59 protein-coding genes, 1 tRNA gene and 1 pseudogene (1 of these 61 only partly in view) are annotated in these 55,839 nt (G+C 62.2%); 27 read left to right on the top strand and 34 right to left on the bottom strand.

Features of this window, described 5'->3' with window-relative positions:
• Positions 1-160: 160 nt before the first annotated feature.
• The 3 genes from hprK to FSO04_RS27715 all read left to right on the top strand — a co-directional run bounded on the left by hprK (position 161) and on the right by FSO04_RS27715 (position 2,806).
• Positions 161-1,129, top strand: coding sequence for an HPr(Ser) kinase/phosphatase (gene hprK / locus FSO04_RS27705; protein ID WP_012431656.1), 969 nt, complete (start codon positions 161-163; stop codon positions 1,127-1,129).
• 108 nt (positions 1,130-1,237) lie between these two features.
• Positions 1,238-2,131 (top strand): RNase adapter RapZ, encoded by an 894-nt coding sequence (rapZ, locus tag FSO04_RS27710; protein ID WP_154564530.1) that lies wholly within the window; start codon positions 1,238-1,240, stop codon positions 2,129-2,131.
• Between the two features lie 39 nt (positions 2,132-2,170).
• Entirely contained in the window at positions 2,171-2,806 is a 636-nt protein-coding gene (locus tag FSO04_RS27715) for an LON peptidase substrate-binding domain-containing protein (protein WP_154564532.1), read from the top strand.
• 27 nt (positions 2,807-2,833) lie between these two features.
• On the opposite strand, the gene mutY is transcribed toward FSO04_RS27715, so the two are convergent.
• Together mutY and mutM are read right to left on the bottom strand one after the other, a co-directional pair.
• Entirely contained in the window at positions 2,834-3,949 is a 1,116-nt protein-coding gene (mutY, locus tag FSO04_RS27720; protein WP_174825317.1) for an A/G-specific adenine glycosylase, read from the bottom strand.
• 7 nt (positions 3,950-3,956) lie between these two features.
• Positions 3,957-4,787, bottom strand: a complete 831-nt coding sequence (gene mutM, locus FSO04_RS27725; protein ID WP_097391234.1) for a bifunctional DNA-formamidopyrimidine glycosylase/DNA-(apurinic or apyrimidinic site) lyase — start codon at positions 4,785-4,787, stop codon at positions 3,957-3,959.
• Positions 4,788-4,874: 87 nt separating this feature from the next.
• Between mutM and FSO04_RS27730 the strand changes: the two genes are divergently transcribed.
• The 8 genes from FSO04_RS27730 to hisC all read left to right on the top strand — a co-directional run bounded on the left by FSO04_RS27730 (position 4,875) and on the right by hisC (position 12,112).
• A complete protein-coding gene (locus FSO04_RS27730; protein ID WP_154564536.1) occupies positions 4,875-6,716 on the top strand; it encodes a tetratricopeptide repeat protein in 1,842 nt (613 codons plus the stop codon).
• Positions 6,716-7,348 (top strand): lipoprotein insertase outer membrane protein LolB, encoded by a 633-nt coding sequence (gene lolB / locus FSO04_RS27735; protein WP_154564538.1) that lies wholly within the window; start codon positions 6,716-6,718, stop codon positions 7,346-7,348. Before FSO04_RS27730 ends, lolB begins: the two co-directional genes overlap by 1 nt.
• Positions 7,349-7,421: 73 nt before the next feature.
• Entirely contained in the window at positions 7,422-8,303 is an 882-nt protein-coding gene (ispE, locus tag FSO04_RS27740) for a 4-(cytidine 5'-diphospho)-2-C-methyl-D-erythritol kinase (RefSeq protein ID WP_154564540.1), read from the top strand.
• Between the two features lie 50 nt (positions 8,304-8,353).
• Positions 8,354-8,430, top strand: a tRNA-Gln gene (locus FSO04_RS27745).
• Positions 8,431-8,475: 45 nt separating this feature from the next.
• Entirely contained in the window at positions 8,476-9,432 is a 957-nt protein-coding gene (locus tag FSO04_RS27750; RefSeq protein WP_006048037.1) for a ribose-phosphate pyrophosphokinase, read from the top strand.
• Positions 9,433-9,596: 164 nt separating this feature from the next.
• A complete protein-coding gene (locus tag FSO04_RS27755) occupies positions 9,597-10,220 on the top strand; it encodes a 50S ribosomal protein L25/general stress protein Ctc (RefSeq protein WP_154564542.1) in 624 nt (207 codons plus the stop codon).
• Positions 10,221-10,370: 150 nt separating this feature from the next.
• Entirely contained in the window at positions 10,371-10,973 is a 603-nt protein-coding gene (pth, locus tag FSO04_RS27760; RefSeq protein ID WP_154564544.1) for an aminoacyl-tRNA hydrolase, read from the top strand.
• A 59-nt stretch (positions 10,974-11,032) separates the two neighbouring features.
• Positions 11,033-12,112 (top strand): histidinol-phosphate transaminase, encoded by a 1,080-nt coding sequence (gene hisC / locus FSO04_RS27765; protein ID WP_154564546.1) that lies wholly within the window; start codon positions 11,033-11,035, stop codon positions 12,110-12,112.
• 111 nt (positions 12,113-12,223) lie between these two features.
• Here hisC and FSO04_RS27770 read toward each other — a convergent pair whose 3' ends face one another.
• The 3 genes from FSO04_RS27770 to rsmD form a co-directional block, all read right to left on the bottom strand.
• Positions 12,224-12,481: a YfhL family 4Fe-4S dicluster ferredoxin gene (locus FSO04_RS27770; protein WP_054035799.1), complete on the bottom strand. Its 258-nt coding sequence runs from the start codon at positions 12,479-12,481 to the stop codon at positions 12,224-12,226.
• Positions 12,482-12,544: 63 nt separating this feature from the next.
• Entirely contained in the window at positions 12,545-13,060 is a 516-nt protein-coding gene (gene coaD / locus FSO04_RS27775) for a pantetheine-phosphate adenylyltransferase (protein WP_154564548.1), read from the bottom strand.
• 111 nt (positions 13,061-13,171) lie between these two features.
• Complete coding sequence (gene rsmD, locus FSO04_RS27780; RefSeq protein ID WP_154564550.1) at positions 13,172-13,786, bottom strand: 16S rRNA (guanine(966)-N(2))-methyltransferase RsmD; 615 nt, start codon at positions 13,784-13,786, stop codon at positions 13,172-13,174.
• A gap of 240 nt (positions 13,787-14,026) precedes the next feature.
• Here rsmD and ftsY point away from each other — a divergent pair, with 240 nt between their 5' ends.
• Positions 14,027-15,193, top strand: coding sequence for a signal recognition particle-docking protein FtsY (ftsY, locus tag FSO04_RS27785; protein ID WP_154564552.1), 1,167 nt, complete (start codon positions 14,027-14,029; stop codon positions 15,191-15,193).
• Between the two features lie 77 nt (positions 15,194-15,270).
• On the opposite strand, the gene maiA is transcribed toward ftsY, so the two are convergent.
• The gene (maiA, locus tag FSO04_RS27790) at positions 15,271-15,915 is read right to left on the bottom strand and encodes a maleylacetoacetate isomerase (protein ID WP_154564554.1); all 645 of its coding nucleotides are present in this window, start codon (positions 15,913-15,915) and stop codon (positions 15,271-15,273) included.
• A 25-nt stretch (positions 15,916-15,940) separates the two neighbouring features.
• The gene (locus FSO04_RS27795; RefSeq protein ID WP_154564555.1) at positions 15,941-16,639 is read right to left on the bottom strand and encodes a fumarylacetoacetate hydrolase family protein; all 699 of its coding nucleotides are present in this window, start codon (positions 16,637-16,639) and stop codon (positions 15,941-15,943) included.
• 250 nt (positions 16,640-16,889) lie between these two features.
• Between FSO04_RS27795 and ybiB the strand changes: the two genes are divergently transcribed.
• Both ybiB and FSO04_RS27805 read left to right on the top strand, forming a co-directional pair.
• Positions 16,890-17,861 carry a DNA-binding protein YbiB gene (gene ybiB / locus FSO04_RS27800; RefSeq protein WP_154564556.1) on the top strand — a complete coding sequence of 324 codons (972 nt, stop codon included), beginning with the start codon at positions 16,890-16,892 and terminating at the stop codon, positions 17,859-17,861.
• 362 nt (positions 17,862-18,223) lie between these two features.
• A pseudogene (locus FSO04_RS27805) lies at positions 18,224-19,207 on the top strand (2-isopropylmalate synthase); the annotation flags it as partial.
• 252 nt (positions 19,208-19,459) lie between these two features.
• On the opposite strand, the gene FSO04_RS27810 reads toward FSO04_RS27805, so the two are convergent.
• Together FSO04_RS27810 and FSO04_RS27815 are read right to left on the bottom strand one after the other, a co-directional pair.
• Positions 19,460-19,843, bottom strand: coding sequence for a nuclear transport factor 2 family protein (locus tag FSO04_RS27810; protein ID WP_097391220.1), 384 nt, complete (start codon positions 19,841-19,843; stop codon positions 19,460-19,462).
• A 43-nt stretch (positions 19,844-19,886) separates the two neighbouring features.
• Entirely contained in the window at positions 19,887-20,450 is a 564-nt protein-coding gene (locus FSO04_RS27815) for an acyloxyacyl hydrolase (protein ID WP_154564559.1), read from the bottom strand.
• Between the two features lie 363 nt (positions 20,451-20,813).
• Here FSO04_RS27815 and rpoH point away from each other — a divergent pair, with 363 nt between their 5' ends.
• From rpoH to cydX, 5 genes are all read left to right on the top strand, one after another.
• Entirely contained in the window at positions 20,814-21,749 is a 936-nt protein-coding gene (gene rpoH, locus FSO04_RS27820) for an RNA polymerase sigma factor RpoH (RefSeq protein ID WP_168435870.1), read from the top strand.
• 348 nt (positions 21,750-22,097) lie between these two features.
• On the top strand, positions 22,098-22,358 hold the full coding sequence (gene cydP / locus FSO04_RS27825) for a cytochrome oxidase putative small subunit CydP (RefSeq protein ID WP_154564561.1): 261 nt from the start codon (positions 22,098-22,100) through the stop codon (positions 22,356-22,358).
• The gene (locus FSO04_RS27830; protein WP_154564563.1) at positions 22,348-23,943 is read left to right on the top strand and encodes a cytochrome ubiquinol oxidase subunit I; all 1,596 of its coding nucleotides are present in this window, start codon (positions 22,348-22,350) and stop codon (positions 23,941-23,943) included. Before cydP ends, FSO04_RS27830 begins: the two co-directional genes overlap by 11 nt.
• A 34-nt stretch (positions 23,944-23,977) precedes the next feature.
• The gene (cydB, locus tag FSO04_RS27835; RefSeq protein ID WP_154564565.1) at positions 23,978-25,114 is read left to right on the top strand and encodes a cytochrome d ubiquinol oxidase subunit II; all 1,137 of its coding nucleotides are present in this window, start codon (positions 23,978-23,980) and stop codon (positions 25,112-25,114) included.
• Between the two features lie 28 nt (positions 25,115-25,142).
• Positions 25,143-25,259: a cytochrome bd-I oxidase subunit CydX gene (gene cydX / locus FSO04_RS27840; RefSeq protein ID WP_154564567.1), complete on the top strand. Its 117-nt coding sequence runs from the start codon at positions 25,143-25,145 to the stop codon at positions 25,257-25,259.
• A gap of 145 nt (positions 25,260-25,404) precedes the next feature.
• Here the strand turns inward: cydX and nagE are convergent, their stop codons facing one another.
• The 5 genes from nagE to FSO04_RS27865 all read right to left on the bottom strand — a co-directional run bounded on the left by nagE (position 25,405) and on the right by FSO04_RS27865 (position 32,810).
• Positions 25,405-27,183 (bottom strand): N-acetylglucosamine-specific PTS transporter subunit IIBC, encoded by a 1,779-nt coding sequence (gene nagE / locus FSO04_RS27845; RefSeq protein WP_154564569.1) that lies wholly within the window; start codon positions 27,181-27,183, stop codon positions 25,405-25,407.
• Positions 27,184-27,280: 97 nt separating this feature from the next.
• Positions 27,281-29,845 (bottom strand): phosphoenolpyruvate--protein phosphotransferase, encoded by a 2,565-nt coding sequence (gene ptsP, locus FSO04_RS27850; RefSeq protein ID WP_171925163.1) that lies wholly within the window; start codon positions 29,843-29,845, stop codon positions 27,281-27,283.
• 38 nt (positions 29,846-29,883) lie between these two features.
• Entirely contained in the window at positions 29,884-30,891 is a 1,008-nt protein-coding gene (locus FSO04_RS27855) for an SIS domain-containing protein (RefSeq protein ID WP_154564628.1), read from the bottom strand.
• Positions 30,884-31,987 carry an N-acetylglucosamine-6-phosphate deacetylase gene (gene nagA, locus FSO04_RS27860; protein WP_154564573.1) on the bottom strand — a complete coding sequence of 368 codons (1,104 nt, stop codon included), beginning with the start codon at positions 31,985-31,987 and terminating at the stop codon, positions 30,884-30,886. The genes FSO04_RS27855 and nagA overlap by 8 nt, the downstream gene beginning before the upstream one ends.
• A gap of 88 nt (positions 31,988-32,075) precedes the next feature.
• A complete protein-coding gene (locus FSO04_RS27865; protein ID WP_054035773.1) occupies positions 32,076-32,810 on the bottom strand; it encodes a GntR family transcriptional regulator in 735 nt (244 codons plus the stop codon).
• Positions 32,811-33,184: 374 nt separating this feature from the next.
• Between FSO04_RS27865 and FSO04_RS27870 the strand changes: the two genes are divergently transcribed.
• Positions 33,185-34,111, top strand: a complete 927-nt coding sequence (locus tag FSO04_RS27870) for a bifunctional helix-turn-helix transcriptional regulator/GNAT family N-acetyltransferase (RefSeq protein ID WP_154564575.1) — start codon at positions 33,185-33,187, stop codon at positions 34,109-34,111.
• A gap of 89 nt (positions 34,112-34,200) precedes the next feature.
• On the opposite strand, the gene FSO04_RS27875 is transcribed toward FSO04_RS27870, so the two are convergent.
• A complete protein-coding gene (locus FSO04_RS27875; protein WP_154564577.1) occupies positions 34,201-35,013 on the bottom strand; it encodes a MetQ/NlpA family ABC transporter substrate-binding protein in 813 nt (270 codons plus the stop codon).
• Positions 35,014-35,314: 301 nt separating this feature from the next.
• On the opposite strand from FSO04_RS27875, the gene FSO04_RS27880 reads away from it, so the two are divergent.
• Positions 35,315-35,605 (top strand): YciI family protein, encoded by a 291-nt coding sequence (locus tag FSO04_RS27880; RefSeq protein ID WP_154564579.1) that lies wholly within the window; start codon positions 35,315-35,317, stop codon positions 35,603-35,605.
• Positions 35,606-35,671: 66 nt separating this feature from the next.
• Here FSO04_RS27880 and FSO04_RS27885 read toward each other — a convergent pair whose 3' ends face one another.
• The 5 genes from FSO04_RS27885 to FSO04_RS27905 form a co-directional block, all read right to left on the bottom strand.
• On the bottom strand, positions 35,672-36,301 hold the full coding sequence (locus tag FSO04_RS27885) for an SCO family protein (protein WP_154564581.1): 630 nt from the start codon (positions 36,299-36,301) through the stop codon (positions 35,672-35,674).
• 5 nt (positions 36,302-36,306) lie between these two features.
• Positions 36,307-37,212 carry a heme o synthase gene (cyoE, locus tag FSO04_RS27890; RefSeq protein ID WP_054035767.1) on the bottom strand — a complete coding sequence of 302 codons (906 nt, stop codon included), beginning with the start codon at positions 37,210-37,212 and terminating at the stop codon, positions 36,307-36,309.
• Between the two features lie 6 nt (positions 37,213-37,218).
• On the bottom strand, positions 37,219-38,328 hold the full coding sequence (locus FSO04_RS27895; protein WP_154564630.1) for a COX15/CtaA family protein: 1,110 nt from the start codon (positions 38,326-38,328) through the stop codon (positions 37,219-37,221).
• A gap of 31 nt (positions 38,329-38,359) precedes the next feature.
• On the bottom strand, positions 38,360-39,022 hold the full coding sequence (locus tag FSO04_RS27900) for an SCO family protein (RefSeq protein WP_168435871.1): 663 nt from the start codon (positions 39,020-39,022) through the stop codon (positions 38,360-38,362).
• Positions 39,023-39,091: 69 nt separating this feature from the next.
• Positions 39,092-39,808: an SURF1 family protein gene (locus FSO04_RS27905; protein WP_154564583.1), complete on the bottom strand. Its 717-nt coding sequence runs from the start codon at positions 39,806-39,808 to the stop codon at positions 39,092-39,094.
• Positions 39,809-39,922: 114 nt separating this feature from the next.
• Between FSO04_RS27905 and FSO04_RS27910 the strand changes: the two genes are divergently transcribed.
• Positions 39,923-40,132 (top strand): twin transmembrane helix small protein, encoded by a 210-nt coding sequence (locus FSO04_RS27910; protein WP_007179452.1) that lies wholly within the window; start codon positions 39,923-39,925, stop codon positions 40,130-40,132.
• A gap of 185 nt (positions 40,133-40,317) precedes the next feature.
• Here the strand turns inward: FSO04_RS27910 and FSO04_RS27915 are convergent, their stop codons facing one another.
• The 8 genes from FSO04_RS27915 to FSO04_RS27950 all read right to left on the bottom strand — a co-directional run bounded on the left by FSO04_RS27915 (position 40,318) and on the right by FSO04_RS27950 (position 47,554).
• Positions 40,318-41,175, bottom strand: coding sequence for a cytochrome c oxidase subunit 3 (locus FSO04_RS27915; protein WP_154564585.1), 858 nt, complete (start codon positions 41,173-41,175; stop codon positions 40,318-40,320).
• 131 nt (positions 41,176-41,306) lie between these two features.
• Positions 41,307-41,516 carry a DUF2970 domain-containing protein gene (locus FSO04_RS27920; protein ID WP_054035759.1) on the bottom strand — a complete coding sequence of 70 codons (210 nt, stop codon included), beginning with the start codon at positions 41,514-41,516 and terminating at the stop codon, positions 41,307-41,309.
• A gap of 34 nt (positions 41,517-41,550) precedes the next feature.
• Positions 41,551-42,165, bottom strand: coding sequence for a cytochrome c oxidase assembly protein (locus tag FSO04_RS27925; protein ID WP_154564587.1), 615 nt, complete (start codon positions 42,163-42,165; stop codon positions 41,551-41,553).
• 49 nt (positions 42,166-42,214) lie between these two features.
• The gene (locus FSO04_RS47715; RefSeq protein ID WP_211607278.1) at positions 42,215-42,349 is read right to left on the bottom strand and encodes a cytochrome oxidase small assembly protein; all 135 of its coding nucleotides are present in this window, start codon (positions 42,347-42,349) and stop codon (positions 42,215-42,217) included.
• A 116-nt stretch (positions 42,350-42,465) separates the two neighbouring features.
• Positions 42,466-44,079 (bottom strand): cytochrome c oxidase subunit I, encoded by a 1,614-nt coding sequence (gene ctaD, locus FSO04_RS27935; RefSeq protein WP_154564591.1) that lies wholly within the window; start codon positions 44,077-44,079, stop codon positions 42,466-42,468.
• 44 nt (positions 44,080-44,123) lie between these two features.
• Complete coding sequence (coxB, locus tag FSO04_RS27940; RefSeq protein ID WP_154564593.1) at positions 44,124-45,734, bottom strand: cytochrome c oxidase subunit II; 1,611 nt, start codon at positions 45,732-45,734, stop codon at positions 44,124-44,126.
• Between the two features lie 66 nt (positions 45,735-45,800).
• Positions 45,801-46,274, bottom strand: coding sequence for a DUF2244 domain-containing protein (locus FSO04_RS27945; protein WP_154564595.1), 474 nt, complete (start codon positions 46,272-46,274; stop codon positions 45,801-45,803).
• A gap of 314 nt (positions 46,275-46,588) precedes the next feature.
• Positions 46,589-47,554 carry a methyltransferase domain-containing protein gene (locus FSO04_RS27950; protein WP_154564597.1) on the bottom strand — a complete coding sequence of 322 codons (966 nt, stop codon included), beginning with the start codon at positions 47,552-47,554 and terminating at the stop codon, positions 46,589-46,591.
• An 84-nt stretch (positions 47,555-47,638) separates the two neighbouring features.
• On the opposite strand from FSO04_RS27950, the gene FSO04_RS27955 reads away from it, so the two are divergent.
• Complete coding sequence (locus FSO04_RS27955; RefSeq protein ID WP_154564599.1) at positions 47,639-48,433, top strand: ComF family protein; 795 nt, start codon at positions 47,639-47,641, stop codon at positions 48,431-48,433.
• An 18-nt stretch (positions 48,434-48,451) separates the two neighbouring features.
• Positions 48,452-48,922 (top strand): tRNA (uridine(34)/cytosine(34)/5-carboxymethylaminomethyluridine(34)-2'-O)-methyltransferase TrmL, encoded by a 471-nt coding sequence (gene trmL, locus FSO04_RS27960; protein ID WP_154564601.1) that lies wholly within the window; start codon positions 48,452-48,454, stop codon positions 48,920-48,922.
• On the opposite strand, the gene FSO04_RS27965 is transcribed toward trmL, so the two are convergent.
• From FSO04_RS27965 to FSO04_RS27985, 5 genes are all read right to left on the bottom strand, one after another.
• Complete coding sequence (locus FSO04_RS27965; protein ID WP_154564603.1) at positions 48,895-49,443, bottom strand: O-acetyl-ADP-ribose deacetylase; 549 nt, start codon at positions 49,441-49,443, stop codon at positions 48,895-48,897. The genes trmL and FSO04_RS27965 overlap by 28 nt on opposite strands.
• A gap of 95 nt (positions 49,444-49,538) precedes the next feature.
• Positions 49,539-50,537 (bottom strand): NAD(P)H-dependent glycerol-3-phosphate dehydrogenase, encoded by a 999-nt coding sequence (locus FSO04_RS27970; protein ID WP_154564605.1) that lies wholly within the window; start codon positions 50,535-50,537, stop codon positions 49,539-49,541.
• Between the two features lie 21 nt (positions 50,538-50,558).
• Entirely contained in the window at positions 50,559-51,029 is a 471-nt protein-coding gene (gene secB / locus FSO04_RS27975; protein ID WP_054035743.1) for a protein-export chaperone SecB, read from the bottom strand.
• 176 nt (positions 51,030-51,205) lie between these two features.
• The gene (gene grxC / locus FSO04_RS27980; protein ID WP_054035740.1) at positions 51,206-51,466 is read right to left on the bottom strand and encodes a glutaredoxin 3; all 261 of its coding nucleotides are present in this window, start codon (positions 51,464-51,466) and stop codon (positions 51,206-51,208) included.
• Positions 51,463-51,888, bottom strand: coding sequence for a rhodanese-like domain-containing protein (locus FSO04_RS27985; protein WP_054035864.1), 426 nt, complete (start codon positions 51,886-51,888; stop codon positions 51,463-51,465). Before FSO04_RS27985 ends, grxC begins: the two co-directional genes overlap by 4 nt.
• Before the next feature lie 137 nt (positions 51,889-52,025).
• On the opposite strand from FSO04_RS27985, the gene gpmA reads away from it, so the two are divergent.
• The 3 genes from gpmA (at position 52,026) to FSO04_RS28000 (ending at position 55,600) form a co-directional block, all read left to right on the top strand.
• On the top strand, positions 52,026-52,772 hold the full coding sequence (gpmA, locus tag FSO04_RS27990) for a 2,3-diphosphoglycerate-dependent phosphoglycerate mutase (RefSeq protein ID WP_154564609.1): 747 nt from the start codon (positions 52,026-52,028) through the stop codon (positions 52,770-52,772).
• Between the two features lie 312 nt (positions 52,773-53,084).
• Positions 53,085-54,665: a S41 family peptidase gene (locus tag FSO04_RS27995; RefSeq protein WP_154564611.1), complete on the top strand. Its 1,581-nt coding sequence runs from the start codon at positions 53,085-53,087 to the stop codon at positions 54,663-54,665.
• Between the two features lie 176 nt (positions 54,666-54,841).
• A complete protein-coding gene (locus FSO04_RS28000; RefSeq protein WP_154564614.1) occupies positions 54,842-55,600 on the top strand; it encodes a HesA/MoeB/ThiF family protein in 759 nt (252 codons plus the stop codon).
• Between the two features lie 86 nt (positions 55,601-55,686).
• Here the strand turns inward: FSO04_RS28000 and ptsP (FSO04_RS28005) are convergent, their stop codons facing one another.
• On the bottom strand, positions 55,687-55,839 hold the 3' end of the coding sequence (gene ptsP, locus FSO04_RS28005; protein ID WP_168435872.1) for a phosphoenolpyruvate--protein phosphotransferase. It continues 1,599 nt past the right edge of the window; only the last 153 of its 1,752 coding nucleotides appear in the window; its start codon lies off the right edge, out of view; the stop codon is at positions 55,687-55,689.

Raw genomic sequence — 55,839 nt, forward strand, 5'->3', positions numbered from 1 at the left:
CCCCCCGGGGCCACCCTGAGACCGTCGGCGGTTACCCGCACGGCGCCTATTCCCCCGGCTTCCCGCCTGCAGGCGGGTACAGCCAGGCGAGGTGCGCGGTCCGCGTTAACGAGGCCGCATCCTTTCCCAAGCAAGCGGTCCACACGGGAGTCACCGACTCATGGATACGTCCAGCATCAACGCCCAGAGCATTTTCGACGACAACGCCGCCATGCTGAAGTTGAGCTGGCTGACGGGGCATGAAGGCTGGGAGCGCGGCTTTTCTTCGGAATCGGTGGCCAATGCCACGTCGAGCGCCGACCTCGTCGGCCACTTGAACCTGATCCACCCGAACCGGATTCAGGTGCTCGGCGACGCCGAAATCGACTACTACAAGCGCCAAACCGACGAAGACCGCTCGCGCCACATGGCCGAGCTGATCGCGTTGGAACCGCCGTTTCTGGTGGTGGCGGGCGGCGTCGCCGCGCCGCCGGAACTGGTGCTGCGCTGCACGCGCTCGTCCACGCCGCTTTTCACCACGCCGATGTCCGCCGCTGCGGTGATCGACAGCCTGCGCCTCTACATGTCGCGCATTCTGGCGCCGCGCGCCACGCTGCATGGCGTGTTTCTCGACATTCTCGGTATGGGCGTGCTGCTCACCGGCGATTCCGGCCTCGGCAAGAGCGAACTCGGGCTGGAACTGATCAGCCGCGGCCACGGCCTTGTCGCCGACGACGCCGTGGATTTCGTGCGCCTTGGGCCGGATTTTGTCGAAGGGCGCTGCCCGCCGCTGCTGCAAAACCTGCTTGAAGTGCGCGGTCTGGGCCTGCTCGACATCAAGACGATCTTCGGTGAAACCGCGGTGCGCCGCAAAATGAAACTGAAACTGATCGTGCAACTGGTGCGCCGTCCGGATGGCGAATTCCAGCGGCTGCCGCTGGAAAGTCAAACCGTCGACGTGCTCGGCTTGCCGATCAGCAAAGTCACGATTCAGGTGGCGGCCGGCCGCAACCTCGCGGTTCTGGTCGAAGCGGCCGTGCGCAACACGATCCTGCAACTGCGCGGCATCGATACGCTGCGCGACTTCATGGATCGCCAGCGTCTGGCCATGCAGGACCCGGACAGCCAGTTTCCCGGCAAATTGATCTGAATCCGCGCGCCCCCGCGCACCGTGTGACGTCCGCAGCCAACGGCAGGCTGCGACGGCGCGCACACGGGGACCAGATGCTATGATGAACTGTACGGATTTCACGACTCCATGCGCATAATCCTGATCACCGGTATTTCCGGCTCCGGCAAATCAGTTGCCCTGAACGCGCTTGAAGACGCAGGCTATTACTGCGTCGACAATCTGCCGCCGCGTTTTTTGCCGCAACTGGCCAACTATCTCGCCGACGACGGCCAGGAACGCCTCGCGGTCGCCATCGACGCGCGCTCGAGCGCTTCGCTCGACGAAATGCCCGCGATGATCCGCGACCTGTCGCGCGCCCACGACGTGCGCGTACTCTTCCTGAACGCAAGCACGCAGTCGCTGATTCAACGCTTTTCCGAAACGCGCCGCCGCCATCCGCTGTCCGGCTCCACGGCGCATGATGCAGACGTCGGCCTGTTGACGTCGCTCGCCGAAGCGATCGAACGCGAACGCGAACTCGTGGCGGGCCTCGCCGAATTCGGCCATCAGATCGACACCAGCAATCTGCGCGCGAACGTGCTGCGTGCGTGGGTCAAACGCTTCATCGAGCAGGAAGACGCGGGGCTCGTGCTGATGTTCGAGTCCTTCGGCTTTAAACGCGGCGTGCCGCTCGACGCCGATTATGTTTTCGACGTACGCACGCTGCCGAACCCGTACTACGATCACGAATTGCGGCCGCTCACAGGCCTCGACCAACCGGTGCGGGATTTTCTCGACGCGCTGCCGGTCGTGCATGAAATGATCGACGACATCGAAAAATTTCTCGCCAAATGGTTGCCGCATTTCCGTGACGACAACCGCAGTTATCTGACGGTCGCGATCGGTTGTACGGGCGGCCAGCACCGCTCGGTATTCATTGCTGAGACGCTCGCCGCGCGTCTCGCAACGTCGGCGAATGTCATTGTGCGGCACCGCGATGCGCCGGTGGACATCGGCGAATCATCGAAGTTAGTGGCTTAACCGGCCGCATCGCGCGGCCTCAACTCGAAGCGTTGCGCCATGTCTTCTACGCCTACTGTGCTTGCCGATGTGCCGCTATTTCCGCTGCATACGGTGCTGTTCCCTGACGGGCTGCTGCCCCTGAAAATCTTCGAGGCGCGCTACCTCGATATGGCGCGCGATTGTCTGCGTGAAAAAACGCCGTTCGGTGTGTGTCTGCTGAAAAGCGGTGCTGAAGTGGCGCGCGAAGAAGAGCCTTCGGTACCCGAAGCAATTGGCTGTCTCGCCGAAATCGAAGAGTGCGATGTCGAAGCCTTCGGCATGCTGCTGATTCGGGCACGTGGCACGCGGCGGTTTCGCCTGCTGTCGCATCGCGTGGAGAGCAGCGGCTTGCTGGTCGGCATGGCTGAGCCGCTCGGAGAAGACATCCCGCTCGAGGGCAATGAGCAACTGGCCAAATTCGGTGCGTGCGCGGAAGTGCTCGAACGGATCATCGCCACGATCCGCGAACGCGACCCGGACAGCTTGCCGTTCGCGGAACCGTTCCGGCTGGAAGATCCGTCATGGGTGTCGAACCGGCTTGCGGAAGTGTTGCCGATCGCCCTTCGTGCAAGGCAAAAGTTGATGGAATTGCAGGACGCCGGCGCGCGAATCGACGTGGTTCATCACTATATGCAGCAGCATCAGTTGCTTTGATTTAACGTGCTTTCGGCTCGGGGCTGGCTAGATCAGCGAGCCGTGCAGACTATCCAGTAGTTTGCGCACCGGCGCGGGCACACCGAACGAATCGAGATCGCTTAACGCGACCCATGCAGTGTCCGCGTCGTTAAGCGCAGCCAATGCGCCCACGCCGCGATCCAACTCAGCGAGCCGCGGCTCGATATCCAGCTTGAAATGCGTGAAGACGTGCGTGAGCGGCGCGAGCGGCGAGACCGCTCCGTCGCCACCGAAGGCACGCGCACGCTCGGCGAGCGCGGCTTCGTCAGCAGCTTCGGGCAGGCTCCACAAGCCACCCCAGATGCCCGAGGGCGGGCGCTTTTCCAGCATCACGGCGTTACCGTCGCGCAGCACCAGCATCCATGTGCGGCGCGTCGGCACGGCTTTTTTCGGTCGTGCCGTGGGCAGTTCACGCTGACGTCCGCTCACGTTGGCCACGCAGTCGGCGGCGAACGGGCAGCGCAGGCAATCCGGCTTGCCGCGCACGCACAGCGTTGCGCCGAGGTCCATCAGGCCTTGCGTATATGCACTGACATCGTCGTCCGATGCGTTGGACGGGAGCAGCGATTCCGCCAGCGTCCACATCGCATTCTCGACTTTCTTTTCGCCCGGAAAACCTTCAACGCCGAATACGCGTGCCAACACGCGCTTCACGTTACCGTCGAGAATCGTGGCGCGCGCGCCAAACGCGAAAGAGGCGATCGCCGCTGCCGTCGAGCGACCGATGCCCGGCAATTCAGCAAGCTCGTCCGCCGACGCGGGAAACGCACCGCCATGCTGCTCGACGACCACCTGCGCGCAGCGATGCAGATTGCGTGCGCGCGAGTAATAGCCGAGGCCGGCCCACAACGCCATCACGTCGTCTGCCGGCGCCGCGGCGAGCGAGGCAACATCCGGACAACGCGCAAGAAACTTGGCGTAGTACGGAATCACCGTCGATACCTGGGTCTGCTGCAGCATGATTTCCGACAGCCAGATGCGATACGGATCGCGCGTGTTCTGCCAGGGCAGGTCATGACGGCCATGCTGGCGCTGCCATGCAATCAGCCGCGTGGAAAAATCAGACATGACGGGAAAAGCGGGCTTAACGGACGAGGCGGACGGGCTTATACGAGAAGGCATCGAAAATTTAGCGCTGGCAGGTGGGACAGAAATACGTAGAACGCTGCCCCTGCACGATCTGTTTGATCGGCGTTCCACACACGCGGCATGGCAGCCCCGCGCGATCATAGACGAAATAGTCGAGCTGGAAGTAACCGCTTTCGCCATCGCTGCCGACGAAATCGCGCAGCGTGCTGCCGCCCTTCTCGATCGCTGCGGCGAGCGTGACGCGCACCGCGTCGGCCAGCAGATCGTAGCGCACGAGCGAGACGCGGCCCGCTGCGGTGGTGGGCCGGATACCGGCGCGAAAGAGACTTTCGGATGCGTAGATATTACCCACGCCGACCACGATTTCCCCTGCCAGCAGCGCCTGCTTCACCGACACCTTGCGCCCACGCGTGAGCCGGTGCATCAACGCGCCGGAAAACGCAGGCGAAAATGGCTCGACGCCGAGGCCCGCGAGCAGCGGATGTTCGAGCACGTCGCCGGCTTCGCGCGGGTGCCACAGCACCGCGCCGAAGCGCCGCGGATCGCGATAGCGCAAAATGAACTCGTCGAAAATCCAGTCGATGTGATCGTGCTTCGCCGCAGCGGGTGGACGCGGCACATGGCGCAGCACACGCAGCGTGCCGGTCATGCCCAGATGCACAATGAACCAGCCGGCGTCGATTTCGAACAGCAGATACTTGCCCCGCCGTTCGACCTTGCGCACCACGCTGCCACGCAAGGTTTTCGCAAGGTCCGCCGGAATCGGCCAACGCAGCGCGGGCGTACGTACATCGACGCGTTCAACCTTGCGCCCGGACACATACGGTTCGATTCCCCTTCGGGTAACCTCAACTTCTGGCAACTCTGGCATGTCTAACTGGTCTGCAACTTGCGTGAGTGGTTGTGCGCTTATTGTAGCGAGCGCGTTACAATCGTCCGAAACATTGAACGGATTTCCATGAACTTGTCCTTCGTGAAGCTGTTTTCGAAGCGCCCGGCTAGCGCATCCCGCGTGCCGCACGCCGTGTCCGCTCGTCGCATGCTCGGTGTCGCCGTGCTCGCCGTCTGGGCGCTGGCAGCCGTGCCCGCGCACGCGCAGAACCCGTCGCCCGACTCGGATGACACGTCTGTCACCCTGCCGGACCCGCTCGGCCCGGCAACGGCAGAAGACCAGAAGTCTCTGCCGGGCGTGCCGCTGTCCAGCCAGATCGTATTCCAGGTGCTCGCCGCTGAAGTCGCGTTGCAACGCGATCAGCCGGCACCCGCCTACCAGACCTATCTCGCGCTCGCGCGCGACACGCACGATCCGCGCATGGCGCAACGCGCCACGGAAATCGCGCTGGCCGCGCAAAGCCCGTCAGACGCGCTGGCCGCCGCGCAATTGTGGCAGCAGTATGCGCCGGATTCGGAACGCGCCGCACAACTCGACGCATCGCTGCTCGTGCTGTCCGGCAAGCCTGACGACGCCGCGCCGATCCTCGCCCGTGAACTCGCGAGAGTGCCGGCCGACAATCGCGGCAGCGCGATTCTGGCGCTGCAGTTGCTGCTCTCGCGCGGTCCGAACCGGATCGGTGGCTTGCATGTGCTGCAGGATCTGCTGAAGAACGACCTGAACCGGCCCGAGGCGCAGATGGCCATCGCGCGCCAGCAGCTCGTTTCGGACGACGCACCGGGCGCGCGCAAGTCGCTCGAGCAGGCGCTTGCGCTCAAGCCGGACTATTTGCCGGCCGCGCTGATGCTGTCGCAGATGGGCCCGGAGGAGCGCAAGGAAGGCATCGCGTCGCTCGAAAAGTACGTGCAGCAGAATCCGAAATCGCATGACGCGCGTCTCGCGCTCGCGCAGATGTATCTCGCGAGCGACCGTCTGGACGACGCGCAGAAGCAGTTCGAGATCATGCACAAGAACAACGCGACCGACCTCACGCCGCTGATGGCGCTCGCGCTGATCAAGATCCAGCAGAAGAATTTCACCGAGGCGCAGACCTATCTGACCCAGTACGCGCAGCAAGCCGAAAAGACGCCAGGCGCCGATCCGGGCCAGGCGTATATCTATCTTGCGCAACTGTCGCTCGAACAGAAGAACGAAGCGGCGGCGAGCGACTGGCTGAACAAGGTTTCACCAGCCAGCCAGCAATTCGTGCCGGCGCAGATCACGCGGGCACAATTGCTCGCCAAGCAGGGCAAGACTGAAGACGCGCGCAAGCTGCTGGCCAACCTGCAGGCGCCCGATCCGCGCGACCAGGCGTTGATTGCACGCACCGACGCAGCCATTCTGTTCGACGCGAAGCGCTATCCGGAAGCGGAAACACGCCTGCAACAAGCCACCGCGAATTTCCCGGACGATCCCGATCTGACCTACGACTACGCCATGGCCGCCGAAAAAACCGGCCACTACGATGTCATGGAAGCGCAACTGCGCAAGCTGATCCAGACGCAGCCGGACAATCCGCAGGCTTATAACGCGCTCGGCTATTCGCTGGCCGATCGCAATCAGCGCCTCTCGGAAGCGGACAAACTGGTCGAGAAGGCCTCGGCGCTGGCGCCGAACGACGCGTTCATCATGGACAGCGTCGGCTGGGTCAAGTACCGGATGGGCGATACGTCGGATGCCATCAAGCTGCTGCGCAAAGCGTACGACCTCCAGCCGAACGCCGAAATCGGTGCGCATCTCGGCGAAGTGTTGTGGAAAACCGGAGCTCAGGATCAGGCTCGCGCCGCCTTCCGCGACGCGCGCAAGCTCGAACCGGACAACGACACACTGGTTAAAACGCTGCAACGTCTTCAGGTAAACGATCTTTGATGCGTCTTTCCCGCTTGATCTCTTATCTCCGGGCGCCGCGTGGCGCGGCGCTCGGATTCGTAGCGGCAGCGGTTGTCGCGTTGGCTGGTTGTGCATCGGTTAAGCCGCAAGGGCCGTCCACGTCGAATGCGGCAACGTCCGTCACCGCACAGACCTCGCGTGCTTATCAAGGCCGTTTCGCGGTCCAGTACAACGATCAGAACGGCCAGCAGCGCAATGCCTATGGCAACTTCACCTGGCAGGAAACGGGAGACACGGTCACCCTGCAATTGCGCAATCCGCTTGGGCAGACGCTCGCAATCGTGACTTCGTCGCCGGCTTCGGCCACGCTCGAACTGCCGAACCGCCAACCGCTCACCGCCGACAACGTCTCCACGCTGATGCAGAACGCACTCGGCTTCACGTTGCCGGTCGAAGGGCTGCGCTACTGGCTGCAGCCTTCGCCGGCGCCGACTTCGCGCGCGAAGACCGAGCAGGATCCGCAACAGCCTTCGCGTCTGAAGCAGATCACGCAGGACGGCTGGACGATCGACTACCTCGCGTATGCCGACGCGCCGGCCACTGGTGTGAAGCGCTTGAACCTGAGCCGCGCGGAACCGCCGCTCGACATCAAGCTCGTGCTGGATCAGTAGTTCAGTAGCCGCGCCTGTTCGCGCAACCCTTGCCGCTTCTTCGGCGCCGCTATGGCGCATGTAGCCCTGACCCATGATTGAAACGACCGATTCGCTGCGCGATTGCCTCGCGCCAGCGAAACTGAACCTCTTCCTGCACATCACCGGCCGCCGGCCGGACGGCTATCACACGCTGCAAACCGTCTTCCAGTTACTCGACTGGGGCGACATCCTGCACTTCACGTTGCGTGACGACGGCCTCATCACGCGCAGCACCGAGATCGCCGACGTGCCGCCGGACCACGATCTCACCGTGCGCGCTGCAACGCTCCTGAAAGCGCATACCGGCTCGCCCGCGGGTGTCGATATCGAAATCGACAAGCGCCTGCCGATGGGGGCGGGTCTCGGCGGCGGCAGCTCCGATGCGGCGACCACGCTGCTCGCGCTGAACCGTCTCTGGAAGCTCGATTTGCCACGACTGGAGTTGCAGGCGCTGGCGTTGAAACTCGGTGCGGACGTGCCATTTTTTGTTTTTGGGAAAAATGCGTTCGCACAGGGTGTCGGAGAGGCTTTAGACGTTGTACAATTGCCGCCGCGCCATTTCCTGGTGGTGACACCGAGGGTTCACGTTCCAACTGCAGCGATTTTTTCCGAAAAAGCGTTGACAAGAGATTCGAAACCCCTCATAATTACGGACTTTCCTGCAGAACTTAGCTGCAACACTGAATGGCCAGAAAGTTTTGGCCGCAATGACATGCAGCAGGTTGTCGTGGGAAAATACGCGGAAGTAGCGCAAGTGCTGCGGTGGTTTGAAAACATCGCACCCGCGCGGATGTCTGGATCAGGTGCAAGTGTATTTGCAGCGTTCCGTAGCAAAGCTGAAGCAGAAGCGGCGCAAGCCAAACTGCCTAGCGAATGGAACAGCGCAGTAACTGCAAGTCTCGATCAGCATCCACTCTTTACTTTCGCGTCATAAGTTTTGCCTCGTCGAACGTTCCCTCGTTCGGTGAAGCTCAAAGTTAGTGTAGGGGAGTCGCCAAGTTGGTTAAGGCACCGGATTTTGATTCCGGCATTCGAAGGTTCGACTCCTTCCTCCCCTGCCAAAAATTCTCGCATTTCCCTCGCCCCCAGCCTGAAGTAGGTGCACGATGAGCAGCCATGACGGCCTGATGGTTTTTACTGGCAACGCAAATCCCGCGCTTGCACAGGAAGTCGTCAAAATCCTCGGTATTCCCCTCGGCAAAGCAATGGTTAGCCGTTTCTCGGACGGTGAAATCCAGGTCGAGATTCAGGAAAACGTGCGTGGCAAGGATGTCTTTGTCCTGCAATCCACGTGCGCGCCGGCGAATGACAATCTGATGGAACTGATGATCATGGTCGATGCGCTCAAGCGCGCATCCGCCGGCCGGATCACCGCAGCCATCCCCTACTTCGGTTATGCCCGTCAAGATCGACGCCCGCGTTCGGCGCGCGTCGCCATCTCGGCGAAGATCGTGGCGAATATGCTGGAAATCGCCGGCGTCGAGCGGATCATTACGATGGATCTGCACGCCGACCAGATTCAAGGCTTCTTCGACATCCCGGTCGACAATATCTACGCTACGCCCGTGCTGCTCGGCGATCTGCGCAAGCAGAACTACGAGAACCTGCTGGTCGTTTCGCCGGACGTCGGCGGCGTGGTGCGCGCCCGTGCATTGGCCAAGCAACTGAATTGCGATCTCGCGATCATCGACAAACGCCGCCCGAAGGCGAACGTTGCCGAAGTGATGAACATCATCGGTGAAGTCGAAGGCCGCACCTGCGTGATCATGGATGACATGGTCGACACGGCAGGCACGCTTTGCAAGGCAGCTCAGGTTTTGAAGGAACGCGGTGCGAAGCAGGTATTCGCTTACGCCACCCACCCGGTTCTGTCGGGCGGTGCAGGCGAGCGCATTGCAGCTTCGGCACTCGATGAACTCGTTGTTACCGATACGATCCCGCTCGGCGAAGAAGCCCGCTCGTGCGCCAAGATCCGTTCGCTGACCAGCGCCGGCCTGCTCGCCGAAACGTTCTCGCGGATTCGCCGCGGCGATTCGGTGATGTCGCTGTTCGCTGAAAGTTAAGTATTTGCGAAGGCGCAGCGCGCATAGCAGTACCGCACGCTGCACTTTTGCACAATTGGCATGAACGAACGAAGGTTCGTGCCATCGCTCTGGGGCCTCAGCCGTAATGGCTTGGAGGCCCCGTTTTTACTGCCTGGTCGCGGGCAGTGCATTGGAGATTCAATATGAAAGTAGTCGCTTTCGAGCGTTCCTTGCAAGGTACGGGTGCGAGCCGCCGCCTGCGTATCTCGGGTAAGACCCCGGGCATCGTATATGGCGCTGGTGCTGAAACGCAATTGGTCGAACTGGACCACAACGCACTCTGGCACGCGCTGAAGAAAGAAGTTTTCCACTCGTCGATCCTCGAACTGGAAGTGGCAGGCAAGTCGCAACAGGTTCTGCTGCGCGACGTGCAATACCACCCGTTCCGTCAGCTCGTGCTGCACGTGGACTTCCAACGTGTCGACGCGAAGAAGAAGCTGCACACCAAGGTGCCGCTGCACTTCATGAACCAGGAAACCAACCCGGCAGTGAAGCTGTCGAGCGCGGTGATCTCGCACGTCCTCAACGAAATTGAAATCGAGTGCCTGCCGTCGGCACTGCCGGAATTCCTCGAAGTTGACCTGGCGACGATCGAAGCTGGTCACTCGCTGCACGCCAAGGACATCGTCCTGCCGGCAGGCGTGGCACTGGTTGCTCACGTTGACGCAGAAAACCCGGTCATCGCATCGGCAACGATCCCGGCTGGCGCAATCGCTGAAGGCGACGCCGCTGCTGCTGCAGGCGAAGGCGAAACGCCGGCTGCCTAAGTGCCTTCCTGGCGCTGAGCAAGCAATCCTCTCGATCCGTTTCAATGAAACGGTCGACGTGACCCGCCGAGGTTCTCCCCGGCGGGTTTTTTTTCGGTTTTTTTCGGCTCGGCCGCGTTCGGTGCCGAGGCCAGATGGACCTATGCAATCATGATCAAGCTGATCGTCGGGCTCGGCAATCCGGGCGCTGAATACACCGCGACGCGCCACAATGCCGGCTTCTGGCTGGTCGATCAACTGGCGCGCGAAGCAGGTACGACACTGCGCGACGAGCGGCGCTTTCACGGTTTCTACGCGAAGGCCCGGCTTCACGGCGAAGAAGTGCATCTGCTGCAACCGCAGACTTATATGAACCGCTCGGGGCAGTCGGTTGTCGCGCTCGCGCAGTTCTTCAAGATTCTTCCGGACGAAATTCTGGTCGCGCACGACGAGCTCGATATGCCACCGGGCAGCGTCAAGCTGAAGCTTGGTGGCGGCAGCGGAGGCCATAACGGGCTGAAGGACATCAGCGCGCATCTGTCATCGCAACAGTATTGGCGGCTGCGGATCGGCATCGGCCATCCGCGTGACCTGATTCCCGAAAGTGCGCGAGCCGGCGCCAAGCCGGACGTCGCCAATTACGTGCTGAAACCGCCGCGGCGGGACGAGCAGGACGTGATCGATGCGTCGATCGAACGCGCGTTGGCGGTCATGCCGCAGATCATCAAAGGCGAGCTCGAGCGGGCGATGATGCAACTGCACCGCAATCCCTGAGCGGGCCCTGCCCTGCCCGCATCCGTATCGCCCGTATCGCCATCGACAGGAGAAATCGCTTGAGCCGCTACTGGAGTGACATCGTTCACCGTCTGACGCCGTATGTGCCGGGCGAGCAGCCCGTGGTTGCGCATCCGGTCAAGCTGAACACCAACGAGAATCCCTATCCGCCGTCGCCGCGCGTGCTTGACGCGATCCGGCAGGAACTGGGCGGCGCGGGCGAGTCGCTGCGGCGCTATCCCGATCCGACAGCGCGCAAGTTACGCGAAACGGTAGCCGCGTACCACGGCATCCGCCCGGAACAAGTGTTCGCGGGCAACGGCTCGGACGAAGTGCTCGCGCTCACCTTTCAGGCCTTGCTGAAGCACGACAAACCGTTGCTGTTTCCGGATATCACTTACAGCTTCTACCCGACCTACGCGCGGCTCTTTGAAGTCGACTATCGGACCATCGCACTCGACGACAGCTTCGCCATCCATGTCGACGACTACACGGCGCCTAACGGCGGCGTCCTGTTCCCGAACCCGAACGCGCCGACCGGACGACCGCTGCCGCTCGCCGATATCGAGCGTCTGGTGGCGAGAAACACCGAATCGGTCGTGGTGATCGACGAGGCCTATGTCGATTTCGGCGCTGAATCGGCCATCAAACTGATCGACCGCTATCCCAACCTGCTGGTGATACAAACGGTATCGAAGTCGCGTTCGCTGGCCGGCATGCGCGTCGGCTTCGCATTCGGCAATCCGGAACTGATCGACGCGCTGAACCGCGTGAAGGATAGCTTCAACTCGTATCCGCTCGACCGCCTGGCGCAAGTCGCGGCCGTCGCTGCATACGAGGACGATGCATGGTTCCGCGACAACTGCGCCAAAGTGATTGCGAGCCGTGAGCGGTTGGCAGCAGGCTTGACGGCACTGGGCTTCGAGGTGGTGCCGTCGGCAGCGAATCTGCTGTTCGCGCGCCACGAAGGCTACGATGCAGCGACGCTCGTGGCACGGCTAAGGGAAAAGGAAATTTTCGTGCGCCACTTCAAGGCGGCGCGAATCGACCAGCATCTGCGAATCTCGGTTGGCACCGACGCCGAATGCGACATTCTGCTGGATGCGCTGCGCGACATTTTCAGCGCTTACGTCGGATGACGGTCGTATAGCGGTCGGACAACGCGCGGGACAACCTCGCGCGCGACACAAAGCGTTGCCGCTAAAGAAAACGGCGAGGCAGACGCCTCGCCGTTCACCATCATGAAACTCTCACGCGCCCTTCGCAGCCTGCAGCGCGTGGTACTTCGCCATCAGACCTTCCGCCGTCTCCAGATGCTCGGGGTCGCGCGGAATGCACTCGACCGGGCACACCTGAATACACTGGGGTTCGTCGAAATGGCCGACACACTCGGTGCATTTCTTCGGGTCGATCACGTAGATTTCCGGGCCCATCGAAATCGCGTCGTTCGGGCACTCGGGCTCGCACACGTCGCAATTGATGCACTCGTCGGTAATCATCAAGGCCATACTTCTCTCACTTCGCGCCGGCCGAAGCCAGCTTTGATCCGTCAATCCGACAGTTTACGCCGGTTACGGTTGCCCCGCCGAGACACCTTCATTCGGATCCAGCGCGGCAACCTTCTCCTTCAGCCATTTTTCGACCGACGGGAACACAAACTTGCTGACGTCGCCGCCCAGTTGCGCGATTTCACGCACGATGGTGCCGGAGATGAACTGGTATTGATCGGACGGCGTCATGAACATGGTTTCGACGTCCGGCAGCAGATAGCGGTTCATGCCGGCCATCTGGAACTCATATTCGAAGTCCGAGACGGCACGCAGGCCACGCACGATCACCCGAGCGTTATTGCTGCGGACAAAGTCTTTCAATAGCCCTTTGAAGCTCATCACCTGAACGTTCGGGTAATGCCCGAGCACTTCATGAGCGATGTCGAGTCGCTCTGTCAGCGTAAAGAACGGCTTCTTGTTGCGGCTGTCAGCAACGCCCACCACCAGCGTGTCGAAAATGCTCGACGCGCGCCGAACGAGGTCTTCGTGACCGCGCGTCAGCGGGTCGAACGTGCCCGGGTACACGGCGACTACCATGAGACTTCTCCTCTCTTCAGACAAATGGGCACGTCAAAGCGTCCACGCGACGCATTTGGCACCGACCGCACGCGTGACGGTACCCGTCCGCTGCTTGTTTTGGAACGCGCATTATTCCTTATTTTCGCGCTGCAGCAAATGAAAGTGGACAGCGCCCGCTTTGCCTTGCCGCACGATTTCCCAACCGGCGAGCGTCTCATTCCCATCCAGCTCGAGCGCATCGCCTGCCTCCACGTACAGAAAACCTTCCGGGCTCAGCAGCGGCACGGCCAGAGCGAGCGCCTTGTCGAGCAGATCGCCGTCGAACGGCGGATCGAGAAACACCACGTCGAACGATCCGGGGGCGAGGCTCGCCGCGAGGCGCAAGCCGTCGGCTTCCGCGATTTCGATCGTACGCGCCGCGAGGCGCTCCTGGTTCGCGCGCAACTGGCTTGCGGCCCGCGCATTGCGCTCGACCATCAACACCCGCGCCGCGCCGCGCGAGGCAGCTTCGAAGCCGAGTGCGCCGCTACCGGCGAACAGATCGAGGCAGCGCTGGCCGTCCAGCCGTTGGCCGAGCCAGTTGAACAGCGTTTCGCGCACGCGGTCGGGCGTGGGGCGCAGGCCGTCGAGGTCGAGCACGGGCAGCGGTGTGCGCTTCCAGTCGCCGCCGATGATACGGATGGCGTGCGGCTTGCCGCCTTTGGACGAAGCGCCGTGGGCGCGTGAAGGAGCAGAACGGGGCATGCAGTTTCGATTACGTTATAAGGGCGCCCGCGACGCCGATGCGTGCGGACTGGAGCGCCAACGTTACCACAGGGGCGCCGGGCGTCCAGCCTGGCCGTTCGGCCAATACGACGGGTGGCGGCGCGCCTGATAAAATGTGCGGCTTCCAGCGCCTTGCATCCCGCATCGCAACGCTGCCTGCCGCTCCCACGGGCCCGTCCCGGCTGCGCGCATCGGCGCGCGCTCTCACCACGCCAGATCATGTTCAGCTTTTTCAAACGATTCAAGGGTTCGAAAGAGTCCGATAACGCGCCAGAAGAATCGCAGACGGCGCCGGAAGCCCTCGCGCCCGAACCCGCCGTAGAGGCGCCGCAAGCGCCCGTCGCGCCGTCGGCGCCGCGGCCGGTTGCTCCGGTTAGCGCCGATACGCAACCGGCTGCTGCCGCGTCCATCAATGAGCCCGAACCCGAAGCACCCGCGCTCGAAACCGTCGAAATCGTCCCGCCACCTATGCAGGACGCGAGCGCGAAGCGCTCGTGGCTCACGCGCCTGAAAACCGGCCTGTCGAAAACGAGTTCGAGCCTGACCGGCATTTTCGTCGGCGCGAAGATCGACGAAGACTTGTACGAAGAACTCGAGACGGCGCTGCTGATGTCGGATGCGGGCGTCGAAGCCACCGAATTCCTGCTCGAATCGTTGCGCGAAAAAGTGCGCACCGAACGCCTCACCGATCCTCAGCAGGTGAAAGCAGCGCTGCGCACGCTGCTGATCGACCTGCTCAAGCCGCTGGAAAAATCGCTGATGCTCGGCCGCGCGCAACCGCTGGTCGTAATGATCGCGGGCGTCAACGGTGCAGGCAAAACCACCAGCATCGGCAAGCTCGCCAAGCATCTGCAGAGCTTCGATCAGTCGGTGCTGCTGGCTGCGGGCGACACCTTCCGCGCAGCCGCGCGCGAGCAACTTGCAATCTGGGGCCAGCGCAACAACGTGACGGTGGTGTCGCAGGAAAGCGGCGACCCGGCAGCGGTGATTTACGATGCGGTCGGCGCCGCGCGTGCGCGCAAGATCGACGTCATGATGGCGGACACGGCCGGCCGTCTGCCGACCCAGTTGCATCTGATGGAAGAACTGCGCAAGGTAAAGCGCGTGATCGGCAAGGCGCAAGACGGCGCGCCGCATGAAGTGCTACTGGTGATCGATGCGAACACCGGCCAGAATGGTCTCGCGCAAGTGAAGGCCTTCGACGACGCGCTCGGCCTCACCGGCCTGATCGTCACCAAACTCGACGGCACGGCGAAGGGCGGCATTCTTGCGGCGATCGCGCGGCAGCGTCCGATTCCGGTGTACTTCATCGGCGTCGGCGAAAAGGTGGAGGACTTGCAGCCGTTCAGCGCGGAAGAGTTTTCGGACGCGTTGCTGGGCGGTTGAACGCAGCAACGTTCGTCGCAGAACAAGCAGAAAGGGCGCCCCTCACCGAGCGCCCTTTTTTCATTCAAATCACCGCATCATTCCGCGTCGGGCTGAACACCGGGCGCTGCACGAGCGAACGCGTCGATCTGCATTGCGTGCTCGTAGATGCGCTGAATCGTCGGAAACTTCGCCGTATCCACCTTGAAGCGCTGGGCGTTGAATACCTGGGGAATCAGACAGGCGTCAGCCAGTGTTGGCGTGTCGCCGAAGCACAGCTTGCCGGTGCGCGAATCGCCCGCCAGATGTGCATCGAGCGTCGCAAAACCCGCTTCGACCCAATGCTTGTACCACGCGTCTTTCGCGTCGTCGTCGAGACACAGCGTGTGTTTCAGGTATTTCAGCACGCGCAGATTGTTCAGCGGATGAATCTCGCACGCCACCTGCAACGCTACCGAGCGCACATACGCGCGCTCGGCCGGCGTGCCGGGCAAGAGCGGCGGTTCGGGATGCGTTTCCTCCAGATACTCGATGATCGCGAGCGACTGCGGCATCACTTCATTGCCGTCGACGAACGTAGGCACGATGCCGTCCGCATTCACCTTGCGATACTCGGGCTTCAGCTGCTCGCCGCCGTCGCGCACGAGGTGCACCGGTACATAGTCGTACGGCAGACTCTTCAGGTTCAACGCGATGCGCACGCGATACGACGCCGAACTTCGGAAATAGCTGTAAAGCTTCATGTTATGTGTCTCCTCCCACCGTGCTTCAGACGACGCGTACGCTGAGCTCGCCGAGCCCGTCCACGCCACCCTTCATGAGGTCGCCCTGCACCACCGCGCCGACACCTTCCGGCGTGCCGGTGAAAATCAGATCGCCCGGCTGCAGTTCGAACAGCGTCGACAGATAGGCAATCGTCTCGGCCACCGACCAGATCAGTTGCGACACGTCCGAATTCTGTTTTTCCTCGCCGTTCACCGATAACCAGATCGCGCCCTTGCCGACATGGCCGACTGTCGTGACCGGATGGATCGGACCAAGGGGCGCCGAGTGATCGAAGCCCTTTGCGGTATCCCACGGACGGCCCAGCTTTTTCGCTTCGGCCTGCAGATCGCGGCGTGTCATGTCGAGACCGAGCGCATAACCGTACACGTGGTCGAGTGCGCTTTCGGCCGGAATGTTCTTGCCGCCTTTGCCGATCGCCGCCACCAGTTCCATCTCGAAGTGGACGTTCTTCGATAGCGAGGGATAGGGAAATTCGCCGGTCGCACCCGGCGCGACATACAGCACGGCATCGGCCGGCTTGGCGAAGAAGAACGGTGGTTCGCGGTCAGGATCGTGCCCCATCTCACGCGCGTGCGCCTCGTAGTTGCGGCCCACGCAGTAGATGCGACGCACCGCGAACTGCTCGCTGGACCCCACGACCGGCACCGCAACGACCGGTGCGGGTGCAAATACGTAACTCATCCCGTTCTCCGTTTCTGGATTGTGCCGCGCCCGCGCGGCGATAAAACATCGAGTGTAACGCGCGGCAAAGCGCCGCGCAGCGGATCGGCACCGGCACGCGCGGACCGGCGATTCCGCCGCATCGTCTCACGGGATCGCCGGCCCGCCGGACCGCCTCGCCGCTATAGATGCGATACTCACACTGGATAGCGTCCTTTGAATTCCCCGGCCGACCGCCCCAAGGCGGCACGCCCCCGTCCCACTGCGCCCGATGACCGACACCGCCGACACCGCCAATCTTTTCCCCTGCGCCCGCTATATCAAGGAAATCGGCCGCGGCCCGAACGGCGCCCGCGCGCTGACCGCTGAAGATACGCGCACGCTTTACACCGCGATGCTCGACGGCCGCGTGGCCGATCTCGAACTCGGCGCCGTGCTGCTCGCGTATCGCGTGAAAGGCGAAACCGCAGACGAACTCGCCGCCATGCTGGCCGGCGCGCAGGCGTCGTTCGAACCGCTTCATCTGCCGCACGCGGCATTCCGGCCCGTGTCGATACCCACCTACAACGGCGCGCGCAAACAGCCCAACCTGGTGCCGCTGCTCGCGCTGCTGCTGGCACGCGAAGGTGTGCCGGTGCTGGTGCATGGCGTCACGGAAGATCCGGGCCGTGTGACCAGCGCTGAAATCTTCACACATCTGCAGATCCCGCATGCGCGATCGCACGCCGACATCGAAGACGGTCTCGCCGAGCGTCGTCTCGCGTTCGCACCGATCGAAGTACTCGCGCCGAAGCTCGCGCATCTTCTTTCGCTGCGCCGGCGGATGGGCGTGCGCAATTCAACGCACACACTCGTAAAAATTCTGCAGCCGTTCGCGCCCGCCGGGCTGCGGCTCGTGAACTACACGCATCCGCCGTATCGCGACAGTCTCACGCAGCTGTTCAACACACACCCGGCCGCCGCGGAGGGCGGCGCCCTGCTCGCGCGCGGCACCGAAGGCGAAGCGGTGGCCGACACGCGGCGCCAGGTGCAAGTGGATTGGCTGCACGACGGCATCTGCGAAACGCGCGTGCCGCATGAGCGCTCGTCGCCCGACGCGCCTGAAGTCGACTTGCCCGAAGCTCGCGACGCAGCGACCACGGCTGCGTGGATCGACGCCGTGTTGCGCGGCGAAGCGCCTGTCCCGAGCGCGATCGAACGGCAAGTGGAGCTGATCGTCGACGTCGCGAAAATACCCGTGTGATGCGCGCGGCGTGAGTGCAACGCAGCGCTTGCGGCATTGCATTCACGCGCCAGGACGGCGGCCCCGGGTTGACATGCCGCTGCGAGCCGTCATACATTAGACCTATGCGTTCCCTTCCGAACACCCTCCGAATTACCTCCGGCCGCCTAGCGCGGCCCCTATCGCTACGTCTAGCGTAAGTCAGACGTAGCGCCGCGCGTTGGCAGCCTGAATCACCCAGATTAGTTGCCCAAAGCGCGGTCCTCAAAGCCGTTCCGCAGTTCCCCGCAGTTACTGTCTCACCCCCGACCGTAGTTCTTCACAACCTGTAGTCGTTTGCGTTCGTCCGTTTACCCTTCGGACGAAGCGCGAGGGTCAATTTCATGTTGCGCAATCCCGCTGAAAAATACCGTCCCTTTCCCGCAGTGCGCCTCACCGGGCGCAAATGGCCGAGCCGCACGATCAACCACGCGCCGATCTGGATGAGCACCGATCTGCGTGACGGTAATCAGGCGCTAATCGAGCCGATGAATGCCGCACAAAAACTCGAATTCTTCGAGATGCTGGTAGCGATCGGCTTCAGGGAGATCGAAGTCGGCTTCCCGTCGGCTTCGCAAACCGACTTCGATTTCGTGCGCAAACTGATCGAAGAAAACCGCATTCCCGACGACGTGACGATCGAAGTGTTCGTACCCTCGCGCGCCGAACTGATTGCGCGCACGTTCGAATCGCTGGAGGGCGCGCCGCGCGCCATCGTGCACCTGTACAACGCAATCTGCCCGTCGTTTCGCAAGATCGTCTTCAACCAGTCGAAGGACGAAATCAAGGCACTGGCTGTGGAAGGCACGCGCCTCATCAAGGAACATGCGCAGGAGCGGCCCGGTACGCACTGGACGTTCCAGTATTCGCCCGAAACCTTCAACACGACCGAACTCCCGTACGCGCGTGAAGTATGCGACGCAGTTGCTCAGACGTGGCGGCCCACGCGCGACCACAAGATGATCGTCAATTTGCCCGCTAGCGTCGAGGCCGCGACACCCAACGTGTTCGCCGACCAGATCGAATGGATGGACCGCAATCTCAGTTATCGCGACAGCATCGTGCTGTCGGTGCATCCGCATAACGATCGCGGCACCGCCGTGGGCGCTACGGAACTGGCGCTGCTGGCGGGCGCGGATCGCGTCGAAGGATGTCTGTTCGGCAACGGCGAGCGCACGGGCAACGTGGACCTCGTTACGCTCGCGATGAACCTTGACGCGCAGGGCGTCGACCCAGGCCTCGACTTTTCGGATATTGGTGCGGTGCGACGCGTGGTCGAGCGCTGCAATCAGATTCCGGTGCATCCGCGGCATCCGTATGCGGGCGATGCTGCAGAGCGGCCGGTGCGGAGCGATCAGGATCTGCAGCGCGTCGCTGCCTGAGTGGCTTGAGGCGGGGCGGAGCCGACCGTCGCGGTTCAGACCGCGTTCGCGGCGGCGCAACTGCATCAAAACCCGCCCGGCCGAACCCACCAGGCGGCAAATTCAGCATGGGTGGTGCGACCCGCCTGCTCGTGCCGTTCGAGCGCTCACAAGGCGCTCACCAACTGCGACCCGCGAAACGAAGTGGGCTCACAAGGCTCACTCGATCGCGCAACGCGTCGCCTGCCAGGCGATCAGGCGCCATTGCCCATCTTCCTGTGTGTGAATCGCCGTGTACGCGATCGGAAACAGCAGCGCGCCGTTGTTCGCTTCCATTTCGATCAGTGCGCGCCCGGTGACGACGCAGGTCTCGCGCCCCACCGGCAGCACTTCTTGCGACTGCACCTCGATCTGCCGATAGCGGCGGCGCCCTGCGGTAATACCGTCGATGAACTGTCGCTTCGTTTCACGCTTGCCGTTCGTATGGACATAGCTCACGTTGTCCGCGAGCAGCGCATCGAGCGACTGCCCGTCGCCGTCGACCATCGCACGGAAGCGTTCTCGCTCGAGCCCGCGAATCGCTTCGATTATCTTTGCCGCCATTGCTCAGCCCCTTGCACCGGTGAGCCGAACGTGGCCACGGTCGTCAGAAGTTATATTGCAAATATAGCTGGTGGAAATTTATACCAGGATTCGGCTCTTTGATACCGCCGTTGGAAATATGCTGGAAGCGATAGCCCGCCTCGTACTGCTGGCGACTGCCGAATTGCAGGCCGACTCCCGCCATGGGGGCGAACTGGAACGCGGTCGAGAGCGTGAGGTCAGTCGCGATTCTCGGACTCGTCAGAAGGCGGATACCGGCGCCCGCTTCGACGTAAGGGCGAATCGCACCCGCTCCGTCGATGAAGCGAATGATAGGCGTCACACCGATCTCGCCGATGTTCTCGTGCACATTCCCTTCGTCGGTATGCCACCAGGCCACGTGCGCTTCGCCGATCAGCGAAAAGTGCCAATCGCCGATCTGCCACCACGTCAGATTCGGATCCCAGACCAGGCCGAGATCGAGCTTTTTAATGTGGTTATCTCCCAGGCCGCCGGCGATCTGCACGCCGAACTGGTCGGCTGCCGCCAGTCCCGAAGCGCCAAACAGGATGGCCGCCGAAGCGCCTTTTAGAACCAGACCACGCAACGCATTTTTTTTGTTCTTCATCGCACACCCGAGCTAGTCGAACGTTGGTCAGTAGATCACTGTCCCGTTTATTCTAAAGACAATGTACATCCCGCGGATCGTATGAAGAAAGCAAAATTTCCGCAATTAGTCACTTCTATTTTAGAAAATATCGGTCATTTATAAGAATGAAGGCGTTTTGTCAGGTAAATCCTGCGACCCGCACACATCTGGCCGTAGAGGTATACCATTACTATCAAAATCTAAATTTCAATAGGAATTTGCGGAACTTGGATGTCCCTACAGCCTCTAAGTATTAGCACTCGGCAAATCAGAGTGCTAACATCCAACGCTGGAGTCGTTTACCTGAATACGCTTTTGTCTGATTCCAAAGGAGTTTCCTACGTGAGCCATGCAATGACCCTTCCGAGTACTTTGAGCCCGTCATCGGCTAAGGCCGCTTCGGCAGGTGCACTGGCGCTCTCGCATTCCTCGCTGCTGCCCGGTCAACTGGGCAATATCGACGCCTACATCCAGGCCGTAAATCGGATTCCGATGCTGACGCCGGCGGAAGAACGCCAGTTCGCCACCGAATTTCGCGAGCAGGACAACCTCGGGTCCGCGCGCCGTCTCGTCCTGTCGCACCTGCGGCTGGTCGTATCGATCGCGCGCAATTACCTTGGTTATGGACTGCCGCATGCCGACCTGATCCAGGAAGGCAATATCGGCCTGATGAAGGCCGTGAAGCGCTTTGACCCCGAGCAGAACGTACGCCTCGTGTCGTACGCCATGCACTGGATCAAGGCTGAGATCCACGAATACATTCTGCGCAATTGGCGGATGGTGAAGGTCGCCACCACCAAAGCGCAGCGCAAGCTGTTCTTCAACCTGCGCAGCCACAAGCAGGGCCTGGGCGCATTCACGCCGGACGAGATCGAAGGTCTTGCCAAAGAGCTGAACGTGAAGCGCGAAGAAGTGGCCGAGATGGAAACGCGCTTGTCCGGCGGCGATATCGCGCTGGAAGGCCAGGTCGAAGACGGCGAAGAGTCGTACGCGCCGATCGCCTACCTCGCCGACTCGCATAGCGAGCCGACTGCGGTGCTGGCTTCGCGTCAGCGCGACAAGCTGCATAGCGACGGTATCGCGAGCGCGCTGGACGCGCTGGACGCCCGCAGCCGCCGCATCATCGAGGCACGTTGGCTGAAGGTGGAAGACGATGGTTCGGGCGGCTCGACGCTGCACGAACTGGCCGACGAATTCGGCGTGTCGGCCGAACGTATTCGCCAGATCGAGGCGAGCGCAATGAAGAAAATGCGCGGCGCGTTGAGTGAATATGCGTAACACTTAAAGCTTGAGTCGTGCCGGCTCGTCTGGCGCGCGCTGTTTAGCTGCAGAGCCCTGCCCTCGCAAGAAGGCAGGGCTTTTTTGTGCCCGCTCGACAATGCCTGCGCTCAATCGAAGACTCACGCGCACTCACTCAAGGACATGCCCACCAAACACGTGTTTCTTGACGTATCACAAACCCCATAGCAATACTGTTCAGACGGCGTGACGTTCGCGACCCAATGCCGCAGTGCCGAACTTACGCGCACTAGGTCATTGCTCCTAGAATCGGGATGAACTTGCCAGGCCCCTGAAACGGCCTGGATCCAGCCGGTTAAACCGGTGTGAAGTTGCCTTCTACCGATCATGACCATAGCCCTGAATCGCAATAACAACCCTCGCTCGAGCCTGCGCAAACGGCTCGCCGCCTGGGTACGCGGTCCGACGCTGGCGCGGGATATCGCCATCGTCCTCGCCATCAAATTCGTACTGCTGATGGCGCTCAAGTACGCTTTTTTCAATCATCCGCAGGCGGAGCATATGTCGCTGCCGCCTGAACAAGTCGCGCAGGCGCTGCTGTCCGTGCCTGCCTCGCATCCGTCCCAAGGTGGTCAACATGCCCGTTAGCGAAGTCGTAGAACTGTCGCGCCTCCAGTTCGCCATCACGGCGCTTTATCACTTTCTGTTCGTGCCGCTCACGCTCGGTCTGTCCTGGCTGCTCGTCATCATGGAATCCGTCTATGTAATGACCGGCAAGCAGATCTACAAGGACATGACCCAGTTCTGGGGCAAGCTGTTCGGCATCAACTTTGCGATGGGCGTCACCACCGGTCTCACGCTGGAATTCCAGTTCGGCACCAACTGGTCGTACTACTCGCACTATGTCGGCGACATTTTCGGCGTGCCGCTGGCCGTTGAAGGGTTGATGGCGTTCTTCCTCGAGTCGACCTTCGTCGGCCTGTTCTTCTTCGGATGGAAGCGGCTCTCGAAAGTGCAGCACGTGGGCGTCACGTTCCTCGTCGCGCTAGGCTCGAACCTGTCGGCGCTGTGGATTCTGGTGGCCAACGGCTGGATGAACAATCCGGTCGGCGCCACCTTCAACTACCAGACCATGCGCATGGAACTCGACAGCATCTTCTCGGTGCTGTTCAATCCGGTCGCGCAGGTGAAGTTCGTGCACACCGTATCGGCCGGTTACGTGACCGCTTCGATGTTCGTGCTCGGTGTGTCGTCGTGGTATCTGCTGAAGCGCCGCGACACCGAGTTCGCCTTGCGCTCGTTCGCTATTGCCGCCGGCTTCGGTCTGGCCTCGACACTGTGCGTGATCGTGCTCGGCGACGAATCCGGCTACCGCACCGGCGAAGTTCAGCAGGTCAAGCTGGCCGCCATCGAATCCGAATGGGAAACGGCGCCCGCACCCGCGCCCTTCACGATCATCGGCATTCCGAATCAGAAGGAAGAACGCACCGACTATGCGATCCGCATTCCGTATGCGCTCGGCCTCATCGCCACGCGCTCGATCGACGAACCGGTGGTCGGCCTAAAGGAATTGATGGCCCAGAACGAAGTGCGCATCAAGAACGGGATGCTCGCCTATGCCGCGCTGCAAAGGCTCAAACAGGGCGACGCCACGGACGAAGTCAAAGCCGCCTTCGACGCGCACAAGGAGGACCTCGGCTACGGCCTGATGCTCAAGCAGTTCACCCCGAACGTCACCGACGCCACGCCGGATCAGATCGTGCAGGCCGCCAAGAAGACGATTCCGCCGGTGGCGCCCGTGTTCTTCTCGTTCCGCCTGATGGTCGGCCTCGGCATCCTGTTCCTTGCGACCTTCGTACTGGCGTTCTGGTTTTGCGCGCAGCGCTCCCTGCTGCTGGAGAAACGCCGCTGGTTCCTGCGCTGGGCAGTATGGGCAATTCCGTTGCCGTGGCTCGCTGCTGAATTCGGTTGGATCGTTGCTGAAGTGGGCCGTCAACCGTGGACCATCGCCGGCATTCTGCCGACCGCGTTGTCCGCATCGAGCCTAACGCCGGGCGATCTGTACCTGAGCATTGCCGGCTTCGTCGTGTTCTACACGGTGCTGTTCATCATCGAAATCATGCTGATGTTCAAGTACGCGCGACTCGGGCCTTCGTCGCTGCACACGGGGCGCTATCACCACGAACAACAACAGCCGCTGAATCAGTCGCTGCCGACCAACACGGCCGCATGATTCGCCGCCACTCTGTTCCAAGGGAAAGATCATCATGGATTACGCAACCCTCAAACTGATCTGGTGGGTGTTGATCGGCGTGCTGCTGATCGGCTTCGCGCTCACCGACGGCTTCGACATGGGCGCGGCGATTCTGCTGCCGTTCATCGCGAAGACCGACGCCGAGCGACGCATTGTCGTCAACACGGTCGGCGCGACGTGGGAAGGCAATCAGGTGTGGCTCATCACAGCGGGCGGCGCGATGTTCGCCGCGTGGCCGCTGGTTTACGCCGCGTCGTTCTCCGGCTTCTACTTCGCGATGCTGCTGGTGCTGTTCTCGCTGTTTTTCCGGCCGGTCGGCTTCGACTACCGCAGCAAACGTGAAGACCCGCGCTGGCGCAGCGCATGGGATTGGGCGTTGTTTGTCGGCGGCTTCGTCCCGGCGCTGGTGTTCGGCGTGGCGTTCGGCAACCTGCTGCAAGGCGTGCCGTTCTCGTTCGACACCGATCTGCGCGTCACGTATCACGGCAGTTTCTTCGCCCTGCTCAACCCGTTTGCTGTGCTGTGCGGGCTCGTTAGCGTGTCGATGCTGGCCGCTCACGGCGCAGCCTTCGTGAAGATGAAGGCAGACGACGTCGTCGCCGAGCGTGCGTCGCTGGCGCTGCGGATCGCTTCGCTCGCCGCCGTGGTGCTGTTCCTGCTTGCCGGCGCGCTGATCGCCACGATGATCGGCGGTTATCAGATCGTCGATGCCGCGCCGCTCGATACGGTGGCCAACCCGCTGCTGAAGAACGTGATCGGCGCACCCGGCCTGTGGCTCACCAACTACGCAAACTATCCGTGGATGGTGATCGCGCCGGTGGCCGGCCTCGTCGGTGGCGTGCTTGCCTTGTTGCTGGCGCGCTCGCGTTTTGAAAAGAGCGCCTTCCTGGCGACCTCGCTGATGATCATCGGCGTGATCCTGACGGCGGGCTTCTCGATGTTCCCATTCATCATGCCCTCCTCGCTCGATGGCCGCAGCAGCCTGACCGTGTGGGATTCGACCTCGAGCCGCATGACGCTGCAGATCATGCTGATCGCCGTGATCATTTTCCTGCCGATCGTCCTGATCTACACGAGCTGGGTGTATCGCGTGATGCGAGGCAAGGTGACCGCCGCGGCGCTCGAAGAAAATCACCATTCAATGTATTGATCAGGAATACAGATAACAGGAGTTTGTGATGTGGTATTTCAGTTGGCTTCTCGGCATTGGCGTGGCGTTGGCGTTCGGCATTATCAACGTGATGTGGCTGGAAACGCGCCGGCCTTTGGAAACGAGTAAGCAGAAAGCACGTTGATGGAACCGCTGCCGGTCGCGCGCCGTTAGGCTCAAGCCGGTAAACGCAAAGCGGCACCTTGATTCAAGGTGCCGCTTTTTTATTGCTGCGTCATCGGAACAGAAGCGCAGTAATGGAGCGGCGCAGGCCGCTCCTCAACGTTGCATTACGCAGGCTGCGGCGCCGTACCGGCACCCGTATCGGGCGACAGGTGTGTCGCCAGTTGTGCGGCATAGCGCTGGGCTGCGTCGCCGACTACGATATGGAACGTGTCGGCCGAAACCCACGCCGTATCGAGCGTAGCAAGACGCTGACGATCAACCGCAGACGGATCGCGAACCACGATCCGCAGACGCGTTGCCGCCACGGCATCCAGCGACACGACGTTGCCCGCGCCGCCGAACACGGCGAGCCAACGCAACGGATCCGGGTCGAGCGGACCGCCCTGAGCACCGCTTGCAGTCGCCACAGGAGCCGCAGCGACAGCAGGCGCAACGGCAGCCACCGGCTTCACCGCATCGCCACCACCTTGTGCGATCACCGTGCGAATTTCATCAGCGATGATGTCCGCTTCCGGTCCAATAATCACCTGCACATTGGTCGAGCCGCGCTTGAGCACACCACGCGCACCAATCGTCTTCAGTTCGCTTTCCGAGACCTTGCTGGCATCGACCACCGACAGACGCAGACGCGTCGTGCAGGCATCCACCACCGACAGGTTCGACGCGCCACCCAGCGCGGCGATATAACGCTGTGCGCGCGGCACGGCGGCACCCGCCACCGGCGACACAAAACCGCCAGCCGCAAACGACTCGATCTGTTCTTCTTCTGCAGCAGGTTCACGACCCGGCGTTGCCATGTTGAACTTGCGGATGAAGAAGCGGAACAGGCCGTAGTACACGACCATGTACACGAGGCCGATCGGAATCGCCCACCAGCCCTTGGTCGACAGGCCGTAGTTCAGCACGTAGTCGATAAAGCCAGCCGAGAAGGTGAAACCGAGATGAATCCCAAGCGCCGAGCAGATCGCCAGCGACAAGCCCGTCAGCACCGCGTGGATCGCATACAGCACCGGCGCGAGGAACATGAAGCTGAATTCGATCGGCTCGGTCACACCCGTCAGGAACGAGGTGAGCGCCATCGACGCCAGCAGGCCGAACACCATTGCGCGGCGCTCTTTCGGTGCCTCGTGATACATCGCGAGACAGGCAGCCGGCAAGCCGAACATCATGACCGGGAAGAAGCCCGTCATGAACGTGCCTGCAGTCGGGTCGCCCGCGAAGAAGCGATGCAGGTCGCCCGTCACCGCCGCGCCACCCGGCGGCGTGAAATTGCCGAACACGAACCACGTCAGCGAATTGAGGATGTGATGCAGCCCCGTGACGAGCAACAAACGGTTCAGCACGCCGAACACGAACGCGCCGAGCGCACCCGCAGTGGTCAGCCAATGGCCGGCCGTATCGATGGCGCCTTGCACCGGCTGCCATACGTAACCGAACACAATGCCTATCGCCAGACAGACCACACCGGTGACAATCGGCACGAAGCGTTTCCCTCCGAAGAATGCGAGGTAGTCGGGCAGCTTGATGTCTTTGTACCTGTTGTACAGCAAGCCCGCGACGATACCCGCCACGATCCCGGACAACACGCCCATATTGAGCTTGTCGTTGATGTCCTTCATCACCGCGATTTCGATCAGATAACCGATCGCGCCCGCGAGACCTGCCACGCCGTTGTTGTCTTTCGCGAAGCCGACCGCCACGCCGATTGCGAACAGCAACGGCAGGTTGTCGAAGATCGCGCCACCGGCGTCGGCGATCATCTTGATGTTGAACACATCGGGTTGGCCCAATCGCAGCAGCAAGCCGGCAACCGGCAGCACTGCAATCGGCAGCATCAGCGCGCGTCCCAGGCGCTGAATCTTCAGAAACGGATTCCCATCCATTGACACCTCCAATCCTTGTCTCGTTGTCGACAGTCGTCGTTGAGTTTTGTAGCGATACGTCCTGACTATGCGAAGCTGGTTGCGGACTGTGTGGGGTTCAGTCCAAAGGCCAGGTTTCGCGGCTTACTGCTCTTACCGCCTGCGCCGATTCGAGCGCCAGTGCATCCTGGGCGCGTTGACGGCACAACTGATAATCGAGGTTGCGCACACGCGCCTTGATGCCCGGCACCGACACCGGATCCACCGAAAGCTCGGTCACGCCGAGGCCGACGAGCAGCGGCATGGCCAGCGGATCGCCCGCCAGTGCGCCGCATACGCCGACCCATTTGCCATGTTTGTTCGCGCCCTGCACGGTCGCTGCGATCAGACGCAGCACCGCCGGATGCAAGCCGTCCGCTTGCGCCGCGAGATCGGCCTGGCAACGGTCCATGGCGAGCGTGTATTGCGTCAGATCGTTGGTGCCGATCGACAGGAAATCCGCGTGTTGCGACAGTTGATCGGCGAGCAACGCGGCCGATGGCACTTCGATCATCACGCCGACTTCGATCGGTTCAGTACGACCCGATTCGCGGGCGAATTCGTCGATGCGTTTGCGGATGCGGATCAATTCACCCACGTCGGTCACCATCGGCAGCAGGATGCGTACGGCGCCGAGCGGTTGCACCGCGAGCAGGCCGCGCAACTGATCGTCGAGCAGATCCGGGCGCACTTGTGCGAGGCGGATGCCGCGCAGGCCGAGTGCCGGATTCGGTTCGGGCGGCAGCGTCAGGTAATCGACTTCCTTGTCCGCGCCGACGTCCAGCGTGCGGATGATCGCGGTGCGGCCGCTCAACGCTTCGACGATGGCCTGATAGCTCTGGCGGTGTTCGTCGATGGTCGGTGCCGAGGCGCGGTGAATGAACAGCAGTTCGGTGCGCAGCAGGCCGACGGAATCGGCGCCGTTGTCGACGGCGGTTTTCGCGTCGTCGAGCGTGGCGATGTTCGCGGCGACTTCGATCGCGCGGCCATCGGAAGTCACGGCCGCCTGTTGCGACGTACGGCGGTTCGCTTCGCGCACGCCGGCGAGGCGGCTGCGCTCAAGACGTGCACGTTCGACGTCAAGCTCGGTCGGCGCGAATTCGAGACGGCCGGTTGTGGCGTTCACCACCACTTGCGTGCCTTCGGGGATCGCGTGCAATGCATCGCCGACTGCCACCAGCGCCGGAATGCCGGCCTGGCGCGCAAGAATCGCCGCATGCGAAGTGGCACCGCCACGCGACATCACCAGCGCGGTGACGCGCGTACGATCCAGCGACGACAGATCCGACGGCGTGAACTCTTCAGCCGCCAGCACAGCTTCTTCCGGCAGCGTGCGCGCCGCCGCATTCGTATAACCGAGCGCGCGCAACACGCGCTTTTCGATGTCACGCAGATCGGCGGCACGTTCCGCGAGCAATGCGTCTTCGATATTCGTCAGGATGGCGATCTGTGCGCGGATCGCTTCGCGCCACGCAAAGCCCGCACTCTTGCCGAGGCTGATCAGATCGCGTGCGGCGTCGACCAGCGTGGGATCTTCGAGCAATACGCGATGCACCGCGAAAATGCCCGCCTCGCCCACCGCACCGCGTTGCGACGCATCGCGCACTGTCGTACCGAGGTCGGCGTCGACGGTGGCAATCGCCTTGTCGAGCAACCGGCTTTCAGCCGCCGACGTGCCGTTCGCCTTTTCCGGCGGATCGATGTCCGCATCGTCCCAGCGCACCAGCTTGCCGACCGCGACGCCCGGCGACGCGCACACACCCGCGAGCGTATTCGGCTCGAGCGTTTCGCCCGCGGCGTGGGCAACTGCTTGCGGCGCCGGCGAACTTTGTCGCGCCGGCTTCTCTTCGACTTCGCCGTGCGCTTCACGCGTCAACTCGTGGGCGATTGCTTCGATCGCGGCTTGGGCTTGTGGCCCAACGCCGAGCAACTCAACAGTCGCACCTTCGCCCGCGCCGAGACCGAGCAAACCGACCACGCTCTCGATCGCCGCCTTGCGCCCTTCATAACGCACTTCGACACGCGCATCGAAACCGCGCGCCGCTTCGCGAGCGCGCGCTGCCGGACGTGCATGCAGACCGCCCGCGTGGACTAGCGTGACTTGCTGACGGGCTTCTTCGGTCACGTTGGTGGCGCTCGCCTGGCGCGATGCGTCCGCCGCTTCGCCGCTGCGAGCACGCAGCACCAGCAACGGCGTTTCGCCTGCCTTCAGCATGCCGTCCTGCGCACGCTCGACAATCTCGAACGCATCCGAATTGGCAATCGCGATCACCGAGACGAGACTCGGCGCATTCAGCGCGACCTGGTCCTGGTCGAACTCGATCAGGATGTCGCCGGTACGCACATGTGCGCCTTGCGCGACCATCGGCGCAAAGCCCTTGCCATTCAGTTCGACCGTATCGATGCCGATGTGCAACAGAATCTCCACGCCATCGGCCGTCGCGAGCGTGACCGCGTGACCAGTGCGTGCGAGATGGGTAATGGTGCCGTCGCACGGCGCGACGAGTCGCCCCTCGAGCGGATCGATGCCGATACCATCGCCGAACATGCCGCCCGAAAACACAGGGTCGGGCACGTTCGCCAGCGGCACGACCGGACCGGTCATCGGCGCGAGCAAAACAATATGGCCTTCAGAATGGCTCATCAAGCGGGACTCCTCGACACGTCGCATCTGATTTCTCGTCAGTGAGTTTCGGTGACTTTGTTGAGATGGCGTGGCGCGTCAGGATTGCGCCCGCGAGCGGCGGCAAGGCCGGCAGCCATCACGTAAAAGGACAGGATTGCGGCGATCGGATCGAGCGCCGCATGAGCGGTGGTGGCGAGCGGCAGGGTCGCTTCCGGCACGTCGGCCGGCGCGGCGAGCAACACGCGGGCGCCGCGCGCCTGCATGTCGCGCGCGAGTTGCAGCAAGCCAGCCTGTTCGGGACCGCGCGGTGCGAAGACCAGCAGCGGATAGTCGCGGTCGATCAGTTCCATCGGACCATGCCGCACTTCCGCGCTCGAAAATGCTTCGGCCTGAATGCCGGAGGTTTCCTTCAATTTCAGCGCGGCTTCCTGCGCGATCGCGAGGCCCAGACCGCGGCCGATCACGATCATGCGTTCGACGCCACGCAGTTCGTCCACTGCCTTCGACCAGTCGAGCTTGCCCGCGGCTTGCAGTGCGTCGGGCAGCGTCTTCAACGCGCCGAGCAGTGCTTCGTCTTTCTGCCAATGCGCGACCAGTTGCGCGGAAATCGACAGCATGGCGATGTAGCTCTTGGTCGCCGCGACGCTCAGTTCCGGACCGGCCACGAGCGGCAGGTGAAATTCGCAAGCGTCAGCCAGCGGCGAGCTTGGCGCATTCACAGCGGCCACCGTCAACGCGCCGGCCTTGCGCAACGCTTCCATCGTGCCGACCAGATCCGGGCTCTTGCCCGATTGCGAGAACGCCAGCGCGAGCTGATTGCGCACTTGCAGCGGCGCTTGCTGGAGCGTCGCGACCGACATCGGCAGCGAGGCGACCGGCACACCGAGGCGGCTCATCGTCAGGCTTGCGAAGTAACTTGCTGCGTGGTCCGAGCTGCCGCGCGCGACCGTCAGCGCAACATGGCGCGGTTGCTGGGCGAGCTTCGCCGCCAATGCTTCCACGCGCGAGGTATCCCTGAGCTGCGCGGCAACCGTTTCAGCGGACGCCAGCGCCTCTTTAAGCATATTCGACAATTGATTCTCCTTCGACGTAAGTCGCGGTCAACGCCAGTTCACGATCGAACACGACCACATCGGCCCACGCACCGCGCGCGATGCGGCCGCGGTCTTCGATGCCGAGGTAGTCGGCGGCGTAGCGCGACAAACGGTTTGAAACATCGGCGATCGGCAAGCCGATCGATACGAGATTGCGCAGCGCCTGATCCATCGTCAGCGTGCTGCCGGCGAGCGTGCCGTCGGCGAGACGCACGCCGCCGAGGCACTTCGTCACATGCTGGCTGCCGAGGCGGTATTCGCCATCGGGCATGCCGGTCGCCGAGGTGCTGTCCGTCACCACATAGAGACGCGGGATCGCGCGCAACGCGGCGCGGATCGCGCCCGGATGGACGTGCAGCAAGTCGGGAATGATTTCGGCGAATTCAGCGTGCGCGAGCGCGGCGCCGACGAGACCGGGATTGCGGTGATGCATCGGCGACATCGCGTTGAACAGATGCGTGAAGCCACACGCGCCGTGCTTGAGTGCGGCGACAGCGTCGTCGTAGGTGCCGAGTGAATGGCCAAGCTGCACGCGCACGCCGCGCGCCGCCATCTCGGAGATGATCTCCATGTGGCCGGCGATTTCCGGCGCCAGCGTGACCACGCGAATCGGCGCGATCGACAGATACTTCAGCACTTCATCCATCACCGCGGACACAGCGGCGTCTGGTTGCGCGCCGAGCTTACCGGGGTTGATGTACGGACCCTCCAGATGGACGCCGAGCACGCGCGCACCGCCTGGCGTGCGAATGCGCGCGTTATTGCCAAGCTCCGCGACGACACTCATCAGCTCGTCGCGCGGCGCGGTCATCGTGGTGGCGAGCAGGCTGGTCGTACCGTAACGCGCATGCGTGCGGGTGATGGTTTCGATCGCGTCGCCGCCTTCCATCACGTCGGAGCCGCCACCGCCGTGCACGTGAAGATCGATGAAGCCGGGCAGGATGTACGGCGCGTCGTTCTTCGACGGATCGGCGCGTTCGCCTGTCAGCGTCGTGATGCGGCCGTTTTCGTATTCGAGCGTGCCGTGAATCCACCCATCGGTGGTGAGTATGTTTCCGGTCAGCATGAGTCTCTCTGGTGAGGCGTAATGCGGGGTGTGACTGAATTGCGTTCGGCTGTGCCGCACGTGACGGCGGCCCACTCGGGTGCGCCAATCAGGTGCGCAATTCAGCGACAAAGTCGTAGTAATCGTCGCGGCAATAGGTGTCGGTCAGTTCGATCGCACGCTGGTCCGCGCTATACCCGATACGGGTAATGACCAGCAGCGCCGAGCGCGGTTCGATATCCATCAACGAGGCGATTTCGCTCGAAGCATTGACCGCGCGAAAGTGCTGCAAGGCGCGCACGACGGCAGCGCCACGTTGTTCGAGATAGCTGTAAAGCGACACACCGATAGCCAGCGGATCGGGCACGATCGCCGCGGGCAGCGCCGAATGTTCGACCGCCATCACGATGCCGTCCGCGCGCCGCAGGCGCCGCAGGCTCGTCACCGCCGCACCGGGCGACAGGCCGAGGTGCACCAGCTCATCACGGTTGGCGGCGCGGATATCGCGCTCGAGCCACACCGAATCCGGCCGGAAACCACGTTGCTGCATCTTCTTCGTGAAGCCGGTAAGCCGCGACAGCGGATCTTCGACGCGTGGCGTGATGAAGCTGCCCGCGCCTCGCGCCCGGCGGATCAAGCCTTGCTCGACCAGCAGCTCGATCGCCTTGCGCGCGGTGATGCGCGACACGCCGATCGCATCCGAGAGCGTGCGTTCCGAAGGCAGCGCCTCACCCGCCGACCACACGCCGCAGTGGATCGCCGTCGCCAGATTGCGCGCGAGCTGGAGATAGAGCGGCGTGACGTTGCGAGCGTCAGGCATCAGTGCGGACCAGCGAGTTTCCATGGGGCTCCGGCGGTCGTCTTGAAGAGTGCGGCCTACGAAAATGAGAGCCCATTATATAACCAACATAATACCAGTCAATCAACTGGTTCCATTCTGGTATGGGTTGACGGAAAGCCTTGCTGGATAGGCGTCAGAGGGTGATTTGAGGGCTTCGGAGAGCGGTTTACAGGGATCGGGATTTACCCGTATTCGAGATGCCGGACGGCATCCGGGTGGTCCATATTGGTTCTCCTCCTGCCCAGAGAGACGCCCCAAAATCCATACCTTTCTGATACCACTTTGGTACGCCCCTTGGCCGCGCGGCTTTTTTAATGGGTTCCGTTCCAATATAGTGGCGTGTAGCAAGCCATAAAAATTCCCCCGGGGAGCAGCATTTGACAGATTCCGAGGCGCTGCGGCGTGCTCAGGCCGTCCGCCATTTCAACCGCTTCTATACCCAGCTCATCGGCGCTCTGCATGAGCATCTGGCAAAGAGCGCCTTCTCGCTGACGGAAGTGCGCGTTCTGCACGAACTGTCCCGCGGACGCGCGCAGACAGCCTCGGTGCTCGGGCGCAACCTCGGCCTCGACAGCGGCTACCTCAGCCGCCTTCTGACGAGTTTTGAACGACGCAACCTGATTACGCGGCGCCCGTCCGACTCGGACGCGCGCCAATCGCTGATCGCCCTCACCGACAACGGCTACGCGGCCTACGCACCGCTCGATACGGCGGCGATCGAAGAAGTATCGGCGTTGCTGAACGGCCTCACCGCGCTTTCCCAGGAACACCTGATCGCCGCGATGAAAGTGATCGAGCGCTTGCTCGACAGCAAGCCGCAGCCCGAACTCGTGATCCTTCGGCAGCCACGCGCCGGCGAGTGCGGCTGGCTCGTGCATCGGCAGGCGCAGTGGTTCGCCGCGCAGTACGGCTGGGATCAATCGTTCGAAGGCTTGCTCGCGCGCGTCGTCGCCGATTATTCGCAGCGCAACGATCCGGTGCGCGAGATGTGCTGGGTCGCCGATCAGGAAGGCATCGTAGTCGGCTCGGTGTGCATCGTCGGGATCTCGACGACCGTGGCAGGCGTGCGGCTCTTATGGGTCGAGCCGGATGTGCAGCGCCTTGGCATCGGCACACAATTGATGAGCGAATGCGTGCGATTCGCGCGGCGCGCGGGGTACACCAAACTCACGCTGACCACAGCCAGCACGCTCAAGGAGCCGCGCCGGCTATGCGAGCGCGCCGGCTTCCAGCTCGTCTGTACGACGGCGGAACGGCGCTTCGGCAAGGATCTGATGATCGAGCGGTGGGAGTTGGAGTTGTAGGGTCGCCAAAGAATGCGCGACGCAAAAAAAAACGCCACGGTTTGTCACTGTGGCGTTTTCGTTTTGCGAAGCAGGTTAAAGGGTGCCGCTTAGAACGACGGCACCACCGCCCCCTTGAACTGCGTCTTGATGAACTGGCGCACGTCTTCCGACTGGTAGGCCGCGACCAGCTTCTTGACCCACGGCTTGTCCTTGTCCTGCGTGCGCACGGCGATCAGGTTCGCGTACGGGCTGTGGATATCTTCGAGCGCGATCGCGTCTTTGGTCGGCTGCAGACCGGCGGCCAGCGCGAAGTTCGTGTTGATCGCGGCAGCGTCGACGTCCGACAGCGAGCGCGGCAGTTGTGCTGCGTCGAGTTCGAGCAGCTTGATCTTCTTCGGATTCTCGGCGACGTCAAGCGCCGTGGCGTTATTGCCGTTCGTGCCCGCGCCGGCCTTCAGCTTGATGACGCCTTGCGCCTGCAACAGCAGCAGCGCGCGGTTCTCGTTCGACGGATCATTCGGTACCGCGATCTTCGCGCCTTGCGCCAGATCCTTCAGCGACTTCAGCTTCTTCGAATAGATGCCGAGCGGCGAAATGTACGTCAGGCCCGCATTGACGATCTTGTAGCCACGTTGCTTGACCTGGCTGTCGAGGTACGGCTGGTGCTGGAAACTGTTGGCATCCAGATCGCCGGCGTCGAGCGCGGCGTTCGGCTGCACGTAGTCGTTGAATTCGACGACCTTCACATTCAGGCCTTCGCGCTTCGCCACTTTCGTGACGACTTCCCAAATTTGCGCATCCGGGCCGCCGATGGTGCCGACCTTGATGACCTTGTCGTCGGCGTGTGCGCCGAAACTGGTGACGATCGCCGCGCTGGCGATTACTGTCGAGAGGGCTTTGAGGATGTTTCTGCGCTGCATGTAATTCTCGCTTGTTCTGATCGATGTCAGATTCGGGTGGAAGCCGGCGGCAGGCATCTTGTGGACGCGCCGCCAACTGGACCGCAAATGGTCTCATACGCCCGGCGAGATGGGAAATATCACGATCGCATATGGTTATGCCCCTGCAACGGCGCGGTTGATGCGCGACACACTCGCCGTATCTTGTAGACGTCCCGTCTGATCTTGCAACGAAGCCGCCAGCGGGTCGGCTGCTGACAGATAATCGAAGGTCGTTGCCCGCAAATCCGTGCGGCCCATTCAATCGCTTACGAGAACGCTCATGTACGTCATCAACCTCATCTACACCGCATCGCTTGACCGCGTCGACGACGCGCTCGAAGCACATCGCGCGTTTCTGACACAACAGTTCGAAGCAGGAGTATTCGTCGCCGCCGGACCGAAGGTGCCGCGCGACGGCGGCATCATTCTGGCGGTACGCATCGAGCGCGATAAGCTGGATGAGATTCTTGCCAGCGACCCGTTCGCCGAGCAGAAGCTCGCACGTTACGAGGTGACGGAGTTCAAGGCGACGCGCCTCGCGCCGGGAATGAATTTGCCGATGCCGGCTTGAGGACAACTGCGAAGGAAATTGAATACGGGCGCGCGGCAGACGCGCGCGCCCATCTGCATCAATGCATCAATCGAGCAGCAGCTTGATATCGTGCACCCACGGCGTAGCGCCCTGGCCGTCACGCGCGAATAGACGCAGCTTGCCGTCCGGGTCGAACACATAGCTCGCCGCGGTGTGGTCCATCGTGTAGCTATCGGCTGTCTTGCCCGGCACTTTCGCGTAGTACACGCGAAAGTCTTTCGTGATCTTGGTGAGCTGCGCCTGGTCAGCCGGACGCAAGCCGACGAACGTCGGATTAAACGCGGGCACGTATTGCGCGAGCAGGGCCGGCGTGTCGCGGTCGGGATCGACGGTGACGAACAGCACCTGCACGCGCTTCGCGCCTTCCGGGCCGAGTTGCTGCAGCGCTTGCGAAAGCTCGGCCATCGTGGTCGGGCAGACGTCCGGGCAATGCGTATAGCCGAAGAACAGCACCACCACCTTGCCCTTGTAATCCGCCATTGTGCGGACCTGGCCGGTCGTGTCGGGCAGCGAGAAATCGCTTCCGAATTGCGTGTTGCCGGTGATGTCGAGGTTCTGGAACGCCGGCGGCTGCTTACCGCAGCCGGCCACCAGCAACGCACCACCAAGTGCGCAAGCCATCACAGTGACACGCGCGGCGGCACGCGCCGTGCGCACAAAGCGTTGTGTAAGCATGGGTGTTACGCGCCGATCACGACGCGCGCATAGTGGTCGATCAACAGCGCGGCGAAGAGCAGCGACAGATAAACGATCGAGTAACGGAAGGTTTTGCGCGCCAGATCGTCGGAATAGTCCCGATAGATCTTCCACGCATACGCGAGGAACACGGCGCCGAGCAACACAGCCGCCGCGAGGTACACAACGCCGCTCATGCCGGAGATGAACGGCATCATCGTGACCGCGAACAGGATCACCGTGTACAGCAGAATATGCAGGCGTGTGTACTTTTCGCCGTGCGTGTTCGGCAGCATCGGCAGACCGGCGTTTTCGTAGTCTTTGCGGCGATACAGTGCGAGCGCCCAGAAATGCGGCGGCGTCCACACGAAAATGATCAGCACGAGAATCCATGCGTCGCCCGGCACGTGACCGGTGACGGCGGCCCAACCGAGCGCCGGCGGCATCGCGCCCGACGCGCCGCCGATCACGATGTTCTGCGGCGTGGCCGGTTTGAGCAGCAGCGTATAGATCACCGCATAGCCGACGAAGGTGGCGAGCGTGAGCCACATGGTCAGCGGATTGGCGAACGTGTAAAGCGTCCACATGCCGAGTCCGCCGAGCACGGCCGAAAACAACAGGATCTGCGGGGTCGTGATTTCGCCACGCGCGGACGGCCGCCACGACGTGCGACGCATCTTCGCGTCGATCTTCTGTTCCATCAGGCAATTGATGGCGAACGCCGCACCGGCCAGCAGCCAGATGCCGACCGTGCCGCCGATCAGGACGGTCCACGGCACCATGCCGGGCGTCGACAGAAACATGCCGATGACTGCGCAAAACACAGCGAGCTGCGTGACACGCGGCTTCGTCAGGGCGATGTACTGGGAGACCCGGCTACCGGGCGTTTGGGAGAGAGTTGTGCTGTCCATGTGGGGTCACGCTGGCGCGGCATCGCGCGCAGGCAACACGGCGCGGCCGGGACGGCTATAAGCGATCCGAAAGTTTAACATAACGAGCAAAAGCAGCAGGATCGCGCCCCCCCCGTTATGCGCGACCGCAATGGGCAACGGCCATTGCAGGACGATGTTCGACAGGCCGGTGATGAACTGGATCAGCACCACCAGCAACACGCCGTTTGCCGGCCGCCGCAGCGACTCGAAACGGCGCAGTTTCAGCGCAAACCACACCAGATAGGCGACCACGACGATCGCGAACGTGCGGTGAGTCCAGTGAATCGCGACCAGCGCATCTTGCGTAATCATGTCGCCGTCACCGGTCATGCCGAGCGCGCGCCACAAGTGAAAACCGTGCGCGAAGTCCATCGGCGGGACCCATTGACCGTTGCAGGTCGGGAAGTCCGTGCAGACGAGCACCGCGTAGTTCGTGCTGACCCAGCCGCCCAACGCGATCTGCACCACCAGCAGCACGAGACAAGCGATCGCAGCCGTCCGCCAGCGCGCGGCTTCGGGCTCATAGGCCGGCAGCGGCGTTTGGCGTGCGGCCAGCCAGCCGAGCGTGCCGAGCAACGCGAGGCCAAGCAGCAAATGGGTCGTCACGATGATCGGCTGCAACTTCATGGTCACGGTCCACGCGCCGAATGCGCCCTGCACAAGAATCAGCAGCAGCAGCGAAGTCGGCCACCACGGCGACACATGCAGTGGACGGCGCTTGATACGAGCCGTCCACGCAATCAACGTCTGCGCGATGATTAGCACGCCGATCGCCATCGCGAAGTAACGGTGAATCATCTCGATCCAGGCCTTCGTCATACTGACCGGTCCGGTCGGCATCAATTGATGCGCGGCGGCAATCGCGGCGTGCGCGATGAACGGCGACGACGTGCCATAGCAACCTGGCCAGTCCGGGCAGCCGAGACCAGAATCGGTGAGACGCGTAAAGCCGCCGAACATCACCAGGTCCAGCGTCAGGAAAGTGGTGAGCCACACCAGCTTGCGGAATTTGTTGTCGTCGGCCTTGACCCATACATAGGACAGCGGCAACAACGCGATACACAAGCCGATCAGGGCCAGTTGCAGAAGTTGCAATGCAGACATCTTTCTTACCCTTGTTGCGGCGTCAGCCGATGCTCGACCACTTGAGCAGCTTGGTCACGTCGCCCTTGATCTTGCTGGGGTTCGGATCTTTCGGGAAACGCATCATCAGATTGCCGTTCGGATCGACCATATAGATGTGGTCGGTGAGTTGGGTGCCGGTGTCGGTCGGCAGCCATGCGGACACCTGCGCCGGATTGGCGATCAGCATATGGGTGTCGGGGTAGGCCTTTTGTATCACGTCGGACACGTTGCCTACATCGGTGCGCAGCCACACTTCGACGACGCGCTCGCGTTCCGGGCCCTGAGCTGCGCGGATTTGTCGCATGAAGTACAGCTTGGTGACGCAGGCTTTGTCGCATGCGCTGTTGTCGACGGAGATCAGCAGCCAGCGGCCGCGCAGCGTCGCGAGCTTGAGCGGCTTGCCGTCTTCACCCGTCACGACGAGCGAATCGGGAATCGGCCGCTGCGGTTCGACCAGCGTGCCGTAGCTCGTGCTGCCGCCGGCCGGCTTGACCACGTAATAAACGAAATACGATACGACGATCGGCGCGGCGCAGATGACCGCCAGCAACAGCAGCATCCAGCGGCCACGCTTCCACGATCCCTCGCCATTGGGTTGACCAGGCATCACTTTCGGAGCGGCGGATTTGCCGGCTTGCGGCGAACGGGGAGATTGCGTCGACACTACAGGACCTCTTTCAATGATTGCGCGGCTTCAAGCCCGTGCTCAGGGCACGAAACCGCAGGCGATGCGTTACACGCTCGGGGCGTGCTCTTTCTTCGCGGCGCGGCGCGCGGCGTACAAGCCGAAGATCAGCGCCGCGGCCGCCATGCCCCACCACTGGAACATGTAGCCGAAGTTGGTTTCGACGCCGGTTGTTGGCGCCGGCCAGTCGCGCACCAGTTTGTCGCCGTCGTCGCTCAATTGCTGGATTACGAACGATTGCAACGGCAACCCGGTTTCCTCAGCGTAGGCCGCCGTATCCAGATTCTGGCGAATCTTCTGATGCGCAGCCGATCCGCCCTGCCCTAACTCGAATGCACGCGAGGCATCGGCACGCGCAATGCCTTCGATTTCGATCTCGCTTTGCGGCGTGCTGTACGGCGCGATGGTCTCGCGATTGTTCATGTTGCGCGGCAGCCAACCGCGATTGACCAGCACGTAACCGCCGTCGGCCAGTTTAAAAGGCATCACGACGTAAAAGCCCGGCTGATCGTTATACGGGCGATTATCCAGATAGACGACTTTGTCCGCGACGAAACTGCCGCGCGCCTTCACGCGATGGAATTCGATGTCTTTGAGTGCAACCGGCGTAGCGCTCACAGGCTGCGCGGGCGCGTCTTCGAACTGCGTGATGTGCGCTGCGAGTGCTTCCTTCTGATGCGCGCGGTCGCGCTGCCAGAAGCCGAGCCGCACCGTCACTGCAATCACTAGGAGAATCAGCAGCGCGGGAATGAGGCGGAACTTCATCGAACACACTCCGGCACCACAGCCCGCGACGGCGTCTGGAACGTACGGCAGACGCTGGCGCGCGGTGCGATAATAAACGTCTTGCCTCTGCGCTTCCCGGTTTCAGTTGGTTCCATGCACATTCTCGTTCCCATCGCCTTCGTCCTGATCATCGCCAGCATGGTGTCCGCGCTTTACTTCATGATGCATGACAAGGGCAAAACCAAGCGGATGGTCTGGTCGCTCGCCACGCGGGTGGGTCTGTCGATCTCGCTGTTCCTGTTCATCCTGTTCGCTCACTGGATGGGCTGGATTCAGTCGACCGGTATTCCTTACGGCCGTTGAGCTCGGCGGAAAAAGCTTCACGTCACCCAACCCACCAAACAAAACGCCGCCCTGACAGGGTCGAGGGCGGCGCTCTATGACTTGCGTACTGCTCGTGCGCCGCGCCCGTGAAAGGCGATGCGCAAACGGCCTGCACACGCTCCGGAAACCGGCCGGTTTTCAGTACGTATGCAGGCCAGACTGCGTTACAGCCAGTACACGACGACGTACAGCCCAAGCCACACGACGTCCACAAAGTGCCAGTACCAGGCGGCGCCTTCGAATGCGAAGTGATGCTCCGCGGTGAAGTGGCCGCGAATCATCCGCACCAGCACCACGGCCAGCATCGTACCGCCGAGGAACACGTGGAAACCGTGGAAGCCCGTCAGCAGGAAGAACGTCGAGCCATACACACCCGAGGACAGCGTCAGGTTCAGTTCGTTGTACGCGTGGAAATACTCGAAGCCTTGCAGGAACAGGAAGCAGACGCCGAGCACCAGCGTAGCCGCCAGCCAGATGATCGCCTTCTTTCGATGATCTTCACGCAGTGCGTGGTGCGAGACCGTCAACGTAGCGCCGGACGACAGCAGCAGCGCCGTGTTGATGGTCGGCACCGGCCACGGCTGCATCGACTTGAAGGTCGAGACCAGCGCTGCCGGACCGTTGTTCGGCCACACCGCCGAGAAATCCGGCCAGATCAGCTTGTAGTCGAGGCTGCCGAGCTGATGCAGCGCGATTTCACGTGCATAGAACAGCGCGCCGAAGAAAGCGCCGAAGAACATCACTTCGGAGAAGATGAACCAGCTCATGCTCCAGCGGTACGACTTGTCGACATTCTTGCCGTACATGCCGCCTTCCGACTCGGCGATCGCGTCGCCGAACCAGTGCCACAAGGTATAGAGCAGCCACAGCAACCCGACGACGACGCCGATCGGCGCCAGTTCATGGTCGTTGATCCAGGCCGCAAGCGATCCGAGCATGACCAGCAACCCAGCGGCGGCGCTGATCGGATGCCGCGACGGATGCGGTACGAAATAGTACGGGCTCTCGTTTTGACCGCTCATTCTTGATTCTCCACTTCAGTCCAGTTGTTCCGGAATCTCCGGCTGTATCTTCGGCGGCGCGTCGATACCGCACCGCTTCTCTCTAATTCGTGGGCTCTGCTTCGCCCGGTACGACTTGTGTGCCTGCCGGCTCAACCCACTACGGCGTGCACGATCAGGATCAGCACCCCGATCAGGATGGCTACGCTGATCAGCGCTGCTGCAAGCACATGCAGCGGGTTCAACTGCGTTGCGTCCGCTTCCAGATCACGACGCTTGCGCACCCCGAAAAACGACCAGAACACGGCTTTCATCGACTGGCCGAAACTGCTCTTGCGTGGGCTGCCGCGGTTATCGCTCATTTACGTCTTCTTCCTTCGCCTGCGGCCAGTGCCGTCAGGTGGGATTGGCGGTGGTTGCCGCCGTGTTGGCCGTGGGTGCTACGCTCCCGGCCGTCGCCGCTGCCGGCGTATTCAACTCAAAGAACGTGTACGACAACGTGATCGTTTTCACATCCTTCGGCAACTTCGGGTCGACGACGAACACCACCGGCAACCGCTTGGTCTGGTTCGCAGTCAGAGTCTGCTGCGTAAAGCAAAAACACTCGATCTTCTTGAAGTACTCGGTTGCCTGCTTCGGCGCGTAGCTCGGAATGGCTTGCGCCTGAATCGTGCGCGCCTGTTCGTTGCTGACCTCGTACATCACTGTCGTCACTTCGCCCGGATGCACGTCGAGACTACGTTGCTCCGGCTTGAAACCCAGCGGGCCGCGCGCGTTCGCATCGAATTCGATCGAAATCGTGCGACTCATGTCGACCTGCGTATTCTTCGCCTCACGCACCGTGGCATCACGCTGCACGAGGTTGTTGATGCCGGTGATCTGGCAGATCGCGCGGTACATCGGCACCAGCGCAAAACCAAAACCGAACATCATCAACGCGACGACGAACAGCTTGATCAGCATCGAACGGTTAAAAGAGCGATCGGCCTGGGCCGGCGGTTGCGTCGACATCTCAATCCTCAACAATCCTGCACACAGACTCTAACTACCGCGTACCGCGTCAGGTGAACCACTTCTGATGAATGATGACGCTCGCAAAAAAAGCCGCGGCGATGACAAACATCACGATACCGATCCGCCGGTTACCCGCGCGAACCTGCTCGGGCGTACGTCTTTCTTGAGGATTGCGCGTCATGCTCGACTTTCTGAATACTTTCGTGCCTACAGGGTGCCACCACTGCTCGCGTGGCTGCCCGGTCCCGTCGGCGACTAACACCGCGCCGACGAAACCGGCAACCTCGCTGACGCCGATTACTCGACGGTCGGCGGATTTTCGAACGTGTGGAACGGAGCCGGGCTCGGCACGGTCCATTCGAGGCCCGTTGCGCCGTCCCACGGCTTGTCGCCGGCCTTTTCGAGTTCACCGCCGCCACGATAGGCCGGCAGCGCAACCGCGAACAGGAAGTAGACCTGTGCCAGACCGAAGCCGAAGGCACCGATCGAGATGACCTGGTTCCAGTCCGTGAACTGTGCCGGGTAGTCAGCGTAACGACGCGGCATACCTGCGAGACCGACGAAGTGCATCGGCAGGAACGCGAGGTTAAAGAAGAACATCGACGCCCAGAAGTGGATCTTGCCGCGCGTTTCGTTGTACATCCAGCCGGTCCACTTCGGCGCCCAGTAGTACCACCCGGAGAACAACGCGAAGAGCGAACCCGCAACCAGCACGTAGTGGAAGTGGGCCACCACGAAATAGGTACCGTGATACTGGATGTCGAGCGGCGCCATGGCGAGCATCAGGCCCGACAGACCGCCGAACGTGAACACCAGCAGGAAGCCGACCGCGAACAGCATAGGCGTTTCGAAGGACAGCGAACCGCGCCACATCGTCGCGACCCAGTTGAACACCTTCACACCCGTCGGCACGGCGATCAACATCGTCGCGTACATGAAGAAAAGCTGGCCCGTCACCGGCATACCGGTTGCGAACATGTGGTGCGCCCAGACCATGAACGACAGAATCGCGATCGACGAGGTTGCGTACACCATCGAGCTATAGCCGAACAGCGGCTTGCGCGAGAACGCCGGGATCACCTGCGACACAATCCCAAACGCCGGCAAGATCATGATGTACACCTCGGGGTGCCCGAAGAACCAGAAGATGTGCTGGTACATGACCGGGTCGCCGCCGCCTGCCGCGTTGAAGAACGACGTGCCGAAGTGACGATCGAACAGCACCATGGTGATCGCGCCTGCCAGAACCGGCATCACGGCGATCAGCAGGTATGCGGTGATCAGCCACGTCCAGACGAACATCGGCATCTTCATCAGCGTGAGGCCAGGTGCGCGCATGTTCAGGATCGTCACGACGATGTTGATCCCGCCCATGATCGACGAAGCACCCATCAAGTGGACCGCGAAAATCGCGAAGTCCATGCCCGGGCCCATCTGCGTCGACAACGGTGCGTACAGCGTCCAGCCCGCGGCGGTCGCGCCGCCCGGTGCGAAGAACGAACCGACCAGCAACACCGCAGCCACCGGCAGCAGCCAGAAGCTGAAGTTGTTCATCCGCGCGAAAGCCATGTCCGATGCGCCGATCTGCAGCGGCACCATCCAGTTCGCGAAGCCGACGAAGGCCGGCATGATCGCGCCGAACACCATGATCAGGCCGTGCATGGTGGTCAACTGGTTGAAGAACTCGGGGCGCATGATCTGCAGGCCCGGCTCGAACAGTTCGGCACGGATCATCAGCGCCATCACGCCCCCGGAGAGGAACATGGTGAACGAGAAGATCAGGTACAACGTACCGATGTCCTTGTGATTGGTTGCGAACAGCCAACGACGCCAGCCATGCGGCGTTTCGTGGGCGTGGTCGCCGTGTACGTGCTCGTGGCCCGCGACTACATCGTGTCCGATGCTAGACATGACAATCTCCTAATGCGAATACTGCGGTGCTGACCATGAACACGTCAGGCAGCCGGGCTGATCTGGACACGCCGGGCTTCTTTCGCGTCGCCGCCGCCCGTGATCGTTTCCGGCTTCTTCAAAATGATGTGGTCTTCGGCAATGCCGGCTGCTTTCAGTGCGTCGCGCACGGCTTCGGCACGGGTCTTCGCGAGCTTCGCGTTGACTTCGGCAGAGCCGGTGGCGTCGGTGAAGCCCGACAGTGTGAACTTGGCGTCCGGGTGTGCTTTCGCGTAGGCCGCGGCCGCGTCGACCGCCGCTTTCGCGTCGGTCGGCAGCGTGCTCTTGCCGGTGTCGAAGTAGACGTTTGCCGGGAGAGCTGCTTGCGATGCTGCCGCGCTGTCCGAACCGGCCGCAGCCGCGTCAGCACCCGAGGCAGCCGCTGCGCCGCTAGCAGCCGCGCCTGCGTCGGCCAGATGATTGCCACCTTCCGGCAGCTTGCCGTTACGGGCCTCCAGAATCTGCTTCGGCTGGAGAATGTCGCCGGTGTGGTTGCCCCACGAATTACGTTCGTACGTGATGACCGAAGCGATTTCGACGTCGTTCAGCGTCGGCGCCCACGAAGGCATCGCGTTCTTGCCCTTCAGCACCAGGCTCACGTGCTCGGCGATCGGGCCGTTGGCGATCTTGCTGCCGTCCAGCGCCGGGAATGCGCCAACGCCCTTGCCGGTCGGCTGGTGGCAGACCGCGCAATTCGCTGCGTACACCTTGCCGCCGCGCTCCATCAGCTCAGCCATGGTGTAGGTCTTGTTCGGATCGTCCTGGCCGGCGGCCATTTTCTGCTTCTGCGTATCGACCCACTTCGCGTAGTCGTCTGCCGACAGCACTTCGACCACCACCGGCATGAATGCGTGCTCCTTGCCGCACAGTTCGGTACAGAAGCCGCGGAAGGTGCCGGTCTTGTCAGCCTTGAACCACGTGTCGCGCACAAAGCCTGGAATCGCATCCTGCTTCACGCCGAAAGCCGGCACGTACCAGGAGTGGACCACGTCGTTCGCGGTGGTGATGATGCGGATTTTCTTGTCGACCGGGACGACGAGCGGATTGTCGACTTCCTGCAGATACGTGGTGGAAATCGGCTCGCGGCCATCGGTTTGCGCACGCGGCGTGGCCAGCGTGGACAGGAAGCTGATGCCCTCACCCGGACCCTTCACGTAGTCGTAGCCCCACTTCCACTGGTAGCCCGTGACCTTGATGGTGACGTCGGCGTTCGTGGTGTCCTTCATCGCGACGACGGTCTTGGTGGCGGGGAGCGCCATCAGCACGACGATGACGAACGGCACGATCGTCCAGATGATTTCGACGGTCGTGCTTTCGTGGAAATGGGAAGCCTTATGGCCTTTCGATTTGCGGTGCGCAAACATCGAATAGAACATCACTGCGAACACGCCGATGAAGATCACCGTGCACAGGATCAGCATGAACGTGTGGAGGCTGTAGAGCTCCTCAGCGATTTTCGTCGCCGGCGGCTGGAGATTGATCTCGTTGACGGCAGGGCCGCCCGGAACATCGCCCACTGCCAGGGCCGCACCGGCGAAAAGCAGTCCGCTCATCGCCAGCACGCCCATGAGGGCTCGCTTGATTGTTTTCATAGCTTCCTTACCCAAAATTTCCATTCAAACCCTCGACCCCGCTGGCAGGCTGTCTCGCGCTCCCCGTGAACGCCGCGCGTCTCAACGCGTCTAACAACGCGTGAGCCACATACGCAATTCGCCTGCGAACTGCGCGCGCCGATACTGCGCGAGATGTTGCCCGATCATGATCGTCTGTCCGCGCGAGACCAGTTTGATCTGGTCACGCGGCGTTGCGCCCGGTTCGATCCGCACCCAGCGCGGATTGAATTCGAACTGCGTGAGCCGCTCGGCGCTGACCTGCTCGATCACGAGCCGGTTCGGAAACAGCCGGACGCACTCGTAATCGACAGCATGACGCGCATATATGGCAAACGCGATGCCCACCGCCAGCAATTCAATACCGGTGAACGGCAACACCAGCCAGGCGCCGACCAGAACCAGCATGAAAGCAATTGCCAACGAGAACAACGCAAGCGACACGTAGAAACATACGAACTGCCGCGGCGATATCGAACAGTTGCGCTTCATCGTCCAGTCTTTGAGAACCGGTTCTGAATCCGCCAGCAGATCTGATGCTTCCATCGCTGCCTCCCGCCGACCGTCACCCATCACCGCCTGCGGCCATTGCTCGCGACCGCAGAATCCAGCCACTTGATTACCGCCGCGCCACTTCATGTTGCAGCCCTATGCCTCGGGCCTGCCGCCCCAAATGTGGGAACTCCGGGCGACAAACTGACGCATTATAGGCGCGATCCATGGCATCCACAAGCAAGCCTCAATCGGCCCACAAGCCCGGTGCGACAAGCCTCCGCGCCGTTTTGACGCAGCTTTCACGCGTCTTTTGAAGCGGTAATTTCAGACATAACAGATGTCCTCTTTACCGCTTCGTTGATTCCTCACCGATTCCTCGACGAGCCTCGTCCGATATCCTCGAGCCGCACGATCCCATGCCCTTCGGCCGTGGTGCGCGGCACGGCTTTCCAGGCGTGGCCGTAGATCACTTCGAAGGTCAGCGCGATCGTGCCGTCGGCGCGCCGGCGGGCCTCGAGCGCTGCCAGCAAAGCCTTGTGCAGCCTACGCGCGACGGCGTTCGCGGTAGCCTCGCGCTCGAACGGATAGGCGCCCCAGCGACGCACATCCGCGAGCAGCGACTCGGGCGACTTATATGTAATGGTGAGTGTTTCCTGGTCCATCACCGGAATCTCGAAGCCGCTTTCGACCAGCATGTCCCCGAGGTCATGCATGTCGACAAAGTCGATCACATGCTTGCGCGAAGCAACGCCATGCGCGGCCTCGACCTCGGCGTAGGCGCCGCGTAATTCCTTCAGCGAATCGGGGCCGAGCGTGCTGAACATCAGCAGGCCGTTCACTTTCAGCACGCGTTGCCACTCGGGAAACACGAGATCGGGCCGCGAGTGCCAGTGGAGAGCGAGATTGGACCAGATGAATTCGAAGGCGCCGGCCGCGAACGGCAGCGCCGAGAAGTCGGCCTGCGCAAAACGCGGACCGCGGGCGCCGAGCGCCTTGCCGAGCGTGGCCGGCAGAAAGCGCCGCCAGCTTGTGTCGCCGGAATCGTGACGCAGCGCGCGACTGAGCATTCCGTGCGACATGTCGGTGCCGAACACCGGCGCCTCGGGGAAGCGTTCGCGCAATGCGGGGATGTCTTCGCCCGCACCGCAACCGGCGTCGAGCACGCTCGACGGCGTAACCTTGATGTAGTCGAGGCGTTCGCGCATGCGCTGCGCGATTTCGCGCGGCAGGAACGCGACCTGGTCGAAGGTCGCCGCACGGCGGTCGAAAATCTGCCGGAGGCGCCGGGAATCATAGGCCGGACGGCCAGATTGAGACGTAGTTGGGGGCATGGGTGTCGTACTGGCGTAGAGCACGAAGTATACTCGTTCGCTTCCGTCCATTCAGCGTGAAAGGCCTTTGCGGGCGGTCCAATCATGCCACTCCGAAAAAATTCCTCGTCTCCCGGCGGCTCGAACGCACTTTTTGCACGCTTCACGCGCGGCTTATATTCGGCGTGGCCGCATGTGATGCACGCTGCGTTGCCGAACCTGTGCGCACTATGCGGCAATTTGTCGCATAAGACGCTGTGTGCCGGTTGTGACGAGGCGTATTGGAACGAAGCCAGGTTGCGCTGCACGGTGTGCGCGGTCCCTTTGTCCGGAGCGCGCTGGGCGAGCCACGCGCGATATCGCTGTGCGGATTGCATCGGCGAGCCGCCGCCGTTCGAGGCAACCTTCGCTCTTGCCGATTACCGCCAGCCGCTCGACGCCTTGGCGCTCGGGCTGAAATTCCGCGCCCGGCTAATGCTGGCGCGCGAGTTTGCGCAACGCCTTGCGCGCCTCGCGGGGGACTCATGGGTGGACGCGGCTGAAAAACCCGATGTGCTCGCGCCCGTGCCGCTGGCCAACAAACGTCTTACTGAGCGCGGCTACAACCAGGCCTGGCAGATTGCGAGGCCCTTGGCCCGCGCGCTGAATGTGCGCAGCGACGCCACCTTGCTGCATCGTGTGATCCACACCGCACCACAATCGCGGCTCGACCTGGACGCGCGCCGGTTGAACGTGGGCCGAGCATTCAAAGTCGTCAAACCGGTGCAAGGTCTGCATGTCGGCATCGTCGACGATGTCATGACGACCGGCGCGACACTCGAAGCGCTGGCGCGCACGCTCAAAGCGGCCGGTGCGCGGCGCGTCACCAACTTCGTCGCGCTGCGTACACCAAAAAACTAGTCTCTACCTGAAGCCATCATGTTCAATGTCGTTCTCGTCGAACCCGAAATCCCGCCGAACACCGGCAATGTCATCCGCCTGTGCGCCAACACCGGCGCGCGACTGCATCTGATCGAGCCGCTCGGCTTTCCACTCGACGACGCCAAGTTGCGCCGCGCCGGTCTCGACTATCACGAGTATGCGCAGATGAACGTACATGCCGATTGGGCAGCGTTCGTCGCCAAGGAAGCACCCGATCCGGCTCGGATGTTCGCCTTCACCACCCGTGGCTCGGGCCGGTTTCACGAGCATGCGTTTCAATCCGGCGACTGGTTCGTGTTCGGCGCCGAAACGCGCGGCCTGCCTGACACCGTGCTCGATCAATTCGCCAATGAACAACGCGTACGTCTGCCGATGCGGCCAGGCAACCGCAGCCTGAATCTGTCGAATACGGTCGCCGTGGTCGTGTTCGAAGCGTGGCGTCAGACCGGCTTCGACGGCGGCGCCTGACGCCGTTCCAATTCGGCTTCGTAGCGCGCAAGCATCGCGCCGTCGAAGCAGGCGAACACCACATGTTCTATGCCCGGCTTGCGCGACAAGCTTTCGAGCACGGTGCCGACAGCAATTTGCACGGCTTCGTTGGCGGGAAAATGGTAGATACCGCAACTAATTGCGGGGAACGCAATACTCCTGCAATGCGCCTGATGCGCCACTTCGAGCGAGCGCTGATAGCACGAGGCAAGCAGGTCCGCCTCGCCGCGCGCACCGCCCTGCCAGACCGGGCCGACCGCATGGATCACATGTTTGGCCGGTAACTGGTAACCACGGGTGATTTTCGCATCGCCGGTCGCGCAGCCGCCGAGCGTTTCGCACTCACGCAGCAATTCCTTGCCGGCCGCGCGGTGAATCGCGCCGTCCACACCGCCCCCGCCTAGCAACGAAGTATTCGCGGCATTGACGATCGCATCCACGGCGAGTGTCGTGATGTCGACCACGCGCGCTTCTAGCGTGCAATTGTTAAAACTGGGCATGAGAACCTCGCTGGTCCGAAGCGTCGATAAAACGTGGACAGCGATGGTGGGCAGCCGTTCAGCGCTTTTCGCGCTAAACGGCTGAAAGACAAGACTTATTCTGCTTTCGAATCGCGCCGCAGCAAGGCGCTGACGGCGTCGCGGGGCGCTACGCCGTCGAACAGCACAGCACAGACCGCCTGCGTGATCGGCATCTCGATCGCATGAGCGCGAGCGATTGCCAACACAGCTTGCGCACAACGCACGCCTTCGGCCACATGGCCGAGGCCGCCGAGGATATCGTCGAGCGTACGGCCCGCGGCGAGTTGCACGCCGACCGTGCGATTGCGCGAAAGATCGCCCGTGGCGGTCAGGATCAGATCGCCCAGCCCTGTCAAACCGGTGAACGTCTCCGCCCGCCCGCCGAGCGTCACGCCGAGGCGCGACATTTCAGCGAGACCACGCGTAATCAACGCCGCGCGCGCATTCAGACCGAGGCCGAGGCCATCGGCAATACCCGTGGCAATCGCCAGCACGTTCTTCACCGCGCCGCCCACTTCCACGCCGACGATATCGTCGCCGGTATAGATGCGCATGGCGCCATGATGGAACGCAGCAACCGTGCGCTCGCGGCATGTCGATGACGTACTCGCGATCGTCAACGCGACCGGCAAGCCCTGCCCGACTTCGCGCGCGAAACTGGGGCCCGACAGCACACCGTTACTGCCATGCCCCGGCAGTTCAGCCGCGACCACCTGATGCGGCAACAACTGCGAGTCGGCTTCGAAACCTTTGCACAGCCACACCACATGCGCCGGCACTTTGCCCGCGTCGTGCATCGCCCGGAACAGACCCCGCAGACCGGCGACGGGCGTCGCCACGACGCATAACGCGTCGTCGGCGAGCGCGTGGTCGAGCGCTGCGTTCAGATCGGCTTCATAGCGAAGGGACGGTGGCAACGCAACGCCCGCCAGATAGCGGGCGTTTTCGTGCGAAGCGGAGAGATCGGCGATGAGCGCGGGTTCACGCGCCCACAGCACCGTGTCGTGCCGTGCGGCCAGATGGCCGGCGAGGGCTGTGCCCCATGCACCGGCGCCGAGGACAGCAACCTTCATAGCCGGCACCGAACGAACGCGTTAATGCGTGACGCCGTTTTGCGCCGCGCCTTCCTGGCCGCCCATTTGCGCGAGACGTTGCTCGTACAGCGCCTGGAAGTTGATCTCGGCGAGGTGGATCGGCGGGAAGCCTGCGCGGGTGATCGCGTCGGCGATGTTCGAGCGCAGGTACGGGAACAGGATCGTCGGGCAGGCAATGCCGACCAGCGGATCGATCTGCTCAGCCGGAATGTTGCGGATGTCGAAAATGCCGGCTTGCTTGGCTTCGATCAGGAACGCAACCTTGTCCGACACCTTGGCCGTGACCGTGCCCGTCACGAGGATTTCGAACACGGTGTCGGCGAGGCGCTCGGCCTTCACGTCGACTTCGACTTCGACCGACGGCATTTCCTGCTCGAGGAAGATGCCCGGCGAATTCGGCTGCTCGAGCGACATGTCCTTCAGGTAGATGCGCTGGATGTTGAAGAACGGCTGGTTATTCTCGTCGGACATGATTGAGTGATTCCCTGATAGGTATGCGTGGCGGCGGCCCATGGCTCCTCGGGCCGCCAGATCGTTGCGGCGCATCGCCGGCCCTCGAAGTTGTCCTTGAAGGGCCAGCACGCACCGACTTGTATTTCACCCGCCTGACTCACGCGCCGGCCGGCGCATGCGTCAGGCAGCTTCGTTCAGGCAGGTTCGAGCAGAGGCATCAAACCGCCCGCGCGATCGAGCGCGGACAGGTCATCGTACCCGCCGACATGCGTCTCGCCGATGAACACCTGCGGCACTGTGCGGCGACCGGTCCGGGTCATCATTTCTTCACGACGGGCCGGGTCCTTGTCGATCAGTACCTTTTCAACGTGCTCGACGCCGCGCGACTTTAAAAGACGTTCGGCCATCTGGCAATACGGGCACACCTGGGTGCTGTACATGATGACTTTGTTCACTTGGCTGCTCCTTGTTTCACAACCGGCATACCGGCTTTCTGCCAGGCGTCGACACCGCCTTCAAGAACATGGACTTCGGCGTATCCCGCATCCTGCACGATACGCGCTGCCTTGTTCGACTGCTGGCCGGTCTGGCACACCAGCAGCACCGGGTTGCTCTTGTTCTTCACGAGTTGCGCGACTTTCGCCTGCAACTCTGCAAATTCAAGGTGCCGTGCCGCGGGCAGATGGCCCTTGGCAAAGTCGGCGGACGGACGCAGATCGATGACCGCCGCATTGCGCCGGTTGATCAGTTGGGTGGCTTCAGCGGCCGACAGGCCGCCGCGGCCACGCCGGCTGATCGTCGGCCACAGCAGCAACCCACCGGAGATGAGGACGATTGCGATCAGTACAAGGTTTGTGTAATCAGTGAAAAACTTCACGGAAAATCCGCCGAAAAAGAGAGAAATCGAAAAGGGCAATCGAGCCATTATAAAATAACCGTCTGACGCGATGGCGGCGCTCCTCCAGAGGACCCTCGCAACGCTTTACCGCTTCCTTACTACCGACCGGCAATCTCATGTACAAACTCGTTCTCATCCGCCACGGCGAATCGACGTGGAACAAGGAAAACCGCTTCACGGGTTGGGTCGACGTCGACCTCACCGAACAGGGCAATCGTGAAGCGCAGCAAGCGGGCGTGCTGCTGAAGGAATCGGGCTATTCGTTCGATATCGCCTACACGTCGGTGCTAAAGCGCGCGATCCGCACCCTGTGGCACGTACAGGACCAGATGGACCTGATGTATCTGCCGGTCGTGCATTCGTGGCGCCTGAACGAGCGCCACTACGGCGCGCTGTCGGGCCTGAACAAGGCGGAAACCGCCGCCAAGTTCGGCGACGAACAGGTGCTGGTCTGGCGCCGCAGCTACGACACGCCGCCGCCGGCGCTCGATCCGTCGGACGAACGCGCGCCCTACAACGATCCGCGCTACGCCAAGGTGCCGCGCGAGCAATTGCCGCTCACGGAGTGCCTGAAAGACACCGTCGCACGCGTTTTGCCGTTGTGGAACGAGTCGATTGCGCCGGCCATCAAGTCAGGCCGCAAGATTGTGATCGCCGCGCACGGCAACTCGATCCGCGCCATGGTGAAGTACCTGGACAACATTTCGGACGACGACATCGTCGGCCTGAATATCCCGAATGGCGTGCCGCTCGTCTATGAACTCGACGAAAACCTGAAACCGATCAAGCACTACTATCTGGGCGACCAGGACGCGATTGCGAAGGCGCAGGCCGCTGTGGCCAAGCAAGGCAAGGCGGGCTAAACCGGGGCCGCCGGCCGCCGCCCCCCGCCTGTAGTGGAAATCTGCAGCGGGGGCCCGGCAAACGGGCCACCCCACCGGCAAGACCTGCCGGCGTACGCGTCCCGCCGGCTGTCAATTGCGCCATCCCACTGCCATCTTGCCGTTACCGCACATTACTTCGGCTTCGCGACCTCCGACTCACGAACCAGGGCCCGCCCGCGCTGTCGAATCACGATTGCCTGCGCTGCGCCCTGACCGGGCGGGTGTGCAGTTATACTTGTCCGTCCCCATCTCTATCGACGCTGCCACGCGCTCCCGACCGCAACAGACTCTATGCGAAAGAACCTGAAAAATATCGGCCTGATTGCCGCGGGCCTTGCTACCGGCGCATTTGCCACCCTGCAACTCTCCGCCTCGGCCCAGCAACCCGCCGGCGCCGCCTCGAGCGCCGTTGCACCGTTGCCGCTGGACCAACTCCGGCTCTTTGCCGAAGTGTTCGGGCAAATCAAGCATGAGTACGTCGAACCGGTGGACGATAAAAAGCTCCTCACCGCCGCGATCAAGGGCATGGTGTCGAGCCTCGACCCGCACTCGTCGTATCTCGACAAGACCGATTACGAAGAACTGCAGGAGCAGACCAAGGGTCGCTTCGCGGGTCTCGGCATCGAAATTTCGTCGGAAGACGGCCTGATCAAGGTGATCTCGCCGATTGAAGACACGCCCGCGTTCCGCGCCGGCATCCGTCCGGGCGACCTGATCACCCGCATCAATGACAAGCCGGTGCGCGGCATGACGCTCGACCAGGCGGTCAAGCAGATGCGCGGCGACCCGGGCACCAAGGTCACGCTGACCATCTTCCGCAAGACCGACGACCGGACGTTCCCGCTCACGGTCACGCGCGCGATCATCAAGGTCCAGTCGGTCAAGATGAAGATTCTGGCGCCGGGCTACGCGTATGTCCGCATTACCAGCTTCCAGGAACGCACCACGCCTGATCTGGCTGCGAAACTGCAAGACATCGCCCGTCAACAGCCGAACCTGAAGGGTCTCGTGCTCGACCTGCGCAATAACGGCGGCGGTCTGCTGCAAAGCGCGGTCGGTGTTGCCGGCGCGTTCCTGCCGTCGAATTCGGTGGTGGTGTCCACCAACGGCCAGATTCCGGATTCGAAGCAGGTCTATCGCGACACGTACGATAACTACCGCCTGCAATCGTTCGACAGCGATCCGCTGAAAGACGAAGCGCCGATCTTCAAGACTGTGCCGATGATCGTGCTGACCAACGCCTATTCGGCGTCGGCTTCGGAGATCGTCGCGGGCGCGCTGCAGGATCAGCATCGTGCGCTGATCGTCGGCAAGACCACCTTCGGCAAGGGTTCGGTGCAAACCGTCCGTCCGATGACAGCTGAAACGGCACTGCGTCTGACCACGGCGTACTACTACACGCCGAGCGGCCGTTCGATCCAGAATAAGGGCATCCGTCCTGACATCGCGGTCGATCAATACGCAGAAGGCGATCCGGACGACGCACTGGTTACTCGCGAAGTCGACTACTCGAACCACCTTGCGAACACGCAGGATCCGAACGAGAAGAAGGAAGCGGATCAGCGCGAACAGGAACGCATGGACCAGTTGCGCCAGCTTGAAGAGCAGAACGACAAGAAGACGCCGGAACAGCGTCAGAAGGATCGTGAGCGCAAGCCGGTCGAGTTCGGTTCGACCGACGACTTCATGCTGACGCAGGCATTGAACAAGCTGGAAGGCAAGCCGGTGCAGGAATCGAAGTCGCTGACCGAGCGGCGTCTCGCGCAGAACAAGCCGGCAGCATCGGCCTCCGCGCCGGTCGCGGTGAAGCCGACGCAACCGGTACCCGGCGCATCGGTCCCGGCCTCGGCGCCTGCTACACAAAGCAACTAAGCAGCAAATCCAACGTGTCTTCGCAGCCGGACGTGCTGCGAAGACACGGAGCAGTACAGCTGTAATACCCGGCACCAGCACGAACACCCGCTCCCCCGCGCGATTAAAATAACGAAACCGCGCATGGCAGGCCACCGGTCCTGCATCTCATTGCGCGACACTCCACGCGCCCCGCCATGAATGACGATCAACTCCTCCGCTATTCCCGCCACATCCTCGTCGACGAAATCGGCATCGAGGCGCAGCAGCGCTTTATCGACGCGCACGCGATCATCGTCGGCGCGGGCGGCCTGGGTTCGCCGGCAGCGATGTATCTGGCGGCGGCAGGCGTCGGCCGTCTGACGCTGGTCGATGCGGATACGGTCGACCTGACCAATCTGCAGCGGCAGATTTTGCATGTGACGGCGTCGGTCGGGCGCAAAAAGGTGGAGTCCGGGCGCGACGCGATCGCCCAGATCAATCCTGAGGTGGTGGTGAACGCGGTGGCCGAACGGGTCGACGATGCATGGCTCGATCGCGAGGTGCCGCACGCCGCTGTCGTGCTCGATTGCACGGATAACTTCGCGACGCGCCACGCGATCAACCGCGCCTGCGTGAAGCATGGTGTGCCGCTGGTCTCAGGCGCGGCCTTGCGTTTCGACGGCCAGATCAGCACCTTCGATTTCCGGGACGCAGCGTCGCCCTGCTATGCGTGCGTGTTCCCGGAGGACCAACCGTTCGAGGAAGTCGCGTGCTCGACCATGGGCGTATTCGCGCCCACGGTCGGCATCATCGGTTCGATGCAAGCGGCTGAAGCACTGAAAGTGATCGGCGAGATCGGCACGCCGCTGGTGGGCCGTCTCACGATGCTCGATTCGCTGCGTATGGAATGGAACACGATGCGCATTGCGCGTCAGCCGGATTGCCCGGTATGTGGGCAACAGCATCAGCCGTGAGCCCACGCAAGCAAGACGCCAAATGAAAAACGCCGCACACATGTGCGGCGTTTTTCATTTGAACCCACCAATCCGGGTTGTCAGTTTCAAGCCAACACCACGCGCTTCAGCGCCGCCTGCACCTCTTCCGGTTCGAACGAAGCCAGCACGTCGGCCACCGGCTTCTCGAGCGTCTTCAGATGCGAGCGCAGGACTTCCTGCTTGACCACCAGCAACTGGCTCGGGTGCATCGAGAACTC

Source organism: Paraburkholderia madseniana, from assembly GCF_009690905.1.
GTDB classification, from domain to species: Bacteria; Pseudomonadota; Gammaproteobacteria; order Burkholderiales; family Burkholderiaceae; genus Paraburkholderia; species Paraburkholderia madseniana.

Coding starts and splice junctions, on each gene's coding strand:
- hprK (WP_012431656.1), top strand. CDS start 161: ATGGATACGTCCAGCATCAACGCCCAGAGCATTTTCGACGACAACGCC.
- FSO04_RS27875 (WP_154564577.1), bottom strand. CDS start 35,013: ATGCAGCGCAGAAACATCCTCAAAGCCCTCTCGACAGTAATCGCCAGC.
- FSO04_RS27920 (WP_054035759.1), bottom strand. CDS start 41,516: ATGAGCGATAACCGCGGCAGCCCACGCAAGAGCAGTTTCGGCCAGTCG.
- FSO04_RS27815 (WP_154564559.1), bottom strand. CDS start 20,450: ATGAAGAACAAAAAAAATGCGTTGCGTGGTCTGGTTCTAAAAGGCGCT.
- mutY (WP_174825317.1), bottom strand. CDS start 3,949: ATGCCTTCTCGTATAAGCCCGTCCGCCTCGTCCGTTAAGCCCGCTTTT.
- FSO04_RS27950 (WP_154564597.1), bottom strand. CDS start 47,554: ATGCCCCCAACTACGTCTCAATCTGGCCGTCCGGCCTATGATTCCCGG.
- FSO04_RS27965 (WP_154564603.1), bottom strand. CDS start 49,443: ATGCCCAGTTTTAACAATTGCACGCTAGAAGCGCGCGTGGTCGACATC.
- ybiB (WP_154564556.1), top strand. CDS start 16,890: ATGACCGACACCGCCGACACCGCCAATCTTTTCCCCTGCGCCCGCTAT.
- nagA (WP_154564573.1), bottom strand. CDS start 31,987: ATGCTGACCGGAAACATACTCACCACCGATGGGTGGATTCACGGCACG.
- FSO04_RS27770 (WP_054035799.1), bottom strand. CDS start 12,481: ATGGCCTTGATGATTACCGACGAGTGCATCAATTGCGACGTGTGCGAG.
- FSO04_RS27865 (WP_054035773.1), bottom strand. CDS start 32,810: ATGGAAACTCGCTGGTCCGCACTGATGCCTGACGCTCGCAACGTCACG.
- FSO04_RS27755 (WP_154564542.1), top strand. CDS start 9,597: ATGAAAGTAGTCGCTTTCGAGCGTTCCTTGCAAGGTACGGGTGCGAGC.
- FSO04_RS27795 (WP_154564555.1), bottom strand. CDS start 16,639: ATGAGTTACGTATTTGCACCCGCACCGGTCGTTGCGGTGCCGGTCGTG.
- ctaD (WP_154564591.1), bottom strand. CDS start 44,079: ATGTCTAGCATCGGACACGATGTAGTCGCGGGCCACGAGCACGTACAC.
- ptsP (WP_171925163.1), bottom strand. CDS start 29,845: ATGAGCCATTCTGAAGGCCATATTGTTTTGCTCGCGCCGATGACCGGT.
- FSO04_RS27730 (WP_154564536.1), top strand. CDS start 4,875: ATGAACTTGTCCTTCGTGAAGCTGTTTTCGAAGCGCCCGGCTAGCGCA.
- FSO04_RS27910 (WP_007179452.1), top strand. CDS start 39,923: ATGCACATTCTCGTTCCCATCGCCTTCGTCCTGATCATCGCCAGCATG.
- maiA (WP_154564554.1), bottom strand. CDS start 15,915: ATGAAGCTTTACAGCTATTTCCGAAGTTCGGCGTCGTATCGCGTGCGC.
- FSO04_RS27905 (WP_154564583.1), bottom strand. CDS start 39,808: ATGAAGTTCCGCCTCATTCCCGCGCTGCTGATTCTCCTAGTGATTGCA.
- secB (WP_054035743.1), bottom strand. CDS start 51,029: ATGTCCGACGAGAATAACCAGCCGTTCTTCAACATCCAGCGCATCTAC.
- FSO04_RS27925 (WP_154564587.1), bottom strand. CDS start 42,165: ATGTCGACGCAACCGCCGGCCCAGGCCGATCGCTCTTTTAACCGTTCG.
- cydX (WP_154564567.1), top strand. CDS start 25,143: ATGTGGTATTTCAGTTGGCTTCTCGGCATTGGCGTGGCGTTGGCGTTC.
- FSO04_RS27750 (WP_006048037.1), top strand. CDS start 8,476: ATGAGCAGCCATGACGGCCTGATGGTTTTTACTGGCAACGCAAATCCC.
- rsmD (WP_154564550.1), bottom strand. CDS start 13,786: ATGCCCCGTTCTGCTCCTTCACGCGCCCACGGCGCTTCGTCCAAAGGC.
- cydB (WP_154564565.1), top strand. CDS start 23,978: ATGGATTACGCAACCCTCAAACTGATCTGGTGGGTGTTGATCGGCGTG.
- FSO04_RS27915 (WP_154564585.1), bottom strand. CDS start 41,175: ATGAGCGGTCAAAACGAGAGCCCGTACTATTTCGTACCGCATCCGTCG.
- FSO04_RS27885 (WP_154564581.1), bottom strand. CDS start 36,301: ATGCTTACACAACGCTTTGTGCGCACGGCGCGTGCCGCCGCGCGTGTC.
- FSO04_RS27715 (WP_154564532.1), top strand. CDS start 2,171: ATGTCTTCTACGCCTACTGTGCTTGCCGATGTGCCGCTATTTCCGCTG.
- FSO04_RS27995 (WP_154564611.1), top strand. CDS start 53,085: ATGCGAAAGAACCTGAAAAATATCGGCCTGATTGCCGCGGGCCTTGCT.
- FSO04_RS27855 (WP_154564628.1), bottom strand. CDS start 30,891: ATGCTTAAAGAGGCGCTGGCGTCCGCTGAAACGGTTGCCGCGCAGCTC.
- FSO04_RS27945 (WP_154564595.1), bottom strand. CDS start 46,274: ATGGAAGCATCAGATCTGCTGGCGGATTCAGAACCGGTTCTCAAAGAC.
- cydP (WP_154564561.1), top strand. CDS start 22,098: ATGACCATAGCCCTGAATCGCAATAACAACCCTCGCTCGAGCCTGCGC.
- FSO04_RS27955 (WP_154564599.1), top strand. CDS start 47,639: ATGCCACTCCGAAAAAATTCCTCGTCTCCCGGCGGCTCGAACGCACTT.
- FSO04_RS27970 (WP_154564605.1), bottom strand. CDS start 50,537: ATGAAGGTTGCTGTCCTCGGCGCCGGTGCATGGGGCACAGCCCTCGCC.
- ispE (WP_154564540.1), top strand. CDS start 7,422: ATGATTGAAACGACCGATTCGCTGCGCGATTGCCTCGCGCCAGCGAAA.
- FSO04_RS47715 (WP_211607278.1), bottom strand. CDS start 42,349: ATGACGCGCAATCCTCAAGAAAGACGTACGCCCGAGCAGGTTCGCGCG.
- FSO04_RS27880 (WP_154564579.1), top strand. CDS start 35,315: ATGTACGTCATCAACCTCATCTACACCGCATCGCTTGACCGCGTCGAC.
- trmL (WP_154564601.1), top strand. CDS start 48,452: ATGTTCAATGTCGTTCTCGTCGAACCCGAAATCCCGCCGAACACCGGC.
- gpmA (WP_154564609.1), top strand. CDS start 52,026: ATGTACAAACTCGTTCTCATCCGCCACGGCGAATCGACGTGGAACAAG.
- mutM (WP_097391234.1), bottom strand. CDS start 4,787: ATGCCAGAGTTGCCAGAAGTTGAGGTTACCCGAAGGGGAATCGAACCG.
- cyoE (WP_054035767.1), bottom strand. CDS start 37,212: ATGGACAGCACAACTCTCTCCCAAACGCCCGGTAGCCGGGTCTCCCAG.
- nagE (WP_154564569.1), bottom strand. CDS start 27,183: ATGGATGGGAATCCGTTTCTGAAGATTCAGCGCCTGGGACGCGCGCTG.
- lolB (WP_154564538.1), top strand. CDS start 6,716: ATGCGTCTTTCCCGCTTGATCTCTTATCTCCGGGCGCCGCGTGGCGCG.
- rapZ (WP_154564530.1), top strand. CDS start 1,238: ATGCGCATAATCCTGATCACCGGTATTTCCGGCTCCGGCAAATCAGTT.
- FSO04_RS27830 (WP_154564563.1), top strand. CDS start 22,348: ATGCCCGTTAGCGAAGTCGTAGAACTGTCGCGCCTCCAGTTCGCCATC.
- coxB (WP_154564593.1), bottom strand. CDS start 45,734: ATGGAAATTTTGGGTAAGGAAGCTATGAAAACAATCAAGCGAGCCCTC.
- coaD (WP_154564548.1), bottom strand. CDS start 13,060: ATGGTAGTCGCCGTGTACCCGGGCACGTTCGACCCGCTGACGCGCGGT.
- FSO04_RS27810 (WP_097391220.1), bottom strand. CDS start 19,843: ATGGCGGCAAAGATAATCGAAGCGATTCGCGGGCTCGAGCGAGAACGC.
- FSO04_RS28000 (WP_154564614.1), top strand. CDS start 54,842: ATGAATGACGATCAACTCCTCCGCTATTCCCGCCACATCCTCGTCGAC.
- pth (WP_154564544.1), top strand. CDS start 10,371: ATGATCAAGCTGATCGTCGGGCTCGGCAATCCGGGCGCTGAATACACC.
- ftsY (WP_154564552.1), top strand. CDS start 14,027: ATGTTCAGCTTTTTCAAACGATTCAAGGGTTCGAAAGAGTCCGATAAC.